Origin of the sequence: Streptomyces sp. NBC_00083, assembly GCF_026343295.1 — a bacterium.
Lineage (GTDB): Bacteria > Actinomycetota > Actinomycetes > Streptomycetales > Streptomycetaceae > Streptomyces.
The window spans coordinates 1,133,272-1,189,019 of record NZ_JAPELY010000002.1 but is presented as its reverse complement, the minus strand read 5'-3'; the positions used below and the strand labels follow the sequence as shown (position 1 = coordinate 1,189,019).

51 protein-coding genes (1 of these 51 running past the window's edge) are annotated in these 55,748 nt (G+C 72.0%); 24 read left to right on the top strand and 27 right to left on the bottom strand.

Annotation, left to right across the window (positions count from 1 at the left end; all coding sequences use genetic code 11):
* Positions 1 to 169 precede the first annotated feature (169 nt).
* The 6 genes from OOJ98_RS21740 (at position 170) to OOJ98_RS21715 (ending at position 6,405) form a co-directional block, all read left to right on the top strand.
* Positions 170 to 577 (top strand): DUF742 domain-containing protein, encoded by a 408-nt coding sequence (locus tag OOJ98_RS21740; RefSeq protein ID WP_189968088.1) that lies wholly within the window; start codon positions 170 to 172, stop codon positions 575 to 577.
* Positions 558 to 1,139, top strand: a complete 582-nt coding sequence (locus OOJ98_RS21735) for an ATP/GTP-binding protein (protein WP_114038358.1) — start codon at positions 558 to 560, stop codon at positions 1,137 to 1,139. Before OOJ98_RS21740 ends, OOJ98_RS21735 begins: the two co-directional genes overlap by 20 nt.
* Before the next feature lie 365 nt (positions 1,140 to 1,504).
* Positions 1,505 to 4,720 (top strand): nitrate- and nitrite sensing domain-containing protein, encoded by a 3,216-nt coding sequence (locus OOJ98_RS21730; protein ID WP_267056607.1) that lies wholly within the window; start codon positions 1,505 to 1,507, stop codon positions 4,718 to 4,720.
* Between the two features lie 10 nt (positions 4,721 to 4,730).
* The gene (locus tag OOJ98_RS21725) at positions 4,731 to 5,144 is read left to right on the top strand and encodes a roadblock/LC7 domain-containing protein (protein ID WP_053725133.1); all 414 of its coding nucleotides are present in this window, start codon (positions 4,731 to 4,733) and stop codon (positions 5,142 to 5,144) included.
* Positions 5,145 to 5,255: 111 nt separating this feature from the next.
* Entirely contained in the window at positions 5,256 to 5,843 is a 588-nt protein-coding gene (locus tag OOJ98_RS21720; protein WP_267056606.1) for a DUF742 domain-containing protein, read from the top strand.
* Entirely contained in the window at positions 5,824 to 6,405 is a 582-nt protein-coding gene (locus tag OOJ98_RS21715) for an ATP/GTP-binding protein (protein ID WP_100577617.1), read from the top strand. Before OOJ98_RS21720 ends, OOJ98_RS21715 begins: the two co-directional genes overlap by 20 nt.
* 112 nt (positions 6,406 to 6,517) lie before the next feature.
* On the opposite strand, the gene OOJ98_RS21710 is transcribed toward OOJ98_RS21715, so the two are convergent.
* From OOJ98_RS21710 to OOJ98_RS21690, 5 genes are all read right to left on the bottom strand, one after another.
* A complete protein-coding gene (locus tag OOJ98_RS21710) occupies positions 6,518 to 7,369 on the bottom strand; it encodes an alpha/beta fold hydrolase (protein WP_267056605.1) in 852 nt (283 codons plus the stop codon).
* Positions 7,362 to 7,955: a TetR/AcrR family transcriptional regulator gene (locus OOJ98_RS21705; protein WP_267056604.1), complete on the bottom strand. Its 594-nt coding sequence runs from the start codon at positions 7,953 to 7,955 to the stop codon at positions 7,362 to 7,364. The genes OOJ98_RS21710 and OOJ98_RS21705 overlap by 8 nt, the downstream gene beginning before the upstream one ends.
* Before the next feature lie 156 nt (positions 7,956 to 8,111).
* Complete coding sequence (locus OOJ98_RS21700) at positions 8,112 to 8,327, bottom strand: acyl-CoA carboxylase subunit epsilon (RefSeq protein WP_267056603.1); 216 nt, start codon at positions 8,325 to 8,327, stop codon at positions 8,112 to 8,114.
* A gap of 41 nt (positions 8,328 to 8,368) precedes the next feature.
* On the bottom strand, positions 8,369 to 9,952 hold the full coding sequence (locus tag OOJ98_RS21695; protein WP_267056602.1) for an acyl-CoA carboxylase subunit beta: 1,584 nt from the start codon (positions 9,950 to 9,952) through the stop codon (positions 8,369 to 8,371).
* A gap of 243 nt (positions 9,953 to 10,195) precedes the next feature.
* The gene (locus OOJ98_RS21690) at positions 10,196 to 12,610 is read right to left on the bottom strand and encodes a polysaccharide lyase 8 family protein (RefSeq protein WP_267056601.1); all 2,415 of its coding nucleotides are present in this window, start codon (positions 12,608 to 12,610) and stop codon (positions 10,196 to 10,198) included.
* Between the two features lie 246 nt (positions 12,611 to 12,856).
* On the opposite strand from OOJ98_RS21690, the gene OOJ98_RS21685 reads away from it, so the two are divergent.
* Entirely contained in the window at positions 12,857 to 13,909 is a 1,053-nt protein-coding gene (locus tag OOJ98_RS21685) for a substrate-binding domain-containing protein (protein ID WP_267056600.1), read from the top strand.
* Positions 13,910 to 14,512: 603 nt separating this feature from the next.
* Here OOJ98_RS21685 and OOJ98_RS21680 read toward each other — a convergent pair.
* Positions 14,513 to 15,895, bottom strand: a complete 1,383-nt coding sequence (locus tag OOJ98_RS21680; protein WP_267056599.1) for a M64 family metallopeptidase — start codon at positions 15,893 to 15,895, stop codon at positions 14,513 to 14,515.
* A 113-nt stretch (positions 15,896 to 16,008) separates the two neighbouring features.
* On the opposite strand from OOJ98_RS21680, the gene OOJ98_RS21675 reads away from it, so the two are divergent.
* The 3 genes from OOJ98_RS21675 (at position 16,009) to OOJ98_RS21665 (ending at position 18,722) form a co-directional block, all read left to right on the top strand.
* Positions 16,009 to 17,340, top strand: a complete 1,332-nt coding sequence (locus tag OOJ98_RS21675) for a helix-turn-helix domain-containing protein (protein WP_267056598.1) — start codon at positions 16,009 to 16,011, stop codon at positions 17,338 to 17,340.
* A 288-nt stretch (positions 17,341 to 17,628) separates the two neighbouring features.
* The gene (locus tag OOJ98_RS21670; RefSeq protein ID WP_267056597.1) at positions 17,629 to 18,255 is read left to right on the top strand and encodes a YceI family protein; all 627 of its coding nucleotides are present in this window, start codon (positions 17,629 to 17,631) and stop codon (positions 18,253 to 18,255) included.
* A gap of 176 nt (positions 18,256 to 18,431) precedes the next feature.
* Positions 18,432 to 18,722: a DUF2087 domain-containing protein gene (locus OOJ98_RS21665; protein WP_267056596.1), complete on the top strand. Its 291-nt coding sequence runs from the start codon at positions 18,432 to 18,434 to the stop codon at positions 18,720 to 18,722.
* On the opposite strand, the gene OOJ98_RS21660 is transcribed toward OOJ98_RS21665, so the two are convergent.
* The 8 genes from OOJ98_RS21660 to OOJ98_RS21625 all read right to left on the bottom strand — a co-directional run bounded on the left by OOJ98_RS21660 (position 18,704) and on the right by OOJ98_RS21625 (position 27,749).
* Positions 18,704 to 19,615, bottom strand: a complete 912-nt coding sequence (locus OOJ98_RS21660; protein ID WP_267056595.1) for a hypothetical protein — start codon at positions 19,613 to 19,615, stop codon at positions 18,704 to 18,706. The genes OOJ98_RS21665 and OOJ98_RS21660 overlap by 19 nt on opposite strands.
* A gap of 100 nt (positions 19,616 to 19,715) precedes the next feature.
* On the bottom strand, positions 19,716 to 21,053 hold the full coding sequence (locus OOJ98_RS21655; RefSeq protein ID WP_267056594.1) for a hypothetical protein: 1,338 nt from the start codon (positions 21,051 to 21,053) through the stop codon (positions 19,716 to 19,718).
* 178 nt (positions 21,054 to 21,231) lie between these two features.
* Entirely contained in the window at positions 21,232 to 22,875 is a 1,644-nt protein-coding gene (cimA, locus tag OOJ98_RS21650; RefSeq protein WP_267056593.1) for a citramalate synthase, read from the bottom strand.
* A 305-nt stretch (positions 22,876 to 23,180) separates the two neighbouring features.
* Complete coding sequence (locus tag OOJ98_RS21645) at positions 23,181 to 24,494, bottom strand: MFS transporter (RefSeq protein WP_267056592.1); 1,314 nt, start codon at positions 24,492 to 24,494, stop codon at positions 23,181 to 23,183.
* Positions 24,495 to 24,650: 156 nt separating this feature from the next.
* Positions 24,651 to 25,253 (bottom strand): TetR/AcrR family transcriptional regulator, encoded by a 603-nt coding sequence (locus OOJ98_RS21640; protein WP_267056591.1) that lies wholly within the window; start codon positions 25,251 to 25,253, stop codon positions 24,651 to 24,653.
* 59 nt (positions 25,254 to 25,312) lie between these two features.
* On the bottom strand, positions 25,313 to 25,861 hold the full coding sequence (locus tag OOJ98_RS21635) for a flavoprotein (protein WP_267056590.1): 549 nt from the start codon (positions 25,859 to 25,861) through the stop codon (positions 25,313 to 25,315).
* 75 nt (positions 25,862 to 25,936) lie between these two features.
* Entirely contained in the window at positions 25,937 to 27,277 is a 1,341-nt protein-coding gene (locus tag OOJ98_RS21630) for a hypothetical protein (protein WP_267056589.1), read from the bottom strand.
* A 25-nt stretch (positions 27,278 to 27,302) separates the two neighbouring features.
* A complete protein-coding gene (locus OOJ98_RS21625; RefSeq protein ID WP_267056588.1) occupies positions 27,303 to 27,749 on the bottom strand; it encodes a hypothetical protein in 447 nt (148 codons plus the stop codon).
* A 63-nt stretch (positions 27,750 to 27,812) separates the two neighbouring features.
* Here OOJ98_RS21625 and OOJ98_RS21620 point away from each other — a divergent pair, with 63 nt between their 5' ends.
* Positions 27,813 to 28,070, top strand: a complete 258-nt coding sequence (locus OOJ98_RS21620) for a hypothetical protein (RefSeq protein ID WP_267056587.1) — start codon at positions 27,813 to 27,815, stop codon at positions 28,068 to 28,070.
* The gene (locus OOJ98_RS21615; protein WP_267056586.1) at positions 28,067 to 28,234 is read left to right on the top strand and encodes a hypothetical protein; all 168 of its coding nucleotides are present in this window, start codon (positions 28,067 to 28,069) and stop codon (positions 28,232 to 28,234) included. The genes OOJ98_RS21620 and OOJ98_RS21615 overlap by 4 nt, the downstream gene beginning before the upstream one ends.
* Before the next feature lie 41 nt (positions 28,235 to 28,275).
* On the opposite strand, the gene OOJ98_RS21610 is transcribed toward OOJ98_RS21615, so the two are convergent.
* From OOJ98_RS21610 to ureA, 3 genes are read right to left on the bottom strand one after another with little or no spacing between them, the layout of a single operon-like run.
* Positions 28,276 to 29,313 carry an agmatine/peptidylarginine deiminase gene (locus OOJ98_RS21610; protein ID WP_267056585.1) on the bottom strand — a complete coding sequence of 346 codons (1,038 nt, stop codon included), beginning with the start codon at positions 29,311 to 29,313 and terminating at the stop codon, positions 28,276 to 28,278.
* 11 nt (positions 29,314 to 29,324) lie between these two features.
* On the bottom strand, positions 29,325 to 31,007 hold the full coding sequence (locus tag OOJ98_RS21605; protein ID WP_267056584.1) for an urease subunit alpha: 1,683 nt from the start codon (positions 31,005 to 31,007) through the stop codon (positions 29,325 to 29,327).
* Positions 31,007 to 31,711, bottom strand: coding sequence for an urease subunit gamma (gene ureA, locus OOJ98_RS21600; RefSeq protein ID WP_267056583.1), 705 nt, complete (start codon positions 31,709 to 31,711; stop codon positions 31,007 to 31,009). The genes OOJ98_RS21605 and ureA overlap by 1 nt, the downstream gene beginning before the upstream one ends.
* Positions 31,712 to 31,854: 143 nt before the next feature.
* Between ureA and OOJ98_RS21595 the strand changes: the two genes are divergently transcribed.
* Complete coding sequence (locus OOJ98_RS21595; RefSeq protein ID WP_267056582.1) at positions 31,855 to 33,291, top strand: cytosine permease; 1,437 nt, start codon at positions 31,855 to 31,857, stop codon at positions 33,289 to 33,291.
* A 17-nt stretch (positions 33,292 to 33,308) separates the two neighbouring features.
* Here OOJ98_RS21595 and OOJ98_RS21590 read toward each other — a convergent pair whose 3' ends face one another.
* Both OOJ98_RS21590 and OOJ98_RS21585 read right to left on the bottom strand, forming a co-directional pair.
* Positions 33,309 to 34,394, bottom strand: coding sequence for a branched-chain amino acid aminotransferase (locus OOJ98_RS21590; protein ID WP_267056581.1), 1,086 nt, complete (start codon positions 34,392 to 34,394; stop codon positions 33,309 to 33,311).
* A gap of 236 nt (positions 34,395 to 34,630) precedes the next feature.
* Positions 34,631 to 35,680, bottom strand: a complete 1,050-nt coding sequence (locus OOJ98_RS21585) for a 3-isopropylmalate dehydrogenase (RefSeq protein ID WP_267056580.1) — start codon at positions 35,678 to 35,680, stop codon at positions 34,631 to 34,633.
* Between the two features lie 152 nt (positions 35,681 to 35,832).
* On the opposite strand from OOJ98_RS21585, the gene OOJ98_RS21580 reads away from it, so the two are divergent.
* Complete coding sequence (locus OOJ98_RS21580; protein ID WP_267056579.1) at positions 35,833 to 37,407, top strand: metallophosphoesterase family protein; 1,575 nt, start codon at positions 35,833 to 35,835, stop codon at positions 37,405 to 37,407.
* A gap of 27 nt (positions 37,408 to 37,434) precedes the next feature.
* Here the strand turns inward: OOJ98_RS21580 and OOJ98_RS21575 are convergent, their stop codons facing one another.
* Together OOJ98_RS21575 and OOJ98_RS21570 are read right to left on the bottom strand one after the other, a co-directional pair.
* On the bottom strand, positions 37,435 to 37,563 hold the full coding sequence (locus OOJ98_RS21575; protein WP_267056578.1) for a hypothetical protein: 129 nt from the start codon (positions 37,561 to 37,563) through the stop codon (positions 37,435 to 37,437).
* 193 nt (positions 37,564 to 37,756) lie between these two features.
* Positions 37,757 to 39,196, bottom strand: coding sequence for an MFS transporter (locus OOJ98_RS21570; protein WP_267056577.1), 1,440 nt, complete (start codon positions 39,194 to 39,196; stop codon positions 37,757 to 37,759).
* A gap of 92 nt (positions 39,197 to 39,288) precedes the next feature.
* Here OOJ98_RS21570 and OOJ98_RS21565 point away from each other — a divergent pair, with 92 nt between their 5' ends.
* The 4 genes from OOJ98_RS21565 (at position 39,289) to OOJ98_RS21550 (ending at position 43,574) form a co-directional block, all read left to right on the top strand.
* Positions 39,289 to 40,215 carry a LysR family transcriptional regulator gene (locus tag OOJ98_RS21565; protein ID WP_267056576.1) on the top strand — a complete coding sequence of 309 codons (927 nt, stop codon included), beginning with the start codon at positions 39,289 to 39,291 and terminating at the stop codon, positions 40,213 to 40,215.
* 36 nt (positions 40,216 to 40,251) lie between these two features.
* The gene (locus OOJ98_RS21560) at positions 40,252 to 40,599 is read left to right on the top strand and encodes a PadR family transcriptional regulator (RefSeq protein WP_267056575.1); all 348 of its coding nucleotides are present in this window, start codon (positions 40,252 to 40,254) and stop codon (positions 40,597 to 40,599) included.
* Entirely contained in the window at positions 40,596 to 41,330 is a 735-nt protein-coding gene (locus OOJ98_RS21555) for a hypothetical protein (protein WP_267056574.1), read from the top strand. The genes OOJ98_RS21560 and OOJ98_RS21555 overlap by 4 nt, the downstream gene beginning before the upstream one ends.
* 201 nt (positions 41,331 to 41,531) lie before the next feature.
* Positions 41,532 to 43,574, top strand: a complete 2,043-nt coding sequence (locus OOJ98_RS21550; protein ID WP_267056573.1) for a phosphocholine-specific phospholipase C — start codon at positions 41,532 to 41,534, stop codon at positions 43,572 to 43,574.
* Here the strand turns inward: OOJ98_RS21550 and OOJ98_RS21545 are convergent.
* On the bottom strand, positions 43,564 to 43,695 hold the full coding sequence (locus OOJ98_RS21545) for a hypothetical protein (protein WP_267056572.1): 132 nt from the start codon (positions 43,693 to 43,695) through the stop codon (positions 43,564 to 43,566). The two genes, OOJ98_RS21550 and OOJ98_RS21545, sit on opposite strands and share 11 nt — an antisense overlap.
* Before the next feature lie 34 nt (positions 43,696 to 43,729).
* On the opposite strand from OOJ98_RS21545, the gene OOJ98_RS21540 reads away from it, so the two are divergent.
* The 3 genes from OOJ98_RS21540 to OOJ98_RS21530 are packed head-to-tail and all read left to right on the top strand — an operon-like array spanning position 43,730 to position 46,340.
* On the top strand, positions 43,730 to 44,305 hold the full coding sequence (locus OOJ98_RS21540; RefSeq protein ID WP_267056571.1) for a CDP-alcohol phosphatidyltransferase family protein: 576 nt from the start codon (positions 43,730 to 43,732) through the stop codon (positions 44,303 to 44,305).
* Positions 44,302 to 45,144: a phosphatidate cytidylyltransferase gene (locus tag OOJ98_RS21535; RefSeq protein ID WP_267056570.1), complete on the top strand. Its 843-nt coding sequence runs from the start codon at positions 44,302 to 44,304 to the stop codon at positions 45,142 to 45,144. The genes OOJ98_RS21540 and OOJ98_RS21535 overlap by 4 nt, the downstream gene beginning before the upstream one ends.
* Positions 45,141 to 46,340 carry a 1-acyl-sn-glycerol-3-phosphate acyltransferase gene (locus OOJ98_RS21530; RefSeq protein ID WP_267056569.1) on the top strand — a complete coding sequence of 400 codons (1,200 nt, stop codon included), beginning with the start codon at positions 45,141 to 45,143 and terminating at the stop codon, positions 46,338 to 46,340. Before OOJ98_RS21535 ends, OOJ98_RS21530 begins: the two co-directional genes overlap by 4 nt.
* 43 nt (positions 46,341 to 46,383) lie before the next feature.
* Here OOJ98_RS21530 and OOJ98_RS21525 read toward each other — a convergent pair whose 3' ends face one another.
* Positions 46,384 to 47,586: an FG-GAP-like repeat-containing protein gene (locus OOJ98_RS21525; RefSeq protein ID WP_267056568.1), complete on the bottom strand. Its 1,203-nt coding sequence runs from the start codon at positions 47,584 to 47,586 to the stop codon at positions 46,384 to 46,386.
* A gap of 222 nt (positions 47,587 to 47,808) precedes the next feature.
* On the opposite strand from OOJ98_RS21525, the gene OOJ98_RS21520 reads away from it, so the two are divergent.
* Positions 47,809 to 48,513: a nitroreductase family protein gene (locus OOJ98_RS21520; RefSeq protein ID WP_267056567.1), complete on the top strand. Its 705-nt coding sequence runs from the start codon at positions 47,809 to 47,811 to the stop codon at positions 48,511 to 48,513.
* 90 nt (positions 48,514 to 48,603) lie between these two features.
* Here OOJ98_RS21520 and pruA read toward each other — a convergent pair whose 3' ends face one another.
* Together pruA and OOJ98_RS21510 are read right to left on the bottom strand one after the other, a co-directional pair.
* A complete protein-coding gene (pruA, locus tag OOJ98_RS21515) occupies positions 48,604 to 50,235 on the bottom strand; it encodes an L-glutamate gamma-semialdehyde dehydrogenase (protein ID WP_267056566.1) in 1,632 nt (543 codons plus the stop codon).
* Between the two features lie 49 nt (positions 50,236 to 50,284).
* Complete coding sequence (locus OOJ98_RS21510) at positions 50,285 to 51,211, bottom strand: proline dehydrogenase family protein (RefSeq protein ID WP_267056565.1); 927 nt, start codon at positions 51,209 to 51,211, stop codon at positions 50,285 to 50,287.
* A 202-nt stretch (positions 51,212 to 51,413) separates the two neighbouring features.
* On the opposite strand from OOJ98_RS21510, the gene OOJ98_RS21505 reads away from it, so the two are divergent.
* Positions 51,414 to 52,583, top strand: a complete 1,170-nt coding sequence (locus OOJ98_RS21505; protein WP_267056564.1) for a CdaR family transcriptional regulator — start codon at positions 51,414 to 51,416, stop codon at positions 52,581 to 52,583.
* 140 nt (positions 52,584 to 52,723) lie between these two features.
* A complete protein-coding gene (locus OOJ98_RS21500; protein WP_267056563.1) occupies positions 52,724 to 53,857 on the top strand; it encodes an NAD(P)/FAD-dependent oxidoreductase in 1,134 nt (377 codons plus the stop codon).
* An 86-nt stretch (positions 53,858 to 53,943) separates the two neighbouring features.
* Here the strand turns inward: OOJ98_RS21500 and OOJ98_RS21495 are convergent, their stop codons facing one another.
* Positions 53,944 to 54,555: a TetR/AcrR family transcriptional regulator gene (locus tag OOJ98_RS21495; protein WP_267056562.1), complete on the bottom strand. Its 612-nt coding sequence runs from the start codon at positions 54,553 to 54,555 to the stop codon at positions 53,944 to 53,946.
* Positions 54,556 to 54,644: 89 nt separating this feature from the next.
* A protein-coding gene (gene serA, locus OOJ98_RS21490; RefSeq protein WP_267056561.1) for a phosphoglycerate dehydrogenase crosses the window boundary here: on the bottom strand, positions 54,645 to 55,748 show its 3' portion. The gene runs 489 nt beyond the window's last position; only the last 1,104 of its 1,593 coding nucleotides appear in the window; the start codon falls outside the window, past its right edge — the gene reads right to left on this strand; its stop codon occupies positions 54,645 to 54,647.

The window sequence follows — 55,748 nt, the reverse complement described above, 5'->3', positions numbered from 1 at the left end:
CCCGGCCGAGCCGCTCGCGAGGCCGGGGGTCGGGAGCCGCGAGCGCCGCCCCCTCCGGCGCGGACCGGCCCCGCACGACGCAGAACATCCGTCCAGGCCGCACCACTTCCCCCCACCGGCCCAGCCAGACGGCTTGCAGATGCCTTGCTGTCCCCGCCCGGAGGAACCAATGACCCCGCCACCCGCCTCACACGATTCGTACGGCGCGCTGCACGACGCGGCGTACGACAGTGAAGGCGACCAGCCGCTGGTCCGTCCGTACGCCATGACCGGCGGCCGGACCAGGCCGCGCTACCAGCTCGCCATCGAGGCGCTGGTCAGCACCACAGCAGACCCGGCGCACCTCGCCACCCTGCTCCCCGAGCACCAGCGGATATGCCACCTGTGCCGCGAGGTCAAGTCGGTGGCGGAGGTCTCCGCGCTGCTGCAGATGCCGCTGGGTGTGGCCAGGATTCTCGTGGCCGACCTGGCGGAGGCCGGCATGGTGGCGATCCACCAGCCGGGCAATGGAGAGACCGGCGGCACGCCGGACGTAACGCTGCTCGAAAGGGTGCTCAGTGGACTTCGGAAGCTCTAGCGGCGGTGCCGCCCGTTCCACCACGTCGGCGAAGATCGTGGTGGCGGGCGGCTTCGGCGTGGGCAAGACCACGTTCGTCGGCGCGGTCTCGGAGATCAACCCCCTGCGCACCGAAGCCGTCATGACCTCGGCCTCCGCCGGCATCGACGACCTCACCCACACCGGAGACAAGACGACCACCACGGTCGCCATGGACTTCGGCCGCATCACCCTCGACCAAGACCTCATCCTCTACCTCTTCGGCACCCCCGGCCAGGACCGCTTCTGGTTCATGTGGGACGACCTCGTCCGCGGCGCCATCGGCGCCGTCGTCCTCGTCGACACCCGCCGCCTCGCCGACTGCTTCCCCGCCGTCGACTACTTCGAAAACTCAGGACTCCCCTTCGTCATCGCCCTCAACGGCTTCGACGGACACCAGCCCTACACCCCCGACGAAGTACGCGAAGCACTCCAGATCGGCCCCGACACCCCCATCATCGTCACCGACGCCCGCCACCGCGCCGACGCCAAAAGCGCCCTCATCACCCTCGTCGAACACGCCCTCATGGCCCGACTCAAGTAGCTGGTGCCCTACGGCAGTTGCCGTAGACGGAACGGGGGCGGACTGTGTCCTTTGACACGATCCGCCCCTGCGTTCATAACGTTTCGACAGAGAATTCTCGTGTCACCGCAACCCGCCGCGTTCATCCGGTGTCACTGCGCGCACGACAGCCCCGTCATTTGGCGGGGCTCGCTCTTTATGCCCGTTTTATCTGAGGTCTTGGCCACTCGGAACCTGAGATTCCAGACGTTTGGATGGCGGCCGTCCCCCGTGCTGGAATTCGGCGAACTCCCGAGTAGTACGGCTAGTACGGCCCCGAGAAGTACGGCTCTGAAACACACAGCGGCACGCCACCCCGGTGCCGGCTCCGAGAGGTTGTTGGTCGAGTGAAGCGAAGCAGGACGAGCTCCGCGACGCAGCAGGCGCGGGGCAACTTCACCCCGCCGCAGCGCGCGGCGACGGCACCGGCGCCCCAGACCTCTGCCCAGGATTCCGGCAAGGACAAGGGTTCCCCGCAGGGCAGCAGCCGCTTTTCGCCGCGCAACTGGCGCGTGGCCACCAGGCTGAACGCGATCCTCCTCATACCCGTCCTCGTCGGTCTCGTCATGGGCGGCTTCGAGGTCAACGGGTCCATAGCCACCTGGCGCGACGCCCGTAACGCGGAGAAGGTCGCGAACATCGTGCGCGCCGCGTCGGACTACGGCCAGGCCCTGCTCAACGAGCGCGACCTCACCGCCCAGCCCCTCCTGGAGAACAAGCGCGACAGCGACGTCGTCAGCAAGGCGTACGCCGCCTCCGACGCCGCCCGCGCCACCTTCGACCAGGCCGTCCAGGGGATGCCGGACACCCCCAGCCTCAAGCGCCGTCTCGCCAAGGTCCGCGACGCCGAGAAGACCCTCGACGACCTGCGCAAGACCGCCTACGCCAAGGGCGTCGAGGCGAAGAACCCGGTGCTGACCGAAGAGGGCTACACCGCGATCCCGCACTACCTGAGCACGTTCTCCAACGAGCTCGGCCTGGGCACCGGCAACATCACCAGCTACGGCCGCATGGTGTACGCGGTCGACCTCGCCAAGTCGGCCGGTTCGCTCCAGCGCTCCATCGGCATGCACCTCCTGCTGCGCCCCAGCGACGACACCAAGACGTTCCAGCTCCAGGTCAAGGCGTTCAACTCGTACAACTACCTGGAGTTCATCGCCCTGGGCGAGTTCGACGCGGGTGGCACGGACGCCGACAGCCAGAAGCTGAAGGACGTCATGACCACGAAGGCGACCGAGGTCGCCAAGCAGTACCCCGATCTCAAGCTCGGCGCCGACACCGGCCCGCGCATCGGTGCCGCGCCCGCCGCCGACGGCTCGATCTACAACGGCATGGCCGCCGCGATCGGTGGCGCCCAGAACGCCCAGAGCCTCAAGCAGCTCAAGGCGCAGGGCATCACGCCCGAGTCCTGGATGGCCGCGTCCACCTCGAAGTTCGACGGATACACCCAGGTCGAGGACGACCTGGTGAGCCGGGCCGTGTCCGAGGCGGGCCAGATCGCCGACGACGCCAAGACCACCGCGTACATCAACGGCGCGATCGTCGTGGTCTCGCTGCTCGCCGCCTTCATCCTGGCCGGCATGGTGGCCCGCCAGATGAGCCGCTCGATGCGCCGGCTGCGCACCGCCGCCTTCGACGTGGCCGAGCAGCGCCTGCCGATGCTCGTCGACCAGCTCTCGCGCACCGAGCCGGGCCGGGTCGACACCCGGGTCGAGCCGATACCGATCGACTCCACGGACGAGATCGGCGAGGTGGCCCGCGCCTTCGACCAGGTGCACCGCGAGGCCGTGCGGCTCGCCGCCGAGCAGGCGCTCCTGCGGGGCAACGTCAACGCGATCTTCACCAACCTCTCGCGCCGCAACCAGTCGCTGATCGAGGGCCAGCTGACCCTCATCACCGACCTGGAGAACAACGAGGCCGACCCGGACCAGCTGGAGAGCCTGTTCAAGCTGGACCACCTGGCGACCCGTATGCGCCGCAACGGCGAGAACCTGCTGGTCCTCGCCGGCGAGGAGCCGGGCCGCCGCTGGGACCAGCCGGTCCCGCTGGTCGACGTGTTGCGCGCCGCCTCGTCCGAGGTGGAGTCCTACGAGCGCATCGAGCTGTCGGGCGTGCCGGAGGCAGAGATCCACGGCCGGGCCGTGACCGACCTCGTGCACCTGCTCGCCGAGCTCCTGGAGAACGCCACCACGTTCTCCTCCCCGCAGACCAAGGTCCGCGTCACCGCGACCCGTCTCCCCGACGGCCGCGTCATGATCGAGATCCACGACAAGGGCATCGGCCTGACCGCCGAGGACTTCGCGGACATCAACCACCGGCTCGCCAACCCGCCGGCCGTCGACGCCGACGTGTCGCAGCGGATGGGCCTGTTCGTGGTCGGCCGGCTCTCCGACCGGCACGGCATCCGCGTCCAGCTGCGCCCCTCGGGCGAGCAGGCCGGAACCACCTCGCTGGTCATGCTCCCCGACCCGATCACCCATGGTGGCGGTGGCGAGAGCATCCCGATGGGCGACGACTTCACGGTCTCCTCGATCATTCCCGAGCAGCAGCAACAGCAGCAGCCGTACGAGGCGGTCCCCGCGCCGATCCGCACGGCGGCCGAGCTGGGCTTCGACGACTCCCGGTACGACACCGGCGAGCCGGGCGAACCCCGCGAACTCGACCCGGTCAACCGCTCGTTGATGCGCGAGGAGCGCCGCGCGGCCCTGGAGGCCCAGGCGCAGGGCGGCGAACGCCCGCTGTACCGGGACGAGATCGAGCCGCAGCAGAACCAGGCGTACGACGGCGCGTACGACGGCGGTCAGCAGTACGCCGGGCAGGACCAGTCCTACGAGGGCTCCTACGAGCCTCAGCAGACCTCCGGCTACGACGGCTCGTACCCGAACCAGCAGTACGCCCCCGAGCACACCGGTGGCTACGCCCAGGACTCCTACGCGCCCCAGGACGGCTACCAGGAGTCCGGCTATGCGGAAGGCTCCTACCAGGGCCGTGCGGCCGGTCAGGGTGCCTACGAGGATCCGTACGCCGCCCAGGCGCCGCAAGGCGAGTGGCAGCAGGAGAACGCCTATCAGGAGCCCTACACGGCCCCCTTCCGGCCGGAAGCGGAATCTGTGGAGGAGAACCGGGGCGTTCCCGCGGGCAGCGCGGAGCGCGTAGGCTTCGACCGTCCGGGCCCCACCCCGACCACCGCCCACGAGCTGACCGACGCAGGTCTGCCCAGGCGCGGCAGCCAGCAGGACTGGCCGGCCGAGCCCCAGCAGGAGCAGAGCGAGACGCCGGACGGACCGGCAGACGACTGGCGTTCGACCAACGACGAGCGCTGGACGCGGGCCGAGAAGCTCCGTGAGCCCAAGGCCGGCGGGGTCACTCCTTCCGGTCTCCCCCGGCGGGTGCCCAAGGCCAATCTGGTCGAGGGCACGGCCGAGCAGACCCCGCAGGGCGGCCCTCAGGTCTCCCGCGCTCCGGAGGACGTGCGCGGCAGGTTGAGCAACCTGCGCCGCGGCGTTCAGCAGGGCCGTAACGCGGGGTCGGACACAAGTAACACCTACAACCAGGAGCGTTAGTGTGAGCCCGATGAGCCAGGCGGCGCAGAATCTGAACTGGTTGATCACCAACTTCGTGGACAACACCCCCGGGGTGTCCCACACGGTGGTGGTCTCCGCCGACGGACTCCTGCTGGCGATGTCCGAAGGCTTCCCCCGGGACCGGGCCGATCAGCTGGCGGCCGTGGCCTCCGGTCTGACGTCCCTCACCGCGGGCGCCTCCCGGATCTTCGAAGGCGGCGCCGTCAACCAGACGGTGGTGGAGATGGAGCGTGGTTTCCTCTTCATCATGTCGGTCTCCGACGGTTCCTCCCTCGCCGTTCTCGCCCACCCCGAGGCCGACATCGGCCTGGTGGGTTACGAGATGGCGCTGCTCGTGGACCGGGCCGGGAGTGTGCTGACTCCCGACCTCCGTGCGGAGCTTCAGGGAAGCCTTCTTAACTAGTTACCGATCAGTTCTCAATCAGCAGACAGGCCGTGCGTTTCTCGCCACCGCCCCATAAAGTGCGGTGGCGCGGCCCCAATGGGACGGGCACCGGTAGTCGGAGGAGGAAACGTGACAACACCCCCAGGCGGGCACCCCTACGGTGGACAGCAGTCTCCGGGTGAGCACGGCCAGAACCGCTTCAACTACCCCTCCACGCCCGGCAGACACGGTCAGGGACAGGGCCAGGGCCAGTACCAGCAGCAGCCCTACCGGCAGCCGAACCGCCGGCCCAGCCCGTACGACCAGCCGCCGCAGCCCCGGATCGAACCGGTGCAGCCGCGGCAGACCCCCCAGCCTTCTCCGGCGGGCGGCGCGCACAACCCGCTTGTGCGTCCGTACGCCATGACCGGCGGCCGGACCAGGCCGCGCTACCAGCTCGCCATCGAGGCGCTGGTGCACACCACGGCGGAACCGGCCAGGCTGCAAGGGCAGTTGCCCGAGCACCAGCGGATCTGCCACCTGTGCCGCGAGATCAAGTCGGTCGCCGAGATCTCGGCACTCCTCACCATTCCCCTCGGCGTCGCCCGGATCCTCGTAGCCGACTTGGCCGAGGCCGGACTTGTCGCCATCCATCAGCCGGGCGGCGACGAGTCCGCCGGCGGACAGCCAGACGTGACACTGCTCGAAAGGGTGCTCAGTGGACTTCGCAAGCTCTAGCGGCGGTGCCGCCCGTTCCACCACGTCGGCGAAGATCGTGGTGGCGGGCGGCTTCGGCGTGGGCAAGACCACGTTCGTCGGCGCGGTCTCGGAGATCAACCCCCTGCGCACCGAAGCCGTCATGACCTCGGCCTCCGCCGGCATCGACGACCTCACCCACACCGGAGACAAGACGACCACCACGGTCGCCATGGACTTCGGCCGCATCACCCTCGACCAAGACCTCATCCTCTACCTCTTCGGCACCCCCGGCCAGGACCGCTTCTGGTTCATGTGGGACGACCTCGTCCGCGGCGCCATCGGCGCCGTCGTCCTCGTCGACACCCGCCGCCTCGCCGACTGCTTCCCCGCCGTCGACTACTTCGAAAACTCAGGACTCCCCTTCGTCATCGCCCTCAACGGCTTCGACGGACACCAGCCCTACACCCCCGACGAAGTACGCGAAGCACTCCAGATCGGCCCCGACACCCCCATCATCGTCACCGACGCCCGCCACCGCGCCGACGCCAAAAGCGCCCTCATCACCCTCGTCGAACACGCCCTCATGGCCCGACTCCGCTGACCGGAGAAGCGGAGCCCCACCCCGGGGCTCCGCCCCAGTACCACCGGGGCGCGGGGAACTGCGCGGGACGAGGGCGGACTTGGCACCCCGCCGGGGGGCGACCGCGCCCCGCTCAGCGCAGCAACTCCCCCAGCCGCACGGCGAATTCCCCGGGATGAGTCACCACCCCCACATGCCCCCCGGGAAACTCCGCGAGAGCGACCCCGTACCGCCCGGCCAGCGCCGCCGCCGGCCGGGCCAGGCGAAGGCCGGACGACGCCCACCCCGCCGCCGGCACCAACTTCCCGGCGCAACGGTCGAGTTGGGCCAGATCGGGCGCGTGCCCGCTGAAGGGCCCGAGGATCCGGCCCAGGAAGAACCCCGCGTTCTCCCCCACCCGCCCCAGCGTCGCCCGCATCCGGGGCGAAAGCCCGGACAGGTCCGGCTTCTCACCCCGCTCCTCACCGCACCCCGCACTCATTTCGGCCATCGCCGCGCCCACTCCGGCACGGTGGAAGGTCGCGACGACGTGGCCGAAAAAGGCATGGTGTTCGGCCGCGTCCGGCAGCAGCGACACCAGCACCGGCTCGTGCGCGACCACCCGGGCGAGCCGTTCGGGATGACGCGTGAGCAGCTCCACCGCGACGATCGCGCCCGAACTCGTCCCGAAGACGTACGCGGGCGCCCCGCCGGGCGCCACCCGCTCCAGCAGCCGGTACGCGTCGTCGGCCTGCGTCTCGACCCGCTGGTCCTCGTCGGGCCCGTCGAGCGGGCTGCGCGAGTGCCCCCGCGGATCGTAGGTCACCACCGTGTACCGCCGGGCCAGCGCGTCGGCGACCGGCTCGAAGATCCCGGCGTCCCCGCCCCCGCCCACGATGAGCAGCAGTACCGGCCCGGCCCCGCGCACTTCGTACCGCAGCGTCGCGCCGGGCACCTGCAGAGTGCCGATGACCGTCTCGGTGGCCGGTCCGGTCGGTTCAGTCATGATGTCCGTCCCCCTCGTCGCTCCTGGGCCAGTGCTCCAGGAGGATGTGCAGCGCCTGCACCCCGCGCTCCCACGACCGCTGCACCTCACGCGGGTGGCCGAAGCCGCCCTCCGCTTCGAGGGTGATGTAGCCGTGGAAGGTGCTGCGCAGCAGGCGTACCGCGTCCGTCAGATCCGGCTCGGTGAGCCCGTAGGCGCGGAGCATCCCGTACGTGGTGTCCACCGTGCGCGCCATGACGGTCGAGCCGGCGAGCAGCTCGGGGTCGACCTGGTGCTGGGTGGCGGCGTACCGGCCGGGGTGGGCGAGCGCGTAGGCGCGGTAGGCGTCGGCGAAGGCGACCAGGGCCTCCTTGCCGGCCCGTCCCGCGACGGCCGCCGCAATGGCGTCGATGAACTCTCCGGCCGCGTACAGCGTGACCCGCTGCCGCAGCTCCCGGACGTTCTTGACGTGTGAGTACAGGCTCGCGTCCTTGACGCCGAAGCGCCGGGCGAGCGCGGACACCGTGATGCCCGCGTACCCGGCCTCGTCCGCCAGCTCGGCGCCCGCCACGGCGAGCCGCTCGGCCGTCAGTCCCGCTCGCACCATGCGCGCACACCCTTCGCCTCCTGAAACCTAGGACCCCTAGGTTCAAAGCTAATATACCTAGCTTCCCTGCCCCTGGACAGCGAGAAGCCCCCGCCCATCAGGGCGGGGGCTTTCGGCGTGGCGCGAGGCGGTCCGGTGCGCCGGGTCGGCGCGGGGTCAGCCCTGCCAGGAGTGGGGCGCGCGGAACCCGGGGGTGCGCTCCAGACGCCGCCACCCGGCGGTGGAGCGGCCACGCTTGGGGGCCGCCGCGGCGGGCTGGGCCGCGGCTCGGGCGAGCAGCACCGCGGTGATCGCGGCGAGCTCCTCGGGGGCGGCGTCGCCCTTCTCCACGCGGAGCAGCGACTCGGATGACTTGGAAGTCGGAGTGGTCACGTTCGTCTCCTCTTACGGAAGTCTTGCTGAAGTGTGGGGGCCTACTGGGGCGGGTTGCCGTGCTTGCGCGACGGCAGGTCGGCGTGCTTGGACTTGAGCATCGCCAGCGAGGCGATCAGGACCGCCCGCGTCTCGGCGGGGTCGATCACGTCGTCGACCAGGCCCCGCTCGGCCGCGTAGTACGGATGCATCAGCTCGGCCTTGTACTCCTTGACCATCCGCGCCCGCATCGCCTCCGGATCCTCCGCATCCGCGATCTGACGCCGGAAGATGACATTGGCCGCGCCCTCCGCGCCCATCACCGCGATCTCGTTGGTGGGCCACGCGTAGGTGAGGTCAGCGCCGATGGACTGCGAGTCCATGACGATGTACGCACCGCCATAAGCCTTCCGCAGGATCAGCGAGATCCGCGGCACCGTCGCATTGCAGTACGCGTACAACAGCTTCGCGCCGTGCCGGATGATTCCACCGTGCTCCTGCGAAACCCCCGGCAGGAAGCCGGGAACGTCCAACAGAGTGACGATCGGAATGTTGAACGCGTCGCACATCTGAACAAAGCGGGCCGCCTTCTCCGACGCCTCGATGTCCAGCACACCCGCCAGCGACTGCGGCTGGTTCGCCACGATCCCGACGACCTGCCCGTCCAGACGCGCCAGCGCACAGATGATGTTCCGCGCCCACCGCTCATGCACCTCAAGGAAATCGCCGTCGTCGACGAGCTCCTCGATCACCTTGTGCATGTCATAGGGGCGGTTCCCGTCGGCCGGCACCAGGTCCAGGAGGACCTCCGAGCGGCGGTCGGCGGGATCGTCGCTCTGGTGGACCGGCGGGTTCTCCCGGTTGTTCGACGGCAGCATCGAGATCAGATACCGCACCTCCGCCAGGCACGTCTCCTCGTCGTCGTACGCGAAATGCGCCACACCCGACGTCTCGGCGTGGACATCGGCGCCGCCGAGCCCGTTCTGCGTGATCTCCTCGCCCGTCACCGCCCGCACCACATCCGGGCCCGTGATGAACATCTGCGACGTCTCACGCACCATGAACACGAAGTCCGTCAACGCCGGCGAGTAGGCCGCGCCGCCCGCGCACGGGCCGAGCATCACGCTGATCTGCGGGATGACACCCGACGCCCGCGTGTTGCGCTGGAAGATGCCGCCGTATCCGGCGAGCGCGGAGACGCCCTCCTGGATACGGGCGCCCGCACCGTCGTTCAGCGACACCAGCGGAGCGCCCGCCGCGATCGCCATGTCCATGATCTTGTGGATCTTCGTGGCATGCGCCTCACCCAGCGCGCCGCCGAAGATCCGGAAGTCGTGGGCGTACACGAAGACCGTGCGGCCCTCCACCGTGCCCCACCCGGTGATGACACCGTCGGTGTACGGCTTCTTCGCCTCCAGACCGAAACCCACCGCCCGGTGGCGGCGCAGCTGCTCGACCTCGTGGAACGAGTCCGGGTCGAGGAGCAGGTCGATGCGCTCGCGGGCGGTCAGCTTGCCCTTCGCGTGCTGGGCCTCGGTCGCACGCTCACTCGGCCCACGACGCGCCTCCTCACGCAAGGCAAGAAGTTCTGCCACGCGTCCACGCGTATCGCTCGGCTCACCCGGGGTCTCGTCCACAACGGTCATGTATCGACCCTACGAAAGGGACCAAGGATTTCCTCCGTCGACTCCGAACAGTCTCGGGACCCCTTTCCTAGTGGGGGCTGACAGTAGACCTGCACCGAGCGGCCGACTCGACAGCTCAGGGGCCCCGAGATTTGTGGGGTCCCGACAACGCCGCAGAGCCGGATTGTCAGCCGCTCGTCAGCTGTCGGTCAGTCGGACGTCAGCTCGGCATCGGTCTCCCGTCAGCTCCGGGTCAGTGCCGCGTCAGCCGAGCACGATGTCGGCCCGCACCGTGCCGCAGGCGGTGTCCGGGGTGATGCGCAGCCGCAGCGAGCGGCCGGTGGCGAGGACCTCGATCCTCGGGTCCCGCGGGGTGACCGAGCGTACCGGCCGGTCCCAGGTGAGCTCGATCGCGTCCCCGGTGCGTTCGGGCGCGGCGAGCGACAGGGTCGCCGTGGTGCGTGCGGTACGGATCAGGACGCTCGCCGGGCCGTCCACCGCCAGGCCGCCGGCCGTACCCGCCGTCCAGAAGTTGGCGGCGAGCAGCCCGAGCCGGGAGGCCGACATGGCTTGCACGGACGCCGAGTTGGCGAGGACGCGCACCTTGTCGCGGTCGGCGGCGCGGACCGCCGTCTCCAACTGGCGGGCGCCGGGCAGCAGGACGTACGCGTACGAGGCGTCGGCCGGGTCGGTGCCGTGGTGGCACCAGAGGGTGAGGTAGCGGCGGACGACGGGGTCGGTGGTGCCGCCGGTGTTGATGGTCTTCCAGGTCCCGGTGCGTTCCTCGCGCAGGGCCTGGAGGGGGGCGCCACCGGGGAAGACGTAGCCCGCGTGGCCCGCGATGTGCGCCCAGCGGGCGCGGGGGAAGGTGTCGTGCCGCCCGACGGTGGCGGGCAGGCGGCGGCCGTCGACGGTGAGGGCGTTGGTGCCGGCGGCGCCGAGGTTGCGGTGGTCGACGACGGTCTCGACGGGCTTGCCGTCGCTCGCGGCGATGCCCGCGCCGAGGCAGACGATCTCGTCGCCGACGAAGAACCACGACTTGCGGGCGGTCAGGGTGGACGAGAGCCCCTTGAGGTGCTGGCCGACGGCGGCGTACGTCCCGTCGGTGGCGCCGCCGACCCAGGTCACGGCGGGCCTGGCCGCGCCCCACGCGCCGCCCTCGCCGTCGGCGAGCGGTCTGCGCGAGACGGTGGTGCCGGGCATGCGGTACGGGTCGGCGGTGGGCCAGAAGCCGTCGCTGTACTGGTCGCCCGCGAAGCCCTCGCCCCACCAGGCGAGCATGCCGGAGCCGGTGTGCCAGCCGCGGAGGTTCTCGCCGTTGCCGTTCTCGTAGTACGCGATCCGGTTCGAGGACATGCTCAGGGACGCGGCGAAGCGGGTGCCGCGGTGCACGGCCCGGTCCATGGCGGGGAACAGGCGGGGCCCGGCGGGGGCGGGCGCCGCGGCGGGCGCGGCGTCCACGGCGGCGCGCAGCAGGGCGAGGTTGGCGACGGAGAGCCGCTGGTCGGCGAGGACGGGCGTGGTCTGGGCGCGGGTGACCCAGCCCTTGATCAGCGAACGCCAGCGGTCGCGTTCGGCGGGTGACGCCCCGAGGGCCAGCATCGCGATGTGGGCCATGATCGTGCGGCCCATGAGCTGGTCGTCGGTGGTCTGGCGGGAGACGGCGCGGCCGTTGACGCAGTCCATCATCAGGCCGTCGTGGATGAAGGGCGCGTAGCTGCGCTCGACCGAGTCGAGGATGATCTGCCGGTTCGGGTCGGTGACGGCCCAGGTGGAACCGGCGAGGAGCGCGAACAGGCGGGACAGGCCGTCGATCTGGACCTCTCCGTACGAGCCGGTGTACGCGATCCAGGTGTGCTGGACGAACGATCCGTCGGCGTAGAGCCCGTCGCCGGCGGTGACGTACGGGAAGACGGGCGAGAGCGCGTCACGGGCCAGGGCGATCTTCGCGGCGTTCTTGCCGAGCACTCCGCGGGTGGCGAGCACCCGGCACAGGTCGGTGCGGTTGGCGCCGGTGGAGGTGCCGGTGTAGACGGCCACGGCGCTGTCGGGCACGAAGTGGTCGACGGCCGCGGTGTAGTGGCCGAGCTGCGTGGCGTCGAGGGTGTCGTACGCGATGACGGCGGTGTCGAGGAGGAGGCGGGGGGTGCCGATCTGCCAGTCCCACCAGTTTCCGAAGGACTTGGTGCGCTCGTTGTAGATCTCGGCGTACAGGTGGTCGAGGCCCTTGCCGACGGCGGTGATCAGGGCGGTGTCGCCGGTGGATCCGGTGCCGGGCTGCGCCCAGGCCTGCGCCATGGTGTTGAGCCGGGTGCAGCTCGCGCTCATGTTGGCGGAGCCGGTGGTGGCGTTGGTGAGCGGCTGGTCGGGCCAGAGGGATCCGGGCGCCGGGGCCATGGTGGCGAGCGCGGTGCGGGCGGAGTCGCCGAGCGCGGCGAGCTTGGTGGCGTAGGGCTCGGCGTTCGGGTCGAAGCCGGTGCCGAGGGTGAGGTCGCGCCACTTGAGCCGCAGGGTGTCGAACTCGTCTGCTGCCGGGCCGGGTTGAGGCGTGGCCGCCGCGTCGCCGGGGGCCGCGGTCGCCGGTGCGGCGGGCAGGGTCAGACCGAGGGCGACGGCGGCGGCGCCGGTGCCGGACGCGGCGAGGAAGGTGCGGCGTGAACTGCCCGAGGGGGATGGCATGGTGGCGGGACCTCCGGAGCGTGAGCGAACGAGGAGGGGCACGGGGTGGGCGCGGGGGCCCGGGGTGGGCGCGGCGCGATTGAGCGGTTTCTCTCATGACATCGAAAGAACGCGCAATAGTTCGCACATTCATCAAGGAAATTGATCGTTCGCGCAGAATCGTGCACGAACGATCTAACGGGGGTTACGCTCCTGGTCAGCGGTTGACGGCGGTCGGCGCGAGCCGGCGGGGAGGGGCGGGGCCCTATGCATGCCGAGGACAGGCACCAGGCGATACTGCGGCGGCTGCGGGAGCGGGGCTCGTTGCGAGTGACCGATTTCGCCGAGGAGTTGAAGGTGTCGGCGGTGACCGTGCGGCGGGACGTGGAGGCGCTCGCCGAGCGCGGTTTGGTGGCCCGGGTGCACGGCGGCGCACTCCTCCCGGAGACGACGCCGGCTCCGGTGCCGCACTCCCCCGGCGTGAGCGGCACGCCACTGGTCTTCGGCCTCGTGGTCCCGGCGGCCGACTACTACTACCCCGAGGTGATCAAGGGGGCGAGGGAGGCCGCGGCCGCGCGGGGCATCCGTCTGGTGCTCGGCATCTCGCAGTACCGGCCCGAGGAGGAGCGGGCGCAGGTACGGCAGTTGCTGGCGCACGGCATCGACGGGCTGCTCATCGCCCCGTGCGGGCCGCCCGGCGACCAGGACTGGCTCGCGGCCCTCGGCGTGCCCTTCGCCCTGGTGGAGCGGCGTTCCGGGGACGACGTGCCGGGCGCGGAACGGGTGGTGACCGACCACGCCTACGGTGCGCGGCTCGCCGTGCGGCACCTCGCGGGGGCCGGGCGGCAGCGGATCGGGCTGCTGCTGCGCGCGGACAGCCCGCACAGCGCGCTGGTCCGGGAGGGGTACCTCGACGGGCTGGCCTCGCTCGGGCTCCCGGCGCCGGAGGCGCTGCGCTTCCCCATCACGGCGCCGGAGGCCGACCCCCTGCGGCGGGACGCCCAACTCGACGAGTTCACCTCGGCGGTGGCGGGCGGGCTGCTCGACGCGGTCCTGGTCCACAACGACCACGACGCGATCGTGCTGCTGCCGCGGCTGCGGACGCGGGGGCTGTCCGTGCCGGGCGACCTCGCGATCGTGGCGTACGACGACGAGGTCGCGGCGCTCGCGGACATCCCGCTGACGGCTGTCGCGCCGCCGAAGCGGGCGGTGGGGGTGGCGGCGGTGGACCTCCTCGCCCTCCGCCTGGCCGACCCCGGCCGGGCCCGCCACCACCTGTCGATCCTCCCGGCCCTGAACGTCCGAGCCTCCAGCGCATAACCGTCCCGGACACCCTTGGGCAGCTCCCCTTTGGCAGGGCGCCCGGCATCGGCATCCCTCCCCTTTGGCAGGGCGCCTGGCATCGGCATCCCTCCCCCTGGCAGGGCGCCCAGTCTCGGCCCCCTCAGCCCGTCCGGCGTTTGAGGACGAGCGCCCTTCAGGCGCGAACGGGGTCTGGGGCAGAGCCCCAGGCTCCTGAACCTCAGCCCGTTCATAACCCCCGGAGGGTTTAGGGAAGGGGCGGGGTGGGGCCAATCCCAGGCCCCCGGCCGTCGGGTGCGGACCGTGCTGGGCTGGTCACGCAGTTCCCCGCGCCCCTAGTAGGGCACCCGGAGTCGCAGCCCGCACCCGCGCCCACCGCGGCGGAGCCGCGCAAAAGACACAGCCCCGCGCCCTCGTAGGGCACCCGGTACCGAGCCCGCCACCCGCGCCCACCGCGGCGGAGCCGCGCAAAAGACACAGCCCCGCGCCCTCGTAGGGCACCCGGTACCGAGCCCGCCACCCACGCCCACCGCGGCGGAGCCGCGCAAAAGACACAGCCCCGCGCACCTGCAGGGCAGCCGGCACCGAGCGGTCACGCCCGACAGGGCACCCGGCACCTGCCTAGCGGTGGGTGGGCCACTCGGCCGTGTCCTGGAGGGTCTTCGCGATCGCGGGGTCACGGACCGACGGGGTCCGGTCGAGGACCCGTACCGTCAGACGGTGGTCACCCCGGCCGAGACCGAGGCTCCGTACCGACACCGCCGTACGCCCCTCGTACCGCCGCAGCTCCCGCCCGTCCAGATACCAGCGGACCGTCAACTGCCGCGCACCGGCGAGCCGCGGCACCGCGACCCGCGCCGTGTCGGACGGCCGCAGCGTCCGCGCCGTCGGCGTCAGCGGCGTCACGACCGACGCGTGCCGGTAGAACCCCGCGATCATCGCCTCCACCCCGGGCAGGTTGAACGGCTTGCCCAGGATCCGCATGATCGAGCCGTCGGTGGGCCGGTTCAGGCCGGTGACGTAGTAGCCGCCGCCCTCGTACGCCCCGACCGTCCCCCCGTCCGGCGACGTCTCGCCGAGCCAGCGGTACCACTTGGTGCGGTCCGCGGCCATCTGCTCGGCGGACAGCACCGAGATGTTGGACTGCTCGGCCTCCGGCCCGTCGTAGTGCTCGTACCCCGGGGTGTCCGGGTAGAAGTACTCGTCGGCGAGCTTCCCCAGGGAGTGCCCGGTCTCGTGGATGGCGACCTGGCCGGACTTGGCGTTCCCGGCGGACGCGGTCGATATGCCCTCGTAGCCGAGCGTCTTGGACGGCTCGTTGTACCCGGCCCCGCCGTACTTGGCACTGTTGGAGAGCACGACGACCAGATCGGCCTGCGGCGCCTTCGCCACGTACGCGTCGACCTTGTCCTGGTCCACGCAGAGCAGCCGCTCGACGCCGTCGCACCAGAAGTACGAGCCGAGCGCGGTGTTCTTCACGTCGCCCTGCGCAGGGTCGCCGGAGACGCCGCTCTGGGCGGAGACCGCGTCCACCGTCCACACGTTGAAGAGGTTCTGGTACGTCGTGTACGGCTCGACGCCGGTGATCTCGCCCCACTTCTCCTTGGCGTCGGCGTGGAACTGGTCCAACTGGTCGGCCGTGTAACCGTCGCCGACGATGACGATGTCCAGGCGGTCGGCGGTCGAACCGTTGTCGACCACCTTGGTGACCTGGCCGTCCCCGGCCGCGGTCGCCGACGCCGAGGCGGACGCCGAGAGGTGCGGCGCGGGCCTGCCGAGCCCGTTCTTCGGCACCAGGGTGTGCCCGGAGCCCGCCGGGGTCGCGCCCGAGGCGGCCTCCGGACCGGGTATCTCGACCTCCACCTTCGGCTGGGGCGGCGGGGAGCCGGCGGCGGCCGCGGTGCCGGGCCCGGCCGCGAGCGCGGCCAGAACGGTGGCGCCGGCGAGGGTGGCCGTCGCGATGCTTCTGCGCGCGGTGAAGCTCCTGCGCATGGCTGGGCGCACGAAGTCCTCTTCTCTGTAACGGAAGTTAAGCGACCGGGTAAATGTGTTGAACGGCCTGCTTAAATTAGGGGGCGCACGGGGCGTGCGCAATGCTTTGGGGCCAAGGGGACGCCATGGACGCACCTGCCGTGATCGGCCGACGAGTTCAGCGGCTGCGCAGCCAACTGGGCCTGACACAGCGCCAAGTGGCCGAGCCCGCCTATACGCCGGCGTACGTCTCCACCCTCGAATCGGGCAAGGTCCGCCCGTCGGACGCGGCCCTGCGCCACCTCGCCGAGCGGCTCGGCACGACGTACGAGGAGCTGGCCACCGGACGCCCGGCCCGGCTCGTCACCGAGCTGCGCCTCGGCCTCACCGACGCCCAGCGGGCGCTGGCGACCGGCGAGGCCGACGAGGCGGCCGTCCGCTACCGCCGCCTGCTGACCGAGGCCGAACTGCACGGCCTGGACGAGGAGCGCGCGGAAGCGCTGCAAGGGCTCGGCGACTGCGCGCTGGAGACCGGCGAACTGACCGACGCCGTACGGCACTTCGAGGCGAGCGAGCGACTACTGGCCGGTGAGCCGCTGCCGCGCCGCGCGCGGGCCGTCCGGGGCCGGGCGGTCGCCCACCTCCTCGCCGGCGAGCTGCGGTACGCCTGCTACCTGCTGGAGTCGGCCATCGACGAGCTCGGCACCAGCGGGCTCGCCGACCCGGAGGCGCTGGTCCTCCTGTACGCCGCCGTCATCGGACCGTATCTGGACATGGGTGCCCAGGCCCGCGCGGCGCGCGCCGCCGAGCTGGCGCTCGCGCTCGCCCCGCAGGTCAGCGACCCGGCCCTGGTCGCGGGGATGCACCGGCAGGTCGCGCGGACCTTCCTGGCGGAGGGGCGCCTGGCCGACGCGGACGACTCGCTCGCCAAGGCCCAGTCGATCTACCGCCAGCTGCGACTGCGCACCGACCTCGCGCACTGCCACTGGATGCGCGGCTACGTCTACGCGCAGGAGGACCGACTCGACCTGGCCGAGCGGGAGTTGCGTACCGCGCGCGACATGCTCGCCGCCAAGCGGGCCGCCCTGTTCACCGCGCAGGTCGAGGTCGAGCTCGCGGACGTGCTGCGGCGCCTCGGGCGGCACGCGGAGGCGATGGCGCTGCTTGCCCCGCTCACCGAACTCGGCGACCAGCACGGCGCGGTGCACGCGGGCGGCGCGCACCGCCTGCTCGGCCTGATCCGCGAGGAGCGGGGCGAGCACGAGGCGGCCGAGGAGCATTACGTGACCGCGCTGGGGCTGCTCGAACGCAGCGGCGCCAGCGGGGACCTGGCCGACCTGTGCCGGCTCCTCGGCGACCTGCTGCGGCGCGCGGGGCGCGTCGAGGCGGCGATGGACGCCTACCGCACGGGGCTCGGCCACCGCGCCGCCCCCGGCACCACCACCTTGGGCCCGGCCCCGGCACCACCCGGCCTCTGAGCCACCCCGCTCGATCCGCTCGCGCCGCACCCCGCCCAGGCGCTCGATCCGCGCGCGCCGCATCCCGCCCAGGGCCCCCGCCCCTGGGCGCGCCCCGCCTGCACCCTGTGCGCGCCCCGCCCGGACCCTGCGCGCATCCCGCCCGGCCCCCCGGCACCCGGCCGCACCGCTGCGGCACGCCACTCCGTCGAAGTAGTTGAAATCCGAACGGAATAGCTCTACGGTGAAACTCGTTGAACATTAAACCGCTACGGCGCAGCGCCGCAGCGCGTAGCGAAGGAGTACGCCATGGGTCTCTTCGGCCGTAAGAACAGCACCAGCACCGCCACCCCCGCCGGGTCCGTCCAGGCCGCCGCCACCGCGGTCGACCCCGCGCTCGCCGCGCTGACCGGCACGTACACCGTCGACCCCGCGCACAGCAGCATCGGCTTCACCGTGCGGCACGCCATGGTCACCAACGTCCGCGGGTCCTTCACCGACCACGAGGGCACCCTGATCCTCGACGGCACCGACCCGGCCGCGTCCTCCGCCACCATCGACGTCAAGATCTCCAGCGTCGACACCGGCATGGCCGACCGCGACGCCCACCTGCGCAGCGGCGATTTCTTCGACGCCGAGCAGTTCCCGCTGATGACCTTCCGCTCGACCGAGGCCAAGGCGCTCGGCGGCGACACGTACCGGCTGATCGGCGACCTCACGATCAAGGACGTCACGCGGCCGCTCGCCATCGACCTGGAGTTCCAGGGCTCGGCCACCGACCCCTACGGAAACCAGCGCGTCGGCTTCGAGGGCGCCGCCGAGATCCTGCGCTCCGACTGGGGTCTGACCTGGAACGCCGCCCTGGAGACCGGTGGCGTGATGGTCAGCGACAAGGTGAAGCTCACCTTCGACATCTCCGCCATCAAGTCCGCCTGAACGCGCGCCCGGCCGGCACCTCGGGTGCCGGCCCGCGTGACGCGCGGCCGCCCATCGGAGCGCATCCGCCGCATCCCGCGTGACGCGCCCCGCGCACCCGCCGCGTCCTGCTCCTGCGCCTGCGCCTGCGCCGATATTGCGTTGCCCGCCGACGGCCCGTCCGCGAGGCTGCCCGCATGGAGAACAACGCCGCCACCCAGGACGTCGCGACCCGCTCCCCCGCCGTCGCCACCCTCTTCTCGCACGGGCGTCTGACCACGATCCCGCGCAAGGCCGCCCGCCGCGAGCAGCTGCTCGCCCACCTCACGGAGACGCTCTTCGCCTCGGGGCGTGACTACACCGAGCGCGAGATCAACGAGGCGCTGCTCACCGTGCACGACGACTACCCCGCCCTGCGGCGCTTCATGGTGACCGGCGGCCACCTCGACCGCACCCGCGACGGCGCCAGTTACCGGCGCGCCAGGTAGTCCACGAAGACGGCGAGCGTCGCGGCCACCGCCACCACGACCACCGCGGCCGCCGTCTTCTCCCGTGTCGTGTACGGCGGAACGGGAGGCAGCGGGGGGAACGTGCCGCGTGCGGACGGCGGCGCGGCGGCCACCTGGGGCCGGGCGAGGGCCCGTCGGCGCGCCGCGCCCAGCACCCGGTGGAGCAGGGGGAAGAGCCCCGGGCCGAGCAGCGCCGCGAGGCCGGCCCACGCCGTCAGGTCCAAGGCGACCACGGCGAGCAGTACGGCGACGAACCACGCCCAGCAGGCGAGGGCGCCCGCGAGCGGAGCCCTGATCAGCAGGCGCAGCGGCGCCCGGCCACGGCGGGCCAGCGCGGTGAGGGTCTCGGCGAGCACGGCCGTCCGGTCGTCGGCGGGACGTGACCTGGCCTGGTCCCACGCCTGCTGTGCGGCGCCGGCCGCATGCCCGATGACGGCGAGCACGAGCCGTGCGTCGTGCCGCTGGACCCGCCCGGTCGACGGCTGCCGCGGGGCCCCGGCCCCGTCGGCCGCGTGCACCGCGTGCGGCGACTCCGGCGCCAACTCCCTTATCCGCGCCGCGAGTTCGGGCGCCCTGCGGTTGCGGGCCGGGTCGTCGTCGGCGAGGCACAGATCGGTGTAGGCGGTGAGCAGACCGAGGTCGTCGGGGAAGGTGTCGAGCCCCTCGCGGAACACCGCCTCCGCGCGGTCGGCGTGCCCCTCGACGCTCTCGGCGGCGTACGCGCGGCCGAGCAGGGCGTAGAGCCGGGGGTCGGGCCCCTCCGTGTACAGCGCGGCCCGCGCCGCCTTGCGGGCGGCACTGGTGCGGCCCGCGCGCAGCAGCGCCTCGGCATCGGCGCAGGCCGCGATGGTGTCTTCGTGCCCGGCGTGCAATGTGTCCCCAACCCTGGATGTGCGGCTCGCAACTATCACTCGCTGGAACGCGGCGGGTCAACAGCGGGCTTGCCGGGGCCCGGGGCGGCCCCGGCCGGTGTCACCAGTCGCCGCCGCCGAATCCCCCGCCGTCGCCGCCCCCGCCGCCCCAGTCGCCGCCGAAGTCGGACGGGTTGAAGTCGGAGCCGGACACGTCGCCGCCGTCGAAACCGGAACCCGCGTCGTAGGAGCCGGCCCCGTAGTCCGACGCGTACGCGGGTGTCGACAGCATCGAGCCGAGCATCGTGCCCATCAGGAGGCCGGGCAGCATGCCGCCGCCGAAGTAGCCGCCCGCCCAGGGGCCGTAGGCCGGGCCCGCGTCGTAGTAGGGGCGGCGGCCCTGGTCGGTGTCGACCTCGCGGACCATCGGGTCCTGGCCGTCACGCAGCCGGGTCGCGTCCGCCAGGCACACCGGCACCTGGCGCGCCGCGCCGCCGGCCGGGGTCCACGTGGCGTCCTCGACGGACGGGCCGTGGCGCGGGTCGAAGAAGCAGGGGGCCCGGCGCTCGGGCAGCGGGCGGTGTTCGCGGCGGGCGGCGAGCGTGGCGAGGGAGAACCGCCCGTCTTCGAGGGCCTGCGTCACACCGGTCACATCGGCGGGCCGTTCGGCCTTCGCCATCAGCGACTTGGAGGTCTCGTAGGAGTCGAGGGCGCGCTCGTAGTCCGCGCGCATCGCGTCGTCGGCGCCGGCCTCGGCGGGGTGGAAGTCGAGCCGGTCGAGCTCCTCGCCGAACGCGGTGATGTCCTCGTCGACGACGACCTGGAGGCGCTGGAGCGCGGCCCGCTCCTCCTCGGCCTTCTTCTTGCGGCCGCGTCGCACCAGGGCGTACGCACCGGCGCCGCCCGCCACGACCACGGCGCCCACGCCGATGAGCGCGCCGGTGTTCACGCCGCCGCCGGAGCCGGAGCCGCCGCCCCACGAGGCGGGCGCGTGGCCCTTCATCTGCGGGAGCGCCTTGTCGACGAACGCGTTGAGCTGGGTCGCCGCGTCGCCGCCGGTGCCGGGGGCGCGCACCGCGCTGTTGAGGTTCTTGACGGCCTGCGGGGGCATGACCTTGCGGTCGGCGCCCGAGGTGAAGGCGTCGCCGAGCCGGATCGCGTACAGGCCGGTGACGCCGGTGTCCGTGCGCAGGTTCTGGAGGATCGAGTCCTTCGGGAACGCGGCGCTGTTGGGCAGCACGGCCACGAACAAGGGCTTGTCCGCGTCCTTGATCTTCTTGGCCAGGGCGTCGGCCTGGGCGGGGCTGAGCTGGTTCGCGGCTCCGGGATCCACGTAGACCGGGCTCTTCTTGAGCTGGTCGGCCACGTCGGACGCGCCGGTCGCGGCCATGGCGGGGGCCGCCGCGACCAGTGCGGCGAGCGCTACGGCGGGGAGTACGGAGAAAACCCTGAGCCTCATGGTGCCGACGCTACCCGAGGGGACGCGGAAACGGACATACGGGGTGCGGCGGGCTGGACGCGAGGCACCCGCCCCGGCCCCTCGCACCCGGGCCGCGGGATGGGCCCGGAGCGTGCCCGGCCCGTCCCCTCCCCGCCCGGAGCCCCGCAGCGCCCCGCAGCGCCCCGCCGGAGCCGCGCTACCGGCGCGGCTGGATACCGGCCCGGAGCAGACCGTAGGTGTACGCGTCCTGGAGCGCCTCCCACGACGCGGCGATCACGTTGGGGCCGGCGCCGACGGTCGTCCACTCGGCGGCGCCGTCCGTGGTGGTGATCAGGACGCGGGTGGTGGAGGCGGTGCCGTGCTTGCCCTCCAGGGTGCGCACCTTGTAGTCGACCAGCTCGAACTTGGCGACCTGCGGATAGAACCGCTCCAGGCCCTGGAGCAGCGCCGAGTCCATCGCGTTGACGGGGCCGTTGCCCTCGGCGCTGACGATGAGGCGTTCCTGGCCGACCCAGAACTTCACGGTGGCGCCGTTGGCGTGGGTGCCGTCCTTGAGGGTGTCGATGATCGCCTGGTACGACTCGATGCGGAAGTAGTCGCGCGGGCCGCCCTCGACCTCGTCGCGCAGCAGCAGCTCGAAGGAGGCGTCGGCGGCCTCGTAGGTGTAGCCCTCCAGCTCGCGCGCCTTGACCCGCTCCACGACCCGGGCGACCACTTCTCGGTCGTCGCCGAGGTCGACGCCGAGCTCCTTGCCCTTGAGCTCGATGGAGGCGCGGCCCGCCATGTCGGAGACCAGCATCCGGATGTGGTTGCCGACGAGACCGGGGTCGATGTGCTGGTACAGATCGGGGTCGACCTTGATCGCGGAGGCGTGCAGGCCGGCCTTGTGGGCGAAGGCGGAGACACCGACGTACGGCTGGTGCGTGGAGGGGGCGAGGTTGACCACCTCGGCGATGGCGTGCGAGATGCGGGTCATCTCGGCGAGCGCGCCCCGGGGCAGCACCCGCTTGCCGTACTTGAGCTCGAGGGCGGCGACGACGGGGAAGAGGTTGGCGTTGCCGACGCGCTCGCCGTAGCCGTTGGCGGTGCACTGCACGTGGGTGGCGCCCGCGTCGACGGCGGCGAGGGTGTTGGCGACCGCGCAGCCGGTGTCGTCCTGGGCGTGGATGCCGAGCCGGGCGCCGGTGTCGGCGAACACGGTGGCGACGACCGCGTGGATCTGCGCGGGCAGCATGCCGCCGTTGGTGTCGCAGAGGATGACGACGTCGGCGCCGGCCTCACTCGCGGTGCGCACGACGGCCTTGGCGTACTCGGGGTTGGCCTTGTAGCCGTCGAAGAAGTGCTCGCAGTCCACGAAGACACGGCGGCCCTGTGCGCGCAGGTGGGAGACCGTGTCGCGGACCATTTCCAGGTTCTCGTCCAGGGTGGTGCGCAGCGCGAGCTCGACGTGCCGGTCGTGCGCCTTGGCGACCAGCGTGATCACCGGGGCGCCCGATTCGAGCAGGGCCCGCACCTGCGGGTCCTCGGCCGCGCTGCCGCCCGCGCGGCGGGTGGCGCCGAACGCCACGAGCTGGGCGTTCTTGAAGCGGATCTCCTGCTGCGCGCGGGCGAAGAACTCGGTGTCGCGGGGGTTCGCGCCGGGCCAGCCGCCCTCGATGAAGCCCACGCCGAACTCGTCCAGGTGCCGGGCGATCGTCAGCTTGTCCGCGACGGTGAGGTTGATGCCCTCGCGCTGGGCGCCGTCGCGCAGCGTCGTGTCGAAGACGTGGAAGCTGTCGTCGACCCGAGGGCCGGCGAGAAGACTCTCCTCGGCGGCCTCGTGCGCCTCGTTGGTCGTCATGCTGATCTGACTCCTGTCGGGTGAGTGGCTCCGAACTGCTGGCTCCACCTGCCCCCGTCGTCGCGCTCCTCGCCCCGGCCGTGGTGGGGCCGGTAAACGAAAAGACCCCTCGCGGGTGCGAGAGGTCTGCGCGCGGGTCTGGGGCACGATGCCGCTGCCGCGGATGGTTCCACGGTTCAGCGATCACTGCGGACCGGCGCGCTGCTGTCCATAATCATGGCGAAAGCGAGCACGCAAGCAGTCTGCCACAAGGGGCCGGCCGGCTGAGACGGGGTCTCACCATCCGGGCGCCCCGCCGACCTGCGCTAATTCGACGCCACGGGCTCGGCCCGGGTGCGCGGCGGCGCCTCCTTCACCCGGTTGAGATCGATGTCACGCGTCTCGCGCATGGAGAGGTAGACGACGAGGGAGACCGCGGCGCAGCCGGCCACGTACCAGTAGAAGCCGGACTCGATCCCGGCCTTCTTGAACCAGAGCGCCACGTACTCGGCGGTGCCGCCGAACAGCGCGTTCGCCAGGGCGTAGGGCAGGGCGACGCCGAGCGCGCGGATGCCGGTCGGGAACAGCTCGGCCTTCACGCAGGCGTTGATCGAGGTGTAGCCGGTGACGACGACCAGGGCGAGCAGGGCGAGGCCGAAGGCGGGCCAGAAGGTGCCGGCGTGCTTGAGCATCGTCATGATCGGCACGGTCAGGAAGGTCGAGCCGACGGCGAAGGTGATCAGGAGCGGGCGGCGCCCGATCCGGTCGGAGAGCGCGCCCGCCAGCGGCTGGAGGCACATGAAGACGAACAGCGCGCAGAAGCTGACGAGCGAGGCGGTGGACTTCTCCATGCCGGCGCTCTTGGAGAGGAACTTCGTCAGGTACGTCGTGTACGTGTAGTACGCGACGGTGCCGCCCATGGTGAGGGCCATGACGAGCAGCGCCTCGCGCCGGTGCGCCCACAGCGCCTTGAGGGTGCCGCGGTCCTCGTCGCCGGCCGCGCCCGACTCCGCGTACACCTCGGTCTCCAGCATGGAGCGGCGCAGGTAGAAGACGACGGCCGCGCCGAGGGCGCCGACGATGAACGGGACCCGCCAGCCCCAGCTGTGCAGGGCCGCGTCCGAGAGGCTGCGCTGCATGACGATCTGGAGGCCGAGTCCGACGAGCTGGCCCGCGGTCATCGACACGTACTGGAAGCTGGAGGCGAAGCCGCGGCGCCCGGGGTCGGAGGCCTCGGTGAGGTAGGTGGCGCTGGCCGCGTACTCGCCGCCGACGGAGAGCCCCTGGAGGAGCCGGGCGACGAGCAGGACCGCCACTCCCCCGTAGCCGGCGACGGCGTAGGTGGGGGCGATCGCGATCAGGATCGCGGAGGCGGACATCAGGGTGACGGTCAGGGTGAGCGCGGCCTTGCGGCCCTTGCGGTCGCCGATCCGGCCGAGCAGCCAGCCGCCGACGGGCCGCATGAAGAAGCCGACCGCGAAGATCCCCATGGTGTTCATGAGGTTGGCGGTCTCGTTGCCCTTCGGGAAGAACGCGTCCGCGAAGTACACGGCGAACGTGGCGTACACGAACCAGTCGAACCACTCGACCATGTTGCCGGCCGAACCGACCCAGATCTTCTTCCAGTGCTCTCGTCCCATGGATGCTCACGGTGGCGCAGCGGGGCCCGGCCGACAAGGAGGGCGGGCGCAACGATCGGGCGTACTTGCGTGCGTTGCGTTCCCGGGCGCCGGGGCGCGCGGGGGGCACATCGAGCCCGCGCGTGACGGCGCGTCAGGACGGTCCGCGCCGGCGGGTCACGTGCCCATCAGCGACTCGTCCACGAACTCCCGTACGTGGGCGAGGACTTGATCGCGACCGGTGCCGGGCAGACCGACCGCGACATGGACGCTGAACCCGTCGAGCAGGGCGCGCAGCCGGGCGGCGAAGCGGTCGGCGTCGACCGGGCGGAACTCGCCGCGCGAGACGCCTTCGGCGACTATCGCGACCAGGTCGCGGTGCCAGGCGCCCTCGATGGCGGCCTGCCGGACGCGGGCGGTGCCGTCGGCGTTCTGCGAGCGGTTCCACACTTCGAGCCACAGGATCCAGTGCGGGTCGCGCGGCCCGTCGGGCACGTACAGGTCGACGTAGGCGTCGAGCCGCTCCCGTACGGTGCCAGGCCGGGCGAGCAGCGCGCGCCGCTGGTCGCCGAGGCGGCCCTCGCTCCACTCCAGGGTCTGGAGCAGGAGCTCGTCCTTGGTGCGGAAGTAGTAGAGGAGGTGCCCGCTGGACATGCCGACCTCCCGGCCCAGCCCGGCCATGGTGAGCCCGTCCAGTCCGCTTTCGGCGATGGTGGCCATGGCGGCGGCGAGGAGCTCCTCGCGGGGCGGGGCGGTGTTGCGGCGGCGCGGTGCGTTCACCCGTATGTTCTACCCGATCCCCCGGCCCGCCCCGGCCACGCGACCGCGCGGGCTACGCCTCAGGGCGCGGCCGTGGCCGCCTCGACCGCGTCGAGGGCGCGCCGCCAGGGGTAGCCCTCGGGGGGCTGCTCGCCGGGCTGGTTCGGCACGAAGCCGGTGTCGGCGCCGTAGAGGACGCCCACTCCGGCGGAGCGCAGCACCTCCAGGGACTGCTCGAACTGGGGGTGCCGGGCGTAGGCGGCGTTCACGCACGGCATGGCGAGGGTCGGTATCCCCTTGCCGATCGCCTCGGCGGCGACCCCGACGACGAAGGCCGAAGTGAGCCCGAGCGCCCAGGAGTTCACCGTGTTGAACGTGGCGGGCGCGAAGAGAACGACGTCGGCGGCCGGCCATGTGTCCGGCTCCCCCGGCCTCCTGTACCGCCATCGCACCGGATGCCCGGTCAGGGTGGCGAGCCCGGAGAGGGACTCCTCGATCCAGGAAGCGGCGGCGGGAGTCAGCCCAAGACACACGTCCCAGCCGCCCGCTTGCAGCGATTCGACAACCGCGGCGACCTCGAAGACGGGCGGGGCCGCGGAGCAGAACAGGTACACGGTCCTTGAAGTCATACGGCCCAGTCGATCACATCGGGTGCGGACCTCCTGGGGACGGTGACAGCCGGTTGCGTCCCGCCCGGCCATCTGTCATGCCCTGAGGACGTCCATCAGATGGTCGTCGAAGTCGGCCACCCACTGCTCCCGCCGCCACGGCCGCAGGGCCTGGCGCGCCTGCGCCAACCTCATGGCCGGAACTCTGCCGCCCGTCGCCACGGCGGCGGACACACACGCGTGCAGCAAGTCCGTCGCCGAGCGTGCCTCGTCCAAGCGGATCCGGGCCAGCGCCTGATCCGTCGTCACAATGGCCCGCTGCACCTGTTGTCGCGGCTCCACCAGCGCCTTCGCGGACGCGGCGAACCGGTCGTGCGCCGACTGCGGGTCGCCGACGTACAGCTCGCACACACCCTCGAAGCCGCGCAGATGGTTGTTGGTGAACGAGCTGTTCGACGGGTCGTCCGCGCAGGCGCGGCCCATGTCGTACCAGGCGAGCCCGAGCGCCGACCGCGCTTGGTGTGCCTCGCCCGCGCGGGCAGCGGTCTCGGCCTGCAAGGCATGAGCCCGCGCCCGGACCACGACGCTGTCGCCCGTCCCAGCATCGCGCACCGCCGCCTCCGTCAACCTCGCGGCCGCAGCCAGGCCTTGCGCCGAGTACAAGGTCACCAAGGCGTGGCTCATGTGGACGGTGGCCCGTCGCCAGCGATCCGGCAGGAGGCCCGCTTCCCTGGTCGCAGCGGTGTACAGCTCCCGGGAGGCGACGTCGTCGCGGGTCTCGAACGCCAGACGGCCGGCCAGCGTATGAGCCGCGACGGACACGTCCCGCATCCGGTCGAGCAGCGACGCAGGGAGGGGGCTTGCGGTCAATTGCCGACACGCTTCTACGGCGGGGGCGAGCATCAGTTGCAAACGCACAAACGACACCGTGCCCACCTGGGCGTCCACGTCGGTGACGACCTGGGCCAGTGCGGCCACCAGGTCCTCGTCGACCCGGGCGGGGTCCGCCAACGCCGCCGTCAGCCCGGTCCGCACGCTCGGCGACATCAGCGCGAGCATGCCGCCGCCCGGGTCCGTCGCGGCCCGCACGAGCACGGTCCGCAGCCGCGCCAACTCGGTCTCGCTCTCTCCGAGGTGCACAAGGGCTTCGATGAGCGCGGCGAAGTCCGAACCTGCGCCGAGGGCGATCGAGCCGGCCGGCGTGCGGCCGTAGAGGTGTGCGAGGAGGAGCTGATGGCGTCCGTCAGGCCGCTTCGGGAATGCCGACTCCCAGCGGGCCACCGACCTTTGCAGACCGGCGACGGTCGGAAGTGAGGTCCGCGGCTGGCCTAGCTCCCCGGCGATTGCGAGCAGAGCGCGGGCTGTGTCGGCGAGCGACAGGCCACGGCGCTTCCTCAGCGTCTTGAGCATCGCCGCACCAGTCGCCCTGTCGCCCATGCAGCCATGATGTCGCACAACGTGACTACACGGGCACGATCAGACGCGGTTTCCCTTGCGCGGCCGTGTAGTTGAGGGTCTGCCAGGTGCCGGTCGAGGGCTGGGTGGCGTGCGGGAACCCGATCGTCATGGAAGCGTGGTCGACCATCCACCTGTTGCGCGCGTGGTAGGCGGAGGTGCCCAGTTCGGCGGCGCCGAGCTCGATGACGTCCCTGACACGAGCCCCGACACCGACGATGACTCGGCGCGCCTCGGCCGGCTGCTGGGCGACGGTGCCGGGCACCACGACGGCGAGGTGCGCCTCGGTGTTCTCGGCCAGCCAGGCCAGGCTCAGCGTGTCGATGCCCTTGGCGCCACCGATGTAGAAGTGCCCGTCCGCGAACGGAGCCAGGTAGGCCGTGAAGAGGACGGAGTAGTCGTCCAGGGAGCGGTGTCCTGTCTCGCGCGTCCCCGTGATCGCCACCGTCCGCATGATCAACTCCGTGTCACAGGTTGTCCGGTCCCGCTCGGTCTTGCCCGTTGAGATCGTCTCTTCATGGACAGCGACCTGCAAGAACTCTCGGGGCACCTGCGCAAGCGCGGACTCCGTGTCGAACTGGATGCCGCCGGGTTCCTGCGAGCCGGCACCTCCGTGAACGACCTCGTCGAGGAGATTGCCATGGCGGGGGTCCGCTACATCACCGCGCTCGGCCACGAGATCGGCGAACAGGGCCGTGAGGCGACCTGTGCCGAACGCGTCGCCCATCTCCTCGCCGCCCCCGTACAGACCGGCCCGAGGGACCGGACATCATGACGCTCACCCCCCCCCGCATCAAATTCTGCCTCTCCTGCGACCGCCCCATCGAGGGCGTAGCCATCAAGGTCAGCGACGCGGACCGGGTCGCCGCCCCCAGCGGGGCTCGTGGGGACGACTACCGGCACCTCAGGAGCGACCCGGCCTGTCGGCCCCGGCGGTGAGGGCGGGGCGGAAAGGGGCGCGCCGGGCACGCTCGGCCGGGCTACACCTTCGGCTGCTGCTGCGTGATGCAGTGGATGCCGCCGCCGCCCGCGAAGATCGTCCGCGCGTCCACCAAGGTCACGGTGCGCTCCGGGAAGAGCCGGCGGAAGATGCCCGCCGCGTTCTCGTCGCGCGGGTCGTCGAACGCGCACAGGACCACGCCGCCGTTGCAGAGGTAGTGGTTGATGTACGAGTAGTCGACCCAGCCGTGGTCGTCCTGGGTGACGGTCGGCGCCGGGATCTCGACGACTTCGAGCGAGCGGCCGCGCGCGTCGGTCTGCGCGCGCAGCAGCGCCACGTTCTCCTTGCACAGCTCGTGGTCGGGGTGGGCCGGGTCGGGCTGGGTGTGGACCACCACGACGCCGGGCCGGGCGAACGCGGCGACGATGTCGACGTGGCCGAGCGTGCCGTAGCCGTGCGGCGGGTAGTCGGCGGTGAGCCCGCGCCGGAGCCAGATCGCCTTGCGGGTGCCGAGCATCGCGTGAATCTCCGTCTCGACCTCCTCACGGGTCCAGCCGGGGTTGCGCTCGGGGCCGAGCTGCACGGTCTCGGTGAGCAGCACCGTGCCCTCGCCGTCCACGTGGATCGCGCCGCCCTCGTTGACCAGGCGCGAGGTGTACGTACGCGCTCCGGCGAGGTCGGACACGTGCGCGCCGATCTTCGCGTCGTGCTCCCAGGTCGCCCAGTCCTGGGCGCCCCAGCCGTTGAACGTCCAGTCCACGGCCGCCAGTTGGCCGTTCCCGTCGGTGAGGAAGGTGGGGCCGATGTCCCGCATCCACGCGTCGTCGAGTTCGCGCTCGACGAGGTCGATGTCGGTGCCGAGGAGCGCGCGGGCGCTGTCGGCCTGACCGGGGCCGACCACCATGGTGACCGGCTCGAAGCGGCGTACCGCGCGGGCGACGGAGGCCCAGGCGGCACGGGACTCGGCGAGTTCGGCCTCGTTGGGGAAGGTGACGTTGGGGCCGGGCCACGCCATCCAGGTCCGCTCGTGCGGAGTCCACTCGGCGGGCATGCGGAAGCCGTCGGCGGCAGCAGACATCAGGGTGGTCCTTACAGGAAGTAGAGGCGGTTGAGGGAGACGGAGTCGGCCGGTTCGGAGCGCAGCGGGTCGCCGTCCAGGGTGACGAGCCCGGTGCGGCCGTCCACGCCGACGGATCCGGTACGGGAGTTGAGCAGCAGGTCGGCGGGGCCGATGCCCCGGGTGCCGCGGACCGGGACCCGGCGGCGCCGGGTGGGCAGCTGGTCGCCGCCCTGGTCGACGGCGGCCTGCGCCACGAAGGCGACGGACAGCTCGGCCGGGGTCCCGCCGTGGGCCCCGAAGAGGGGGCCGAGCACGAGGGGTTCGCAGGTGTCGGTCGCGGCGTTGGGGTCGCCGGTGACGCCCCAGGCGGGGAATCCGGATTTGAGGACCATCTGCGGCTTGGCGCCGAAGTAGGCCGGGCGCCACAGCACGATGTCGGCCATCTTGCCGGGCTCGATGGAGCCGATCTCGTGGGAGAGGCCGTGGGCGATGGCGGGGTTGATGGTCAGCTTGGCGATGTAGCGCAGGACGCGCGCGTTGTCGTCGTCGGGCCCGTCGCCCTCCAGGGGGCCCAGCTCGGCCTTCATCTTCCCGGCCATCGCGAACGTACGGCGCACGGTCTCGCCCGCGCGGCCCATGCCCTGCGCGTCGGAGGAGGTGATACCGATCGCGCCCAGGTCGTGCAGCACGTCCTCGGCACCCATCGTCCCCGCCCGGATCCGGTCGCGGGCCATCGCCGCGTCACCCGGCAGATCCGTCTTCAGGTCGTGGACCGAGACGATCATGCCGTAGTGCTCGGCGACCGCGTCCCGCCCGAACGGCAGCGTCGGATTGGTCGACGAGCCGATGACGTTGGGCACGCCCGCCATCTTCAGGACGTTCGGGACGTGACCGCCGCCGCAGCCCTCGATGTGGAAGGCGTGGATCGTGCGGCCTTCCAGGACCTTCAGGGTGTCCTCGACGGTCAGGCACTCGTTCAACCCGTCGCTGTGCAGGGCGACTTGGACGTCGTGCTCCTCCGCCACCCGCAGCGCCGTGTCGAGTGCCCGGGTGTGCGCGCCCATGTCCTCGTGGACCTTGAACCCGCACGCCCCGCCTTCGGCCAGCGCCTCCACCAGGGGAGCTCCGTCCGACGACGAACCCCGGCCCAGGAAGCCGATGTTGACCGGCCACGCGTCGAACGACGCGAAGGCGTTGCGCAGCGCCCACGGGGAGTTGACGCCGACGCCCCAGACCGGGCCGAACTCCTGGCCGATGATCGTGGTGACACCCGAGGCGAGCGAGGCCTCCATGATGCGCGGGGACAGCAGGTGCACATGGGGGTCGACGGCTCCCGCGGTGGCGATGAGGCCCTCACCGGAGACGATCGAGGTGCCGGTGCCGACCACCACGTCGACACCGGCCAGGGTGTCGGGGTTGCCGGCCCGGCCGACCGAGCAGATCCGTCCCTCGCGGATGCCGATGGACACCTTGCGGATGCCCTGCACCGCGTCGATCACGACGACGTTGCTGATGACGACGTCGCACGTCTCGCGCACCGCGGCGGCCTTCAGATGCAGCCCGTCACGGGCCGTCTTGCCGAAACCCGCCAGGAACTCATCACCCGGCGCCTGCGAGTCGGACTCGACCCGCACGGTCAGGCCCGAGTCCCCGAGCCGGATCCGGTCCCCGGTGCGGGGGCCGTGCACGGAGGCGTACTCGTACGGGTCCATCACTTCGCTCCCTCTCGCGGCTCGCGCGGTCCGGTTCCCAGGTATCCGCAGGCGGCGGCCCTGCGCAGGGCTTCCGCCTTGGCGCCGGGCGCGTCCAGCGGCCCGTCGACCAGTCCCGCGAAGCCGATCGCGATGCGGTCGCCGCCGATGGGCAGGAGGCCGACCTCGGCGCTCTCGCCGGGGCCGAACCGCACCGAGGACCCGGCCGGCACACACAGCCGCATGCCGTAAGCCACGGCCCGGTCGAAATCGAGCCGCGGGTTGGCCTCGAAGAAGTGGAAGTGCGAGGTGACCGAGATCGGCACGGAGGCGGTGTTGGTCACGGCGAGCCGGACCTCGGGGTCGGCCTCCGGATAGCCGTCGCCGGGCAGCAGCGCGCCGGGCGCGTCCTGGCCGGCGGTGCCGCCGATGGGGTCGGAGACCACCGCGAGCCGGGACCCGTCGTCGAAGACGGCCTCCACATGGACCTCGGTGACCACGTCGGACACACCGGGCAGCACGTCGTCGGGGCCGAGCACGGACCGGGCCGCCTCGATCGCCTCGGCGAGCCGTCTGCCGTCCCGGGCCGCCTCGCAGACGGTGTCCGCGATCAGCGCGGTCGCCTCGGGCACGTTCAGCCGCAGTCCGCGGGCTCTGCGGGTCCGGGCCAGCTCAGCGGCACCGAACAGCAGCAGCCGGTCACGCTCCGTCGGGGTCAGTCGCACGCCACCACACCTCCTGTTTGAACGCCACTCTAACCAGAGATTTCACAGACGGGAAGCATTGACGGCACGGCTTGGTGTGCGTCACATTGAGCGGCACTCAAACCCCACGATGAGTGACCCCACGACGAGTGAGAGGCGCCGGCATGCCCATAGAACAGCGCGGAGTCGATACGGTCCCGGAGGCGGAGCGCACCAGCGGGCCCCGCGACCTGGTGTCGATCCTGCTCGGCTCGAACCTCTGTCTCGGGGTGATCATCTTCGGCTGGCTGCCGGTCTCCTTCGGTCTCGGCTGGTGGGCCTCGGTCAGCGCCGTGGTCGCGGGGACCCTCGCCGGCACCCTGCTCACCGCGCCGCTCGCGCTGGTCTCGCTGCGCACGGCGACCAATCTGTCGACCTCGTCGGGCGCCCAATTCGGCGTACGGGGGCGGCTGGTGGGGTCGGTCGTCGGCCTGCTGCTCTCGCTCGGCTACACCGCCCTGACGGTGTGGATCGGCGGGGACGCCATGACCGGCGTCCTGCACCGCCTGTTCGGCCTGCCCACCGGCGGCGCCTCGTACGGCATCGTGTACGCGCTGCTCGCCGCGGCCACCGTCGTCGGCGCGGTCTACGGCTACCGGGTGCTGCTGCGCCTGTCGCGCATCCTGGCCGTCGGCATGACGGCGCTGCTGGTGCTCGGAGTCTTCGCCTACGCACCGCACTTCACCACCGCCGCGCTGCCGGACGCCGGCGGCTATCTGCTCGGCTCGTTCTGGCCCACCTGGCTCTTCGCGCTCGTCGCGGCCGGGCTCAGCGGGCCGATCGCGTTCATCACGCTGCTCGGCGACTACACGCGCTACGTCTCACCGACCCGCCACCGCCCGCGCCGCGTCCTGCACGCCACCTGGCTGGGCCTGACGGTGGGTCTGCTCGTGCCGCAGCTCTTCGGCACGTTCACCGCGTACGCGGCCCGCGCGGCAACCGACTTCGCGGGACCGCTGGTCTCCGCCTCCCCCGGCTGGTACCTGGTGCCGCTGCTGCTCTCGGCCTCCGCGGGCTCGGTCGGCAACGCGGGTCTCATGCTGTACTCGATGGGGCTCGACCTCGACGCGATCCTGCCGCGCGCCTCGCGCACCCAGGCGACGTTCGCGGTGGCCGGCGTCGCCACGGCGTGTGTGTTCGCGGGGCACTTCGCCTGGGACGCACAGGCCGCGATGACCTCGTTCGTCCTGCTGCTCACGGCGATCGGCACGCCTTGGGCGGTGATCACCCTGATCGGCTTCGTGCACTGCCGCGGCGTGTACGACGCGGACGCCCTCCAGGTCTTCAACCGCCGCTCGCGGGGCGGCGTCTACTGGTACCGGTCCGGCTGGAACCCGCGCGCGGTGATCTCCTGGGCGCTCGGCGCGGGCGTCGGCCTGCTCGCCGTCTCGCTGCCCACCTACCAGGGCCCGATCCTGAGCTGGACCGGCGGAGTGGACTGCAGCTTCCTGCTGTCGGGCGTGGTGGGCGGCGCGGCGTACCTGGCCCTCACGGCCGGCTCCCGCGCCGCCGAGAAGACCGCCCCGGAGATCGACTCCGAGGCGGCCCTGGTCGACGGCTGAGCGCCGCGCCACGCGTCCTAGCCCAGCGGGTGCATCCACCCGTGCGGGTCCGGGGCGGTGCCGGTCTGGAGGTCGAGCAGCGCCTTGCGGAGCTTCATCGTGACCTCGCCCGGCTCGCCGTCGCCCTGCGTCCAGTTGTGGCGGGCCGACTTCACCGAGCCGACCGGGGTGATGACCGCGGCCGTGCCGCAGGCGAACACCTCGGTCAGGGTGCCGTTCTCGTTGTCCCGCTTCCAGTCCTCCGTGGAGATCCGGCCCTCGACGGCCTCGTACCCGAGGTCGCGGGCGATCTTCAGGAGCGAGTCACGGGTGATGCCGGGCAGCAGCGAGCCGGTCAGCTCGGGCGTGACGATCTTGTCGCCGTACACGAAGTACAGGTTCATGCCGCCCATCTCCTCGATCCAGCGGTGCTCGACCGCGTCGAGCCACACGACCTGGTCGCAGCCGTGCTGGGCGGCCTCGGCCTGGGCGACGAGCGAGGCCGCGTAGTTGCCGCCGGTCTTCGCGGCGCCGGTGCCGCCCTTGACCGCGCGCACGTACTCCTCGGAGAGCCAGACCGAGACGGGCTTCACGCCGCCGGGGAAGTAGGCGCCGGCCGGGGAGGCGATCACGATGAAGAGGTACTCGTTGGCCGGCTTCACGCCGAGACCGACCTCGGTCGCGATCATGAACGGGCGCAGGTAGAGCGAGGCCTCGCCGGAGGACGGAACCCATGCCTTGTCCTGCTGGATCAGCGCGTCGCAGGCGGCGATGAACAGGTCGGTGGGGAGCGCGGGCATCGCGATGCGGCGCGCGGAGTTCTGGAACCGCTCGGCGTTGGCCTCGGGCCGGAACGTGGCGACCGTGCCGTCGGGCTGGCGGTAGGCCTTGAGACCCTCGAAGATCGTCTGCGCGTAGTGCAGCGTCATGTTGGCCGGGTCCATGGACAGCGGGGCGTACGGCACGAGCTGGGCGTCGTGCCAGCCGCGGCCCTCGGTCCAGCGGACCGTCACCATGTTGTCGGTGAAGTGGCGGCCGAAACCGGGGCTGGCCAGGATCGCCTCGCGCTCCGCGTCGGACAGCGGGTGCGAGGTGGGCTTGAGCTCGATCGTGGGCGTCGTCATGAGTGCTGTGTCCTTCACCGGTGGATAGTGACGGACCGCGCTCACGCCGCTGCCTGTGCCGGACGTCCGAGCTGCTCCGCATGTCGCGGCCCACGTCCGATTATCGCTCTTGGTGGGTCCTGAACATAACGGTGTGATGTGCGGTCCGGGATTGATGGTGTCACCCGGTGGCCGCATGCGAAAAGCCGCCGGGTGCGAAATGCGGCCCGGCGGCTGTTGCGTGTGGTGCGCCGGGGCTAGCCGGCTACGCGCGCGGCGAGGGCGTCGCCGATCTCGTCCGTGCTGCGGACCGCGTCGCCGCGGGCCGCGAGGTCCTCGGAGACGGCGCTCTCGATGCGGGCCGCCTCGGACTCGTGGCCGAGGTGCCGCAGGAGGAGCGCGACGGACAGGATGGTGGCCGAGGGGTCGGCCTTGCCCTGGCCCGCGATGTCCGGCGCGGAGCCGTGCACCGGCTCGAACATCGACGGGAAGTCGCCGCTCGGGTTGATGTTGCCCGAGGCGGCGACGCCGATGCCGCCGGAGACGGCCGCCGCGAGGTCGGTGATGATGTCGCCGAAGAGGTTGTCGGTGACGATCACGTCGAAGCGCGCCGGGTCGGTGACGAGGAAGATCGTCGCCGCGTCCACGTGCAGGTAGTCGGTGGTGACGTCGGGGAACTCCGCGGCCACCGTGTTGAAGACGTTGGTCCACAGGTGACCGGCGTACGCCAGCACGTTGTTCTTGTGGACCAGCGTCAGCTTCTTGCGCGGGCGGGCCTGGGCGCGGGCGAAGGCGTCCCGCACCACGCGCTCCACACCGAAGGCGGTGTTGACGGAGACCTCGGTGGCGACCTCGTGCGGTGTCCCGGTGCGGATCGAGCCGCCGTTGCCGGTGTACGGGCCCTCGGTGCCCTCGCGCACGACGATGAAGTCGATCTCGGGCTGGCCGGCGAGCGGGGTGGAGACGCCGGGGAGCAGCCTGCTGGGGCGGAGGTTGACGTAGTGGTCGAAGAGGAAGCGGAGCTTCAGCAGGAAGCCGCGTTCCAGGACGCCGGACGGGACCGAGGGGTCGCCGATCGCGCCGAGCAGGATCGCGTCGTGCTGCTTGAGCTCGGTGACGTCGGCGTCGGTGAGGGTCTCACCGGTGGCGTGGTAGCGCCGCGCGCCGAAGTCGAACTCCCTGGTCTCCAGCTTCACGTCCTGCGGAAGGACGGCTCGGAGAACCTTCAGGCCCTGGGCCACGACCTCCTGGCCGATGCCGTCACCGGGGATCACTGCGAGATTGATGCTGCGAGAACTTGCCGACATGGGGGAACCCTACTGGCCGTCCCAAGCGTTGACACCCGATGTCCACAGTGTGGACAGGCCGGGAGGGGCGGTCGCATCGCGTAGGCGGTTGTACGCCTGGCGTTCACCCCGTGGTGATCGCCCCGTCGACTCGGTCGGAGACGTTTTCGGCCATGGACATTCCCAGATTCGGCATACCCGACAAGCTCGCCGAGCGCATGAGCATGGCCGAGCAGCACGAGTACCTGCGCTCGAAGCTGAGCCGTCGTGGCGTGCTGCGCACCACCGCGGCCACGGCCGCCGTCGCCGGGGCGGGTCTCGCCACGGCCGGGGCGGCCTCGCCCGCCTATGCCGCGCCGACCGCGCTCACCTCCACGTCGCGGCACGGCGTGGACGGTTCGCTGGCCGCCCCGTTCGGCCGCCACCTCGCCTACGGGGCCGACCCCAGGACGCAGATGCGCGTCTCCTGGCAGGTCCCGTTCGCGGTGAAGAAGCCGTACATCCGCATCGGCACCAGCCCCTGGTCGCTGAGCAGGAAGATCGACGCCGAGGTGCGGCATCTGACGACGCCCGCCCTGAACGGCGGCAAGATCGCGGCGGCCGAGCAGTTCTACGTCCACGCGGGCCTCGACCGGCTGCGGCCGGGCCAGACGTACTACTACGGCGTCGGCCACGACGGCTTCGACCCGGCGGACCGCCGCAATCTGGGCACGCTCGGCACCTTCACCACCGCCCCCACGCGCGCCGAGAACTTCACGTTCACGGCCTTCGGCGACCAGGGCGTCAGCTACCACGCGCTCGGCAACGACCAGGTGATCCTCGGCCAGAACCCGGCCTTCCACCTGCACGCCGGCGACATCTGCTACGCCGACCCGTCGGGCTCGGGCCAGTCATCGGACCAGTACGACGCGCGCACCTGGGACCAGTTCCTCGCGCAGACCGAGTCGGTCGCCAAGACCGTGCCGTGGATGGTGACCACCGGCAACCACGACATGGAGGCCTGGTACTCGCCGCAGGGCTACGGCGGCCAGAACGCCCGCTGGTCGCTGCCGGCCAACGGCCCCGACCCGGTGAACCAGCCCGGCGTCTACTCGTTCGTGCACGGCAACGTGGGCGTGGTGGCGCTCGACGCCAACGACGTGTCGTACGAGATCCCCGCCAACTTCGGCATCAGCGGCGGCAGGCAGACGACGTGGCTGGACAAGCGGCTCGGTGAGCTGCGCGCCAACCACGCGGTCGACTTCATCGTGGTCTTCTTCCACCACTGCGCCTTCTCCACGACGAGCTCGCACGCCTCGGAGGGGGGCGTGCGCGACGCGTGGGTGCCGCTGTTCGAGAAGCACCAGGTGGACCTGGTGATCAACGGCCACAACCACGTCTACGAGCGCACGGACGCGATCAAGGGCAACAAGGTGGGCCGCAAGGTGGCGATCGGCGAGCGCACCGACCCGACGCGCGACGGCATCGTGTACGTCACGGCCGGCGCGGCGGGCCGTTCGCTGTACAGCTTCCCGGTGCCCGACTCCTACGAGGGGCACGTGGCGGACCGCGACAGCGTGGACACCTACCACTGGGCCAAGGGCGGCGCGAAGGCCACCGAGACGGTGGAGTGGTCCCGCGTGCGCTACACCAACTACTCGTTCCTCGCGGTGGAGGTCGAGACCGGCCGCCACCCGAGGATGAAGGTCAGCGCGCTCGCCGAGACGGGCGAGCGCATCGACCACTTCGAGATCCAGCGCGGGCGGTAGCCGCCCGCGCCGATCGGCCGGCCGGGCTCAGTGCCCGGTGGCGCCGCCGTTGTCCCTGCGGTCCAGCGCGCGCTGGAGGGCGGCGGCGGCGTTCTTGCGGTCGGACTCGCTGCTGCGCGAAGAGTGACGGACTCGGCGGGCGGGCTGCTTGACCATGGGGATTCGACTCCTCTGCTGGGAGGTCCGGGGGCGGGCCCTGGCGGATGCAGTGAGGTGCCGGAAGGGGCGGGGAGCGCTGCCGCAGGGGTTGCCTGCCTGGGGGCACTGCGCTCACGACCGCCCTTCGCTGGATCAGCGAGACGTTCGGCTCCTACAAAACTAAGCGCTGCCCTGGAGTCTGTCTCTACAATTACTCGGACTTCCTACTATCTGAGACGGCGGCCCTCGCCGGGCCCTGCCCCGCGGGTTGGGGGCGCCGGGTACGGACCGCGTCGCCGGCCCCGCTGTGCAGCCGTAGCGCCCCTGCGGCGGGGAGCAGGCAGACCGCCCCGAGCAGGCAGAACGCCAGGGCGTAGGCGTGTGCGGACGTGTCCTGGAGGGCGCCGCCCAGGCGCAGCGCGATGGTCGCGGCGGCCACGGCGAGCCCCGCCGCGAGCTGGTTGGCGGTCACGGACAGTGCGTTGGCGTCGCGCAGCCGCTCGGGCGTCACCTCGCTGAAGGCGATGGTGGAGTAGCAGGTGAGGCCGAGCGAGCGGGCGGCGCCGCCGAGGGTGACGAGGGCGGCGGTCACGGCGAGCGGGGTGTCCGCGGTGAGCAGGGCGCAGCCCGCCACGGCGGCGGCGAGCCCGACCGTGGAGACGAGCAGCAGCGGGCGGAACCCGAAGCGGTTGATGAGCGGGGTGGTCGCCGGCTTGATCCCGATGTTGCCGACGAAGACGAACAGCACCACCGCGCCGGACTTCACCGCGCTCCACCCGAAGACCTCCTGGAAGAGCAGGGGCAGCAGGAAGGGCATGGAGCCGACCACGATCCAGAAGAGCGAACCCCCGCTCACGGCGGCCCGGAACGTCACGACGTCCAGGGTGCGCAGATTGACCAACGGATGGGCGGTGCGCAGCAGATGGCGGCAGGCCGCGCCGAGCGCGAGGACGGCGAGCGCACCGACGGCGGCCGGCGCCTGCCATCCGCTGTCGGTCTCGGCGACCAGATGGGCGGCCCAGGTGAGGGCGGCGAGCCCGGTGCAGCCGAGCAGCACGCCGGGCACGTCGAGCGGGGGCGGGGTGGCGGTGGGCCCGGCCGCGACCAGGCGCCGGGCGACGGCGAACGCGAGGGCGCCGAGGGGGAGGTTGACCAGGAAGATCCAGTGCCAGCTCGCGTACGTGGTGAGCACCCCGCCGAGCAGCGGGGCGACGACGGGGGCCATCAGGCCCGGCCACACGATGTAGGCCATGATCTTCGGTATGTCGGTTTTGGCGGCCCCGGCGAGCACCAGGAGGCGGCCGACCGGCACCATCATGGCGCCGCCCGCGCCCTGCAGGGCGCGCATCGCGACGAGCATGCCGAGGCTCCCGCTCGCGGCGCAGCCCGCCGACGCGAGGGTGAACAGCACGATGGCGGTGAGGAAGATCCGCCGGGCGCCGTAGCGGGCGGTGAGCCAGCCGCTGAGCGGAATCAGTACGGCGAGGGTCAGCAGATAGACGGTGATGACCAGGCCGACCGAGGCGGGCGTGGTGTCGAGGGAGGCCGCCATCCGCGGGGCGGCGGTGGCCACGATGGTGCCGTCGAGCATCTCCATGAAGAAGCAGCCGGCGACGAGCAGGGCGGTCGTGCGCTGTCGGGTGTCGAGCATGGGATCAGGGTGCTGCGCCGTACTGCTGCACACAAGGTCCGGCTTGTCAGTCGAGCCGTGCATGGGGTGCATCATTCGTGCACACTGGGGCGATGCAACAGCTGCCCGACATGAATCTGCTGCCCGCGCTCGACGCCCTGCTGCGCGCGGGCGGCGTGGCCGGGGCCGCCGCCGAGATGCGCATCTCGCCGTCGGCGATGAGCCGGACCCTGGGGCGGCTGCGCCGGGTGGTGGGCGACGAACTGCTCGTACCGTCGGGGCGCGGCCTCGTCCTGACGCCGCGCGCCCGGGAGCTGCAGCCGCGCGTGGAGGCGGCCCTGGCGTCGGCGCTCGCGGCGCTGCGCCCGCCGCCGGAGCTCGAACTGGCCACGCTGGAGCGGGAGTTCACCGTGCGGTCCAACGACGGCATGGCTGTCGTCTTCGGCTCCGCGCTGACCGAGCGGGTGATGCGCGAGGCGCCCCGGGTGCGGCTGCGGATGCTGCCCGAGGGAGACGAGAACCCGGCCGATCTGCGGGACCTGATCGACCTGGACGTGGGGCAGATGGGCGAGCTGCCGCACGACATCCGCACCGAACCGCTCGGCGCGTACGGCTATGTGGCGGTGGCGCGGGCCGACGGCCCGTACGCGCACGAGCGCCTGACCCCGGAGCGGTTCGCCGCGCTCCCCCACATCACGGTGACGCGGCGCGGCCGGGTGCGCAGCGTCGTCGACGAGCGCCTGGCCGAACTCGGCCTGACCCGGGACGTGCTGGCCACCGCCCCGACGTACACCGCGGCCTGCTTCTTCGCGCTCCGCTCGGACGCCCTCGCGCTGCTGCCGCGGCAGTTCGCCCTGGAGGCGGCCCGCGTGATGCCGCTCGCGGTCCTGACCATCCCGCTCGACCTGCCGACCAACCCGTTCGTCCAGGCCTGGCACATCCGCGTCGACGCGGACCCGGCCCACCGGTGGCTGCGGGGCGCCCTCGCGGAGATAGTGGCGGGGCTCGGGATGGGTCCGGGTGACGGCGATCCCACCTAGGTTGCATTCCTATCTAGGTGGTGCTGAAATACAGCCATGGCCGCAGACCGCAGATCCAGCTGGCTCAAGGGCGTCCTCGACCTCCTCGTCCTGTCCTGTCTCACCGGGGGTGAGAGCTACGGCTACGAGATCTCCAAGGCGCTCACCGCCGCGGGGCTGGGGGAGATCAAGGGCGGGACGCTCTACCCCGTACTCAACCGCCTGGAGGAGGCCGGCCTGGCGGTGGGCGAGTTCCGGGCCTCCGAGCGCGGGCCGGGGCGGCGCTACTACCGGCTGACCGACGACGGACGCCGCGCCCTGGCCGAACAGGGCGCTTCCTGGCGGGAGTTCCACGCGGCGGTCACGGCCATGCTCACCAGCACACTTCCAGGGGGACCAGCGTGAACACGGAATACTTCGCGGAACTGAGCCGGCAGCTCGCGGCCCGGGGCATGCCGGAGCGGGAAGCGGCGGCGACCGTCGCGGACCTGACCGGCTACCTCGCGGAGTCCGGATCCACCGACCCCCACGAGGAGTTCGGCGCGCCGGACGCCTTCGCGGACCGGCTCACCCGCGACCACGGAGGCGAGCGGCCCGGGGCCGACGCCGAGACCTGGAAGTGGACCAGCGACATCTACACCGACCGCCGGCTCCTCAACCAGTACGGGGCCGAGGGCTGGGAGGTCGAGGGGATCGACTTCGTCGGCCGCTTCGTGTGCCGCCGCGTTCCCGGTGAGGCGATGGGCTGGGAGTACCGGCGCGAGACCACCCGGGGTACGGGGGAACACGACGCGCTCCTGGCCGAGCTGGCACCGGACGGCTGGGAGCCGTGCGGCCGGTGGCTCCACATGGCGTACTTCAAGCGCCCGCTCGCGGCCGGCGCGGGTCCTGCCGCCGCCCTCACGGCGACGCCCGCGCCCCCGGCCCGGCACGTGTTCTTCAGCCCCAAGTACCGGGGCCTGGTGGCCCTGTTCGCGCTGTCCGTGGTGCTGTTCGTGCTTGCGGTGGGGTTCGACGTGATCGACCTGGACCGCCCGGCGGTCCACTACGGCGTCCTGGTCGGAGCCGTCGGCGGCGGGCTGCTCGGCTGGTACGGGGTGAGGCGGGACATCGCCCAGGGCACCGAGAGCTCCTGACCCCCACGGCGGGACGGCCACGCGGCCCCGGTGCACGAGGGGCGGAAACCACCGGAAGTTCTCATCGGACCTTAAGAAACCCGGCAGTTGACCGGGTGTTCATCAATCCGTCCATGCATAGGTCTAGCTTCAGACCATTGAACGGCGCCACTCTTGCGCTCGATGTGCCGCAGGGGCACAGGGGACCGAAGAGGCGGGCGGATGACACCGATCAGTCGTAGGGGATTCGTGGCACTCGGCGCGGGCGTGGCAGCCGGCGCCGTGCTGCCATCGGCGGCGGCGCAGGCCGTCGGTTCGGCGGTCACGAGCACGGCGGCCGCCTCAGCGACCGGCACCATCAAGGACGTCAAGCACGTGGTGATCCTCATGCAGGAGAACCGCAGCTTCGACCACTACTTCGGCCGCCTCAAGGGCGTCCGGGGCTTCGGCGACAAGAGCGGCATCGTGCTGCCCGGCGGCCTGCCCGTCTTCAACCAGCCCAACGGGCTCGGCCGCCAGTACCCGTGGAAGCTCAGCTCGACCCCGGCCGCGGGCGGCGCGGACAGCGAGACGCTCGCGCAGTGCAACGGCGACCTGCCGCACAGCTGGACCTCGCAGCACGCGGCGTGGAACAAGGGCCGCATGGACAGCTGGGTCTCCGGCGTCGGCAACGTCCGCTCGCTGGGCTACCTCGAACGCGACGACATCCCGTTCCACTACGCGCTCGCCGACAACTACACCGTCTGCGACGCCTACTTCAGCTCCACGCTCAGCGCCACCGGGCCCAACCGCACCTTCCTGTGGAGCGGCAAGGTGGACGCCACCAGCTACGACGGCGGCGACGAGTCGGGGCTGACCTGGCAGACGTACGCGGAGGCGCTGCAGCGCGCCGGCGTCAGCTGGAAGGTGTACCAGAACGCCAACGACAACTACGGCGACAACGGGTGCGCCTACTTCAAGCAGTTCACCTCCGCCCCCGCGGGCGACCCGCTGCACGACCGGGGCATGGGTTCGGTCCCGTCCGTCACCGGCTCCACCCCGGACGACATCGCGGCCGCGATCAAGGCCGACGCGCTCGCGGGGAAGCTCCCCCAGGTGTCCTGGGTCGTCGCCAACCAGGCGTTCTCCGAGCACCCCTACGCCCCGCCCGGCGACGGCGCGCACTTCGTCGACCTGGTGTACCGGGCGCTCGCCGCGGCCCCCGACGTCTTCGACTCGACGGTCCTGTTCCTCAACTACGACGAGAACGACGGCTTCTTCGACCACGTGCCCCCGCCGTCGCCGCCCGCCGGGACCGCCGGCGAGTTCCTGAACGGCGTTCCCTACGGTCTCGGCTTCCGGGTGCCAATGGTCGTCATGTCGCCCTGGACGCGCGGCGGTTGGGTCTCCTCCGAGGTCTTCGACCACACCTCGGTCCTGCGCTTCATGGAGACGTGGACCACGGCGCTCGGCACCCCGGCGTCCTGCCCCAACATCAGCGCCTGGCGCCGCAAGGTCACCGGCGATCTGACCGGTGTCTTCGACTTCGCTTCGCCCGTCTACGGCATGCCGTCCGGGCTCCCCGCCACCAAGGTGATCGGCATCGGCACCTGCGGCCCGCTGCCCAACCCGGCGCCCCAGAACAACGCGCTGCCCGTACAGGAGTCCGGCACCCGCCCGGCCCGCGCGCTCCCCTACCAGCCCAACGGCAACCTCGACCGGTTCGAGTTCAAGGCGGCCGGCCAGATCCTCGCCTGGTTCGGCATGGCCAACCTGGGCTCCCCCGCGACCAGCGCCGCACACTTCTCGCTCCACCCCAACGCCTACCGCGACACCACGCCCTGGCAGTACACCGTCGACGCGGGCGGCACGGCGAGCGACTTCTTCCAGATCGGCACGGGCGCCGGCGCCGGCAAGTACGACGTCACCATGGTGGGCCCCAACCGCTTCCAGCGCCGCTTCATCGGCGACGCCACCAAGCCGGGCAAGTCCGTGGAGGTGGCGGCGCGCTACGCCGTGGAGTCCGGCACCGGCAAGATGGCGATCTGGTTCAAGATGACCAACTCCTCCGCGTCGGCGGTGAAGTTCACCATCACCTCGAACCAGTACCGGACCGGTACCTGGACGTACACCGTCCCGGCGGGCGGCTCCACCGAGGACTTCTTCAACGCGGTGGCCCTCACGAACGGCTGGTACGACTTCACCGTCACAGCCGACTGCGACACCACCTGGTCACGCCGCTACACCGGCCACATCGAGACGGGCAAGGCGTCGGTCAGCGGCTGAGCCGGAGCCCCCGGCGCGGCTGGAGCACGTCTCCGTCGCGCCACTCGAAGGCCAACGGGTGCGTGGTGGACGGCAGTTGGGGTCCCCACACATACGTGCCGGTCTGAGTACGGGCACTCATGTGGCGCCGTGCCCGCGCCGGGACAGTGGAACCCATGAACGGCCTCTACGCACTCAAGCCCTGGTACGCGGACCGGCTCTCCGGTGTCCGCGGGGCGCTGGCCCGGCACGGCGTGTCACCCGACACCCTGACCGCGGCCGGCGTGGTGAGCGCGGCGGGGGCGGCCGCGGCCCTCGCCCTGCTGCCCGTGCCGCTCGCGGCCCTGCCGGTCGCGGTGCTCCTCGCGGCCCGGCTCGCCTTCGCCAACCTCGACGGCGCGCTGGCCCGTGACACCGGGCGCACCACGCGCCGCGGCGCGCTCCTCAACGAACTCGGCGATCGCGCCGCCGACTTGGTGGTCCTCGCGGGATTCCTGCCGCTGGCTCCGCTCTGGCTGGTCGCGACGGCAGCGCTCGCCGCGACCCTGCCGTCGTGGGTCGCACTCGCCGGCGCGGCGGCCGGGGCACCGCGTCGCAACGGCGGTCCCGTCGGCAAGACCGAGCGCTGTCTCCTGGTGGTCGTGGCGGCTGCGTCGGGCTGGGCGGTCCCGGTCCTCCTGGCCGTCGCGGCCGGCTCGGTCCTGACGGCCGGGGTGCGGTCCACCTGGCTGTGGCGGGAGCTGGCGGCATGAGCACCTACGGCCGTACGGTCCTGGCCGGGATCGGAGTGCTGGGCGTGAGCGGGCTCGCGGTGGCCGCCCTGCCGGCGCGGGTGCGGGTGCGGGCCGAGGTACGCAAGCGGTGGCGGACCTGGGCGCTGGCCGCGCCGGTCTATCTGGGCGCCCTGTACTTCGGGGGCGGCGGGGCCTGCGCGCTCGCGGTCGCGCTCGGGGTGGTCGCGATGGCGGAATACGCGCGGATGGCGGCGCTGCGCCGGGCGGAGGCCGCGGTTCTGTCGGCGGCAGCGGTGGTGCTCCCGGTGCTGGCCTGGACGGCGCCCTCGGCCCTCGGCCCGCGCACGGCGGGGCTGCTCCTGGTGGCGGCGGCCCTGCCCGCGCTGGTGCGCGGCGACGCGGTGTCCGGCTTCACCGACGCCGCCCGCACGGCCTTCGCGCTGCTGTGGATCGCGGTCCCGCTGACCGGCCTCGTCACGCTCGGCCCGACGGCGGCCGCGGTGGGCATCGCGGTGGCGCTCGGCGATGTGGGCGCCTGGTGCGGCGGCACGTTCCTGGGCCGCTCGGGCGCCCTGGCCCGCCCCCTCTCGCCGCTCTCCCCCCGCAAGACGTGGGCCGGCGTCCTCGGCACGGTGGTCTCAACGGGGCTCGTCCTGTGGGCCGTCGGGGTCTGGTCGCCGCTCCTGTGGGTGGCCGTGGCCCTCGGCTGCGTCCTCGGCGACCTGCTCGAATCCATGGTGAAGCGGGAGGCCGGCGTGAAGGACGCGGGCAGCTGGCTCCCCGGTTTCGGCGGCCTCCTCGACCGTGTCGACTCCCTGCTGCTCGCCCTGCTGTTCACGACGGTGGTGACCCGATGACGACGATCCTGTCCCCGAAGACCCGCACCCGAACTCCGTCGCGGCCGGCCGCGCTGGCCCGGCGCGTCCTGTGGTGGTCGGTGCTGACCCTGTCCGGCGGCGTGGAGCGCCGGGGCCGTCTGCCGCGCGGCGGCTGCGTGGTCGTGGCCAACCATTCGTCGCACGCCGACACCGCGGCCTTGCTCGCCGCGCTCGACGCCCGGCACACCCCGGCGATCGGGGCGGCCGCCGACTACTGGTTCGCGTCGCCGTGGCGGCGCCGGATCTGCAGCCGGCTCGCGGCGGGCTTTCCCATACGGCGCTCCGGCGGCGGCATGGAGGATCTGCTCGCCATGGCGGACGGGTTGCGCGCGGGCCGGGCGGTGGTCCTCTTCCCCGAGGGCACCCGCGGCCGTGACGGCGAGGTCGGCTCCTTCCACCGGGGCGCGCTGGTCCTCGCCGAACACGCGGGGGTGCCGGTGGTGCCGGTGGGCATCGCGGGCACGGACCGGCTGCTGCCCAAGCACGGCCGGTTGCGGTCCACGCTGATCCGGGTGCGCGTCGGCGCTCCGCTGCCCGCGTCCGTCACGCCGCAGGAGGCGCGGCAGGCGGTGGCGGCGCTGCACGCCCGGACGAACGCGGAGGCGCTGCGCGACTCGTCCCTGCGCCGCCGGGTCGCGGCCCTCGCGGGCTCACGGGCCGGCCTCGTCCTGGCTTTCTGCTGGGCGTTCGCGGAGGCATTGAGCTGGCCCCTGATGCCGGAGCTGCTCCTGGCGGCGCTGTGCGCGGCGGCCCCAAGCCGGGCTCTGCGCCTCTCCCTCACGGCCTTGGCGGGCAGCCTCGCGGGCAGCGTGCTGGCCCTTCAACTCGCCCTGTCCGGCGCGCACGTGCCCGCGCCGCTGACCACGGACCGGATGCGCGCGGAGGTGCGCCACGAGGTGTCGGCCGAAGGCGCGGCGGCCGTCCGCCACCAGCCGTGGGACGGCATCCCGTTCAAGGTGTACGCGGCGGAGGCCGGCCACGCCGGGGTCCCCGCGGCGCCCTGGCTGCGCGAGGCCGCCCTCTCGCGCGGCTCCCGCACCCTGACCGTGGGCGTCGTGTTCGCCGGGGCGGCGCTCCTAGCCCGGCGGTGGCGGCGCTGGTACGGGGCGTACCTGGCGCTGCTGGGGACGGGCTTCGCGGTGGGGCTCGGGCTGGTGGTGGGGGCCTGGGCGTAGGGAGGGGCGGCCCCGGGGGTGCCGGGGCCGCCCGCCCGTACGGTCAGAGCAGCCGGTCGCTCCCGACCTCCCAGAGGACGTTCTCTCCCGACGCGAGCCTGCCCCCCGCGAGGCCCCGGTAGAGACAGGCGAAGCCGCCGGTGGCGAGCAGGTCGGGGTGGCCGTCCCCGTCGTAGTCGCCGATGCCCAGCAGGGAGTCGAAGCCGGCCCAGCCGCCGGTGCCGATCATGACCCGGGTGCCGAACCAGCCCCGCCCGTTGCCCGGGTAGAGCCACAGCTTGCCCGAGGTGTCGCTGACGACGAGGTCGTTCTTGCCGTCGCCGTTCAGGTCGCCCGGCCCGGCGAAGGCCTTCATCACGTTCCAGCCGCCGCCGATGAGCAGCCGCTTGCCGAACCAGCCCCGGCCGTTGCCCGGGTACATCCAGAGCTGTCCCGAGGTGTCGCGGGCCAGCAGGTCGCCCTTGCCGTCGCCGTTCAGGTCGCCCGCGGCCTGGATCGCGCTCATGGTGTTCCAGCCGCCGCCGATCAGCAGCCGCGTACCGAACCAGCCCTTGCCGTTGCCCGGGTACATGTAGAGGTTCCCGGCGGCGTCCCGGGCCAGCAGGTCCTCGTTGCCGTCGCTGGTGAGGTCGCCGTGGCGGGTCAGGGCGGTCATGGAGTTCCAGCCGCCGCCGATCAGGAGACCACCGCCGTCGCGCAGGAACCACAGCCGGCCCGCGTAGCTGCGCTGGAGCAGGTCCGGTGCGCCATCACGGTTGAGGTCCCCGAAGGGCTGCGCCGGGCCGGAGCCCGGCGTTCGCGGCGTCGACCAGTCGAGGTTCTCGGTACCCCCGTGGCACTCCCGCGAGGTGTGCGCCCAGCGGGCGGAACCGAGATTGTTGTCCATGTGGCCGTTCTTGTCCGAGTACGAGGACAGGTCCATGCCCCATTCGCCCGAGGTGGAGACCTCCCAGTCATGGACGGCGTCGAGGTACTCGAAGTTGGTCCGGCTGTACAGGCACAGCTCTTCGTAGCCGGTGCGGTTGATGACCGAGGACGCCTTGGAGCGCCAGGAGCCGAAGTCGCGTTGCGGCGTCGAGTACGACGCCATCGCGCCCTGGCCGCGGGCGCCGTCGAAGACGCAGAACGTGCCCCGCGGACAGCGGTCGTATCCGGTCGGCGCGGCCTGGGCCGGGACGACGGAGGTCGCGACGAGACCCAGGGCGGCGGCAGCCGTCACCAGGGCAGCGCGAAGCTTGGTGCGCATGGAAGGTTCCCCCCAAAGGAACGACTCACCCGGGCGTGCTCGCCGAGCGAGAGCTGCATAGTAGTGGCCGCACAGGGACCTCACAGCACGGGGAGGGCGAGCCGGTCCACGCCGGTTCGGCGGGCGTACGGCGCCGGCCCGGCCCGCCGCTCCCCCGCCCTTTCAAGTCACCCGCACGCCAAGGGACTTGGACTGGACCAGCCCGGCCACCAGACTCGCCCCATGCCCACACCCACCGAGCAGCCCTGGACCCCCGTACACGGCGAGCCCTACCGGCCCGTCCCCTACCGCCCCGCCCGGATGGCTACCACCGAGACCCTGGCGCGGGCCGCCGCGTTGCGCGAGCGCATGGACGAGCGGCGTACCGTACGCAGCTTCTCGCCCGACCCGGTGCCCGAGCGGGCCGTCCGCGACGCGATCGCGTGCGCCGCGACCGCGCCGTCCGGCGCCCACCAGCAGCCCTGGACGTTCGTCCTGGTCAAGGACGCGGACGTGCGCCGCAGGATCCGCGAGGCGGCCGAGCAGGAGGAGCAGATCTCCTACGACGGGCGGCTCGGCGAGGAGTGGCTCGCGGCGCTGCGGCCGATCGGCACGGACGCCGTGAAGACCCACCTCACCGACGCCCCGGTGCTGCTCGTCGTCTTCCAGCAGCGCTACTGGCTGGCCGATGACGGCACCAAGCACAAGCACTACTACGTCGACGAGTCGGTCGGCATCGCCGTGGGGATGCTGCTGTCGGCCCTGCACCAGTCCGGTCTCGCCGCGCTCGTGCACACGCCGAGCCCGATGCGCTTCCTCTCCGAGGTGCTCGGGCGGCCCACCAACGAGAAGGCGTTCGCGGTCATCCCGGTGGGCTATCCGGCCGACGACTGCGAGGTGCCCGACCTGGTGCGCAAGTCCCTCGACCAGGTGCTGGTCGAGGTCTGAGCCGGGCCGCGGAGACCAGGAGACGAGAACCGCCCCCGTCCTCGGTTGGGGGACCAAGGACGGGGGCGGGGTTCCGGTGTGCCTACGGCATCAGCCCATGTGCGGGTAGCCGTAGTCGGTCGGCGGGACCAGCGTCTCCTTGATGGCGCGGGTCAGCGTCCAGCGCATCAGGTTCTGCGGGGCGCCCGCCTTGTCGTTGGTGCCGGAGGCGCGGCCGCCGCCGAAGGGCTGCTGGCCGACGACGGCGCCGGTCGACTTGTCGTTGATGTAGAAGTTGCCCGCCGCGTAGCGGAGCTTGTCCATCGTGTACGCGGCCGCGGCACGGTCGTTGGAGATGACGGCGCCGGTCAGGGCGTAGTCGGAGGCCGACTCCATCTGCTCCAGCATCGCGTCGTACTCGGCGTCGTCGTAGACGTGGACCGCGAGGATCGGGCCGAAGTACTCGGTCGTGAAGACCTCGTTGGCCGGGTCGGTGCACTCGATGACGGTCGGGCGCACGAAGTAGCCGACCGAGTCGTCGTAGGTGCCGCCGGCGACGATCGTGCAGGAGGCGTCGGCCTTCGCGCGGTCGATCGCGGCCTTGTTCTTGGCGAAGGAGCGCTCGTCGATGACGGCGCCGATGAAGTTCGACAGGTCGGTGACGTCACCCATGGAGATGCCGTCGACCTCGGCCGCGAACTCCTCCTTGAAGCCGTCGTTCCAGATCGAGGCAGGAACGTAGGCGCGCGAGGAGGCGGAGCACTTCTGGCCCTGGTACTCGAAGGAACCGCGGGTCAGGGCGGTCTTCAGGACGGCGCGGTCGGCGCTGGGGTGCGCGACGACGAAGTCCTTGCCGCCGGTCTCGCCGACCAGGCGCGGGTAGGTGCGGTACTTCTCGATGTTGGTGCCGACCGTCTTCCACAGGTGCTGGAAGGTCTTGGTGGAACCCGTGAAGTGGATGCCGGCCAGGTCGCGGTGGTTGAGGGCGACCTCGGAGACGGCCAGGCCGTCACCGGTGACGAGGTTGATGACGCCCTTGGGCAGGCCGGCCTCCTCCAGGAGCTGCATGAGCAGCACGGCGGCGTGGGTCTGCGTCGGGGACGGCTTCCACACCACGACGTTGCCCATCAGGGCCGGGGCGGTCGGCAGGTTGCCCGCGATGGCCGTGAAGTTGAACGGCGTGATCGCGTAGACGAAGCCTTCGAGCGGCCGGTGGTCCATGCGGTTCCACACGCCCGGGGAGTTCGCCGGGGGCTGCTCGGCGAGCAGGTTGCGGGCGTAGTGGACGTTGAAGCGCCAGAAGTCGACGAGCTCGCACGGGGTGTCGATCTCGGCCTGCTGGGCGGTCTTGGACTGGCCCAGCATGGTGGAGGCGGCCAGCGTCTCGCGCCAGGGGCCCGAAAGGAGCTCGGCGGCGCGCAGGATGATCGCGGCGCGGTCGTCGAACGCCATGGCGCGCCAGGCCGGGGCGGCGGCGAGCGCGGCGTCGACGGCGTCCTTGGCGTCCTGCTCGGTGGCGTTGGCGCACGTGCCGATGACGGCCTTGTGGTTGTGCGGCTGTACGACGTCGAAGCGCTCGCCACCGCCCATCCGCTTCTCACCGTTGATGGTCATCGGCAGCTCGACGGGGTTCTCGGCCAGCTCCTTGAGCTTGGCTTCGAGGCGGGCGCGCTCCGGGGAACCAGGCGCGTAGCCGTGCACCGGCTCGTTGACCGGGGCGGGGACCTGGGTCACAGCGTCCATGATTCCTTGACTCCTTTGTGATGTGAGGGGAGAGGGGTGTTCGGGTGAGCTAGTTCTTGGTGATCATCGAGCGGACGAAGAACAGCAGGTTGGCCGGCTTCTCCGCGAGGCGCCGCATGAAGTATCCGTACCAGTCGGTGCCGTACGCCGTGTAGACGCGCATCCGGTGGCCCTCGGCGGCGAGCCGCAGGTGCTCCTCGCTGCGGATGCCGTACAGCATCTGGAACTCGTACTCGTCCAGCTTGCGCCCGGCGCGCCGCGCGAGCTCCTGTCCGATGGCGATCAGACGCGGGTCGTGGGACCCGATCATCGGGTAGCCCTGGCCCTCCATGAGGATCCGCAGGATGCGCACGTACGCCTTGTCGATCTCGCGCTTGTCCTGGTAGGCGACCTCGGCGGGCTCCTTGTAGGCGCCCTTCACGATGCGCACCCGGCTGCCGGCGTCGGCCAGGCGGCGGGCGTCGGCCTCGGTGCGGAAGAGGTAGGCCTGGATCACGCAGCCGGTCCCCGGGAAGTCCTTGCGGAGCTCCTCGTGGATGGCGAACATCGAGTCGAGGGTGGTGTGGTCCTCGGCGTCCAGGGTGACCGTGGTGCCGATCGCGGCGGCGGCCGCGACGACCGGGCGCACATTGGCGAGGGCCAGCTCGTGGCCGCCTTCGAGCGCCTGGCCGAACATGGAGAGCTTCACGGACATCTCGGCCTTGGTGCCGTGGCCGAGCTCCTTGAGCCGCTCGATGAGCTCCAGGTAGGCGTCGCGTGCGTGGGCGGCCTGCGCGGGGGTGGTGATGTCCTCACCCACCACGTCCAGGGTGAGCTCCAGGCCCTTGCCGACGGTCTCCTCGACGATGGGGACGACCTGGTCGACGCTCTCGCCGGGGATGAACCGGTTCACCACGGGCTTGGTCACCGGGGCGGCCGAAACGAGCTTGCGCATCTTGTCGCTGCGCGACGCGGCGAGGATCACGGGACCCAGCACGGGGCACCTCCACGGAAAGAACTAGACGGGGCCGCCGTCGGTCCGGGGAGACGAGGAGTCGTCTTCCCGGCGTACCGGCGACGGCACGGAGAACCACCGTGAAACCTAGGGATCTCCACGATCCTCGGCCATCGACAGCTGTCACGCATCCGTGGCCCGGATCTCATACATATGTCTGAAGCGGCGGGCGCGATGGGTGAGAATGGCTCTCGTGAAGAGCGACTACCAGGATCTGGTCGATGAAATCTCGGCGCTGCTCGGGGGCGCGGTCACGCTGGAGAACCGGGATTTCGGGCTGATCGCCTTCGGCGCCCACGACTCCGACAGCGATTTCGGCGAGCTCACCCTCGACCCCGTGCGCACCCGCTCCATCCTGACCAGGAAGTCCACGCCGGCCGTCCGCGCCTGGTTCGAGGGGTTCGGCATCACCCGCGCCACCGGCCCGGTCCGCATCCCGGCCGCGCCCGACGCGGGGGTCCTGCGCGGCCGGATCTGCCTCCCGGTACGCCATCGGGGCGTCGCCCTCGGATACGTCTGGCTGCTCGACGACGAGCCGGGCCCCGGCGAGGAGAGGCTGACCGCCGCGATGGAGGTGGCGGCGCGGATCGGAGTGCTGCTCGCCGACGAGGCGCAGGCCGGCTCGGACCTCTCGCGCGAGTTCCGCGCGGCGCTCACCGCGGAGCGCGGCCCGCAGCACGACGCGGCGACGGCCGCCCTGACGGCGGCGCTCGGCCCCGACGCGGAGGGCCTGCACGCGCTGGTGTGCGTGGCGCCGTGGCCCGCCGCCGACGCCCCTTCCGCCCGTACGGTGGCGGGCGCCGCGGCGGTGTGCACGCTGCCGCCGGAGCACCCGGCGCCGGGCGGCGGGCAGTGGCTCGCGGCACTGGTCCGGCTGCGCTCGGCCGACGCGCTCGCCCCCGCGCGGACCGCGGCGGAACGGCTGCGCGGCGACGCGGGGGCCGGCGCGGCGGCCGGGGTGTCCCCGGCCCGCCGCGGCCTCGCCGACCTCGCGCTCTCGCGCCGCGAGGCAACCTCCGCCGTGCGCGCGGCACTTGCCGAGCCCCGGCTCGGCCCGGTCGCCGAGTGGTCGGCGATCGGCCCGTACCGCCTGCTGACCGCGCTGCCCGCCGCCCACGACCACGACCCGGCGGTACGGGCCCTGTTGAGCGCTCCGCACGCCGAACTGGCCCACACCGCCGAGGTGTTCCTCGACTGCGCGGGACAGGCGGGCCGTGCGGCGGCCGCCCTCGGCATCCACCGCCAGACCCTCTACTACCGCCTCTCCCGCGTCGAGCACCTCACCGGCCTCGACCTGGACCGGGGCGAGCACCGGCTGCTGCTCCACATGGCCCTGAAGGCGGCCCGGCTCTGAGCACCGCCCACGCGGCCGCTGGACGGCTGTCGGTGCCGGTCGGTGTTCTGTAGGCGGACTGTCGGTGGGCGCGGGGAGATTGGTCGGTGTCGGGGCCGGCGCGTTGGCGCGGGCCGCTCTTCGATCCCCAGGGAAGTCCCATGCTCACCGACGTCACCATCATCGGCGCCGGGCTCGGCGGCCTCACGCTCGCCCGCGTCCTGCACGTCCACGGCATCGCGTCCACGGTCTACGAGGCCGAGCCCTCGCCGACCTCGCGCTCGCAGGGCGGGATGCTCGACATCCATGACTACAACGGTCAACTCGCCCTGGAGGAAGCCGGGTTGATGGACGCCTTCCAGGGTCTCGTCCTGGAGGGGCGCCAGGCGATGCGGATGCTCGCCCCCGACGGCACCGTCGTGTTCGACAAGGCCGACGACGGCACGGGCGGCCGCCCCGAGGTGCAGCGCGGCGACCTGCGCCGGCTCCTGCTCGACTCGCTCCCGGCCGGCACGGTGCGCTGGGGGTGCAAGGTGCGCGGCGCCCGCACCCTCGGCGACGGGCGGCACGAGGTCACCTTCGACGACGGCGCCACCGTGGTCGCGGGCCTGCTGGTCGGCGCGGACGGCGCGTGGTCGCGGGTGCGGCCGCTGCTCTCCGAGACCGCCCCCGCGTACATCGGCAAGTCGGTCGTCGAGACCTATCTGTTCGATGCGCGGACGCGGCACCCCGCCGCGGCGAAGGCCGTCGGCGGCGGATCGATGATCGCGACCATGCCGGGCAGGGAGATCTTCGCCCACCGCGAGAAGGACGAGACCCTGCACGCGTACGTGGGGGTGGAGGAGCCCCGCGAGTGGTTCGACTCCATCGACTTCGGCGACGCCGCCGAGGCCACCGCGCGGATCGCGCGGGAATTCGACGGCTGGGCCCCGGAACTCACCGCGCTGATCACCAACTGCGACGTCCCGCCGGTCCTGCGCCACCTGCACTCCCTGCCGGCCGAGCACCGGTGGGAGCGGGTGCCGGGCGTGACCCTGCTCGGCGACGCCGCGCACCTCTCGGCGCCGAACGGCGAGGGCGCCAACCTGGCGATGCTCGACGGGGCCGAACTGGCCAGGTCCCTCGCCGAGCACGAGGGCGACGTCGAGGCGGCGCTCGCCGCGTACGAGCGGGTCCTGTTCCCGCGCAGCGCGCGGGCGGCCGTCCTGGAAGCGGGCGAGGAACTCGGGCCCGACACCGGCGACGTCACCCCGCACGACCTGATCGCCGCGTTCACCGAGGCGGGGCGGGCCTGAGAGAGATGGCGGGCGGGCCTGAGAGTGTGGCGGGCGGTCCCGGCCGCGGGCGCCGGCCGGGACGTGGACCGCGCCCGGCCCACGCCTCAGCCCGCGCTCCGCGTCCCGTCGCCGTCGATCCCCATGACGATCTTCAGCCCCTCGGTGAGCTCCCGCGCCGAGGGGGCGGTCGTGGGATCGACCATCCACTGCACCATCACACCGGCGAGCAGCGCCTGGAAGAAGGTGCCGGCCAGCCGGGCCCGCTCGGGGTCCGCGTCCTGGTCGAGACCGAGGAAGCCTTCCGCGAGGCCCGCACGCCCCTCCAACTGGGGCCCCGCGAGCGCCTTCTGGAGGTCGGGGTCGCTGTCGAGCCGGGAGACGATCTCCATCTGGAGCTTCCAGACGGGCCGGCTCTGCTCGTAGGAGTCGATGACCTTGGCCCAGCCGCGCTCGAAACGTTCGAGCGGCGGCAGGTCCGCGCTGTCGGCGCCGCCCTCGCCCGCGGCCTCCCGGCTGTCGGCGACCGCGTCGCCCCACTCCTCGGTGAGCTTCAGGAAGGCCAGGTTGAGCAGCGCTTCCTTGGAGCCGTAGTGGTAGCCGATGGAGGCCAGATTGGTGCCGGACTCGGCCACGATGTCGCGCGCGGTGGTGCGGGCGTAGCCCTTCTCCAGCAGGCAGCGCTTGGCGCCTTCGAGCAGATCCTCACGGTGTCCCATGACAGCAGCGTACCCGGCATACAGACATCCGTCTAAGACAAGCGTCTACGGACGTCCGCGGGCCGGGTACGGGTGCGCCGGGGCCGGGGTCAGTCGGTGAGGTTGACCGAGCGGGCCGAGTTGGCGCCGATCTCGGCGGCGACCTCGGCCAGCACGTTCTGCGGGATGGTGTCGTCGACGGTCAGCACGGCCAGCGCCTCGCCGCCCTCCTCCGCGCGCGCCACCTGCATGCCGGCGATGTTCAGCCCGGCCTCGCCGAGGACGCGGCCGACGGTGCCGACGATGCCGGGACGGTCCTCGTAACGGAGCACGATCATGTGGTCGGCCAGCGCCAGGTCCACGTCGAACGCGCCGATCGCGACGACCTTCTGGAGGTGCTTGGGGCCGGCCAGGGTGCCGGAGACCGACACCTCCTCGCCGTCCGAGAGGGTGCCGCGCACCGTCACCACGTTGCGGTGGTTGGGGGACTCGCTCGACGTGGTCAGACGGACCTCGACGCCGCGCTCCTGCGCGAAGAGCGGAGCGTTGACGTAGGAGACCGTCTCGTCGACGACGTCCTCGAACACGCCCTTGAGCGCGGAGAGTTCGAGCACCTTCACGTCGTGCTGGGTGATCTCGCCGTACACCTCGACGTCGAGACGGACCGCGACCTCGCCCGCGAGCGCGGTGAAGATGCGGCCGAGGCGCTCGGCGAGCGGCAGGCCCGGCTTGACGTCCTCGGCGATGACGCCGCCCTGGACGTTGACCGCGTCCGGCACCAGCTCGCCCGCGAGCGCGAGGCGCACGGACTTGGCGACGGCGATGCCGGCCTTCTCCTGGGCCTCGTCGGTGGAGGCGCCGAGGTGCGGGGTGCAGACGACCTGGTCGAGCTCGAAGAGCGGGGAGTCCGTGCAGGGCTCCTTCGCGTACACGTCCAGACCGGCGCCGGCGACGCGGCCCTCCTTGAGGGCGGAGTACAGCGCGGCCTCGTCGACGATGCCGCCGCGCGCCGCGTTCACGATCCGCACGTGCGGCTGCACCTTGTGCAGCGCGTCGTCGCCGATCAGGCCGAGCGTCTCGGGGGTCTTGGGGAGGTGCACGGTGATGAAGTCGGAGACTTCGAGCAGCTCGTCGAGGGAGAGGAGCTTGACGCCCATCTGCGCGGCGCGGGCCGGCTGCACATAGGGGTCGTACGCGACGATCTTCATGCCGAA

Excerpts from the sequence above, each read along its gene's own strand:
- OOJ98_RS21525 (WP_267056568.1), bottom strand. The coding sequence starts at position 47,586 with ATGCGCACCAAGCTTCGCGCTGCCCTGGTGACGGCTGCCGCCGCCCTG.
- OOJ98_RS21625 (WP_267056588.1), bottom strand. The coding sequence starts at position 27,749 with ATGCGGACGGTGGCGATCACGGGGACGCGCGAGACAGGACACCGCTCC.
- OOJ98_RS21670 (WP_267056597.1), top strand. The coding sequence starts at position 17,629 with ATGGGTCTCTTCGGCCGTAAGAACAGCACCAGCACCGCCACCCCCGCC.
- OOJ98_RS21610 (WP_267056585.1), bottom strand. The coding sequence starts at position 29,313 with ATGTCTGCTGCCGCCGACGGCTTCCGCATGCCCGCCGAGTGGACTCCG.
- OOJ98_RS21655 (WP_267056594.1), bottom strand. The coding sequence starts at position 21,053 with ATGAGGCTCAGGGTTTTCTCCGTACTCCCCGCCGTAGCGCTCGCCGCA.
- OOJ98_RS21615 (WP_267056586.1), top strand. The coding sequence starts at position 28,067 with ATGACGCTCACCCCCCCCCGCATCAAATTCTGCCTCTCCTGCGACCGC.
- OOJ98_RS21560 (WP_267056575.1), top strand. The coding sequence starts at position 40,252 with ATGGCCGCAGACCGCAGATCCAGCTGGCTCAAGGGCGTCCTCGACCTC.
- OOJ98_RS21550 (WP_267056573.1), top strand. The coding sequence starts at position 41,532 with ATGACACCGATCAGTCGTAGGGGATTCGTGGCACTCGGCGCGGGCGTG.
- OOJ98_RS21695 (WP_267056602.1), bottom strand. The coding sequence starts at position 9,952 with ATGACCGTTGTGGACGAGACCCCGGGTGAGCCGAGCGATACGCGTGGA.
- OOJ98_RS21620 (WP_267056587.1), top strand. The coding sequence starts at position 27,813 with ATGGACAGCGACCTGCAAGAACTCTCGGGGCACCTGCGCAAGCGCGGA.
- OOJ98_RS21685 (WP_267056600.1), top strand. The coding sequence starts at position 12,857 with ATGCATGCCGAGGACAGGCACCAGGCGATACTGCGGCGGCTGCGGGAG.
- OOJ98_RS21645 (WP_267056592.1), bottom strand. The coding sequence starts at position 24,494 with ATGGGACGAGAGCACTGGAAGAAGATCTGGGTCGGTTCGGCCGGCAAC.
- OOJ98_RS21570 (WP_267056577.1), bottom strand. The coding sequence starts at position 39,196 with ATGCTCGACACCCGACAGCGCACGACCGCCCTGCTCGTCGCCGGCTGC.
- OOJ98_RS21635 (WP_267056590.1), bottom strand. The coding sequence starts at position 25,861 with ATGACTTCAAGGACCGTGTACCTGTTCTGCTCCGCGGCCCCGCCCGTC.
- OOJ98_RS21495 (WP_267056562.1), bottom strand. The coding sequence starts at position 54,555 with ATGGGACACCGTGAGGATCTGCTCGAAGGCGCCAAGCGCTGCCTGCTG.
- OOJ98_RS21520 (WP_267056567.1), top strand. The coding sequence starts at position 47,809 with ATGCCCACACCCACCGAGCAGCCCTGGACCCCCGTACACGGCGAGCCC.
- pruA (WP_267056566.1), bottom strand. The coding sequence starts at position 50,235 with ATGGACGCTGTGACCCAGGTCCCCGCCCCGGTCAACGAGCCGGTGCAC.
- OOJ98_RS21725 (WP_053725133.1), top strand. The coding sequence starts at position 4,731 with ATGAGCCAGGCGGCGCAGAATCTGAACTGGTTGATCACCAACTTCGTG.
- OOJ98_RS21545 (WP_267056572.1), bottom strand. The coding sequence starts at position 43,695 with ATGAGTGCCCGTACTCAGACCGGCACGTATGTGTGGGGACCCCAACTG.
- OOJ98_RS21705 (WP_267056604.1), bottom strand. The coding sequence starts at position 7,955 with ATGGTGCGAGCGGGACTGACGGCCGAGCGGCTCGCCGTGGCGGGCGCC.
- cimA (WP_267056593.1), bottom strand. The coding sequence starts at position 22,875 with ATGACGACCAACGAGGCGCACGAGGCCGCCGAGGAGAGTCTTCTCGCC.
- OOJ98_RS21605 (WP_267056584.1), bottom strand. The coding sequence starts at position 31,007 with ATGGACCCGTACGAGTACGCCTCCGTGCACGGCCCCCGCACCGGGGAC.
- OOJ98_RS21530 (WP_267056569.1), top strand. The coding sequence starts at position 45,141 with ATGACGACGATCCTGTCCCCGAAGACCCGCACCCGAACTCCGTCGCGG.
- OOJ98_RS21535 (WP_267056570.1), top strand. The coding sequence starts at position 44,302 with ATGAGCACCTACGGCCGTACGGTCCTGGCCGGGATCGGAGTGCTGGGC.
- OOJ98_RS21690 (WP_267056601.1), bottom strand. The coding sequence starts at position 12,610 with ATGCCATCCCCCTCGGGCAGTTCACGCCGCACCTTCCTCGCCGCGTCC.
- OOJ98_RS21500 (WP_267056563.1), top strand. The coding sequence starts at position 52,724 with ATGCTCACCGACGTCACCATCATCGGCGCCGGGCTCGGCGGCCTCACG.
- OOJ98_RS21665 (WP_267056596.1), top strand. The coding sequence starts at position 18,432 with ATGGAGAACAACGCCGCCACCCAGGACGTCGCGACCCGCTCCCCCGCC.
- OOJ98_RS21595 (WP_267056582.1), top strand. The coding sequence starts at position 31,855 with ATGCCCATAGAACAGCGCGGAGTCGATACGGTCCCGGAGGCGGAGCGC.
- OOJ98_RS21585 (WP_267056580.1), bottom strand. The coding sequence starts at position 35,680 with ATGTCGGCAAGTTCTCGCAGCATCAATCTCGCAGTGATCCCCGGTGAC.
- OOJ98_RS21590 (WP_267056581.1), bottom strand. The coding sequence starts at position 34,394 with ATGACGACGCCCACGATCGAGCTCAAGCCCACCTCGCACCCGCTGTCC.
- OOJ98_RS21540 (WP_267056571.1), top strand. The coding sequence starts at position 43,730 with ATGAACGGCCTCTACGCACTCAAGCCCTGGTACGCGGACCGGCTCTCC.
- OOJ98_RS21505 (WP_267056564.1), top strand. The coding sequence starts at position 51,414 with ATGGCTCTCGTGAAGAGCGACTACCAGGATCTGGTCGATGAAATCTCG.
- OOJ98_RS21630 (WP_267056589.1), bottom strand. The coding sequence starts at position 27,277 with ATGGGCGACAGGGCGACTGGTGCGGCGATGCTCAAGACGCTGAGGAAG.
- OOJ98_RS21575 (WP_267056578.1), bottom strand. The coding sequence starts at position 37,563 with ATGGTCAAGCAGCCCGCCCGCCGAGTCCGTCACTCTTCGCGCAGCAGC.
- OOJ98_RS21740 (WP_189968088.1), top strand. The coding sequence starts at position 170 with ATGACCCCGCCACCCGCCTCACACGATTCGTACGGCGCGCTGCACGAC.
- OOJ98_RS21675 (WP_267056598.1), top strand. The coding sequence starts at position 16,009 with ATGGACGCACCTGCCGTGATCGGCCGACGAGTTCAGCGGCTGCGCAGC.
- OOJ98_RS21710 (WP_267056605.1), bottom strand. The coding sequence starts at position 7,369 with ATGACTGAACCGACCGGACCGGCCACCGAGACGGTCATCGGCACTCTG.
- OOJ98_RS21565 (WP_267056576.1), top strand. The coding sequence starts at position 39,289 with ATGCAACAGCTGCCCGACATGAATCTGCTGCCCGCGCTCGACGCCCTG.
- OOJ98_RS21580 (WP_267056579.1), top strand. The coding sequence starts at position 35,833 with ATGGACATTCCCAGATTCGGCATACCCGACAAGCTCGCCGAGCGCATG.